The following is a 55,443-nucleotide window of genomic DNA, read 5'->3' as shown; positions in this document are numbered from 1 at the left end:
CGTGACGATGGGCATCTTCGCAGCGAACGCGCAGGGTCTGCAGGGCTCGATCTTCCAGATGCTGTCGCACGGTATCGTCTCGGGCGCTCTCTTCCTTTGCGTCGGCGTGATCTACGACCGAACCCATACGCGTGAGATCGCGGCCTACGGCGGCCTGGTCAACAACATGCCGAAATACGCCGTTGCGATGATGGTCTTCACGATGGCGAACGTCGGCCTTCCGGGCACCTCGGGTTTCGTCGGTGAGTTTCTAACCCTGATTGGCGTATTCCGCGTCAACAGCTGGGTCGCACTTTTCGCTGCAACAGGCGTAATCTTCTCCGCCGCTTATGCGCTCTGGCTCTATCGCCGCGTGATCTTTGGCGCGCTGGAAAAGGAAAAGCTCAAGGCGCTGCTCGATCTTTCGCCTCGTGAACAGCTGACCCTTTATCCGCTGATCGCACTGACCATCTTCTTCGGCGTGTATCCGGCTCCGGTCTTCGATGTCACTGCGGCATCGGTTGACCAGCTGATCCATAGCTATACGGCCGCAGTCCAGGCAGCGCAGGATGTTGCGCTGTCGATGAAATGATGACGGGACTTTTGGGACATGACCTCTGAAACTATTCTCGCAAGCCTGCATCTTTCCATTCCGGAGCTGATCCTCGCGGTCGGCGCCTTGGTTCTGTTGATGATTGGCGTCTTCTCGGGGGAGCGCTCTGGCCGCATGGTCAGCGTTCTCGCGATGATCGTGCTGGCGGCAGCCGCCTTGTGGCTGATCTTCGTGCCGAGCGAAGGCCTTGCCTACGGCGGTGTCTTCCTGTCGGACGGCTTCGGTCGCTTCATGAAGATCACGGCACTGGTTGGCTCGATTGCAGCCCTCTTCATGTCGCTTGGTCTCGCCAAGGAAAACCAGCTCGACAAGTTCGAGTTTCCGGTCCTCCTCGTGCTCTGCACGCTCGGCATCCTGCTGATGATTTCGGCTAACGATCTCATCTCGCTCTACCTCGGTCTTGAGCTGCAGTCGCTCGCGATTTACGTCGTTGCTGCAATCAATCGCGATAGCGTCAAGTCCACGGAAGCCGGCCTGAAGTACTTCGTACTCGGAGCGCTTTCCTCGGGCATGCTGCTTTACGGCATGTCGCTGGTCTATGGCTTCACCGGTCACACCCAGTTCGCTGCGATCGCCCAGGCATTGAGCGTTGACGGCGCGCGTTCGCTCGGTCTCATCTTCGGCCTGGTCTTCATCCTTGCCGGTATCGCCTTCAAGATCTCCGCTGTTCCGTTCCATATGTGGACACCGGATGTGTACGAAGGCGCGCCGACCCCGGTCACGGCATTCCTTGCCAGCGCTCCGAAGGTTGCGGCGATGGCTATGTTGACCCGTATTGTGATCACTGCCTTCCAGCCGGTCGTGGCTGATTGGCAGCAGGTCGTGGTCTTCATTTCGATCGCTTCCATGCTGCTTGGTTCCTTTGCCGCAATCGGCCAGAAGAACATCAAGCGACTGATGGCCTATTCGTCGATCGGTCACATGGGCTATGCGCTTGTCGGCCTAGCTGCCGGCAACCAGACCGGCGTTTCGGGCGTCATGCTCTACATGGTCATCTACATGGTGATGACGCTCGGCGGCTTCGCGATCATCATGTCAATGCGCCGGAAGGACGGCACGGTCGTCGAAGAAGTGAACGACCTGGCTGGCCTGTCGACCACCAATCCGTTCATGGCGACGGTTATGACCATCCTGATGTTCTCGCTGGCGGGCATTCCTCCGCTCGCAGGCTTCTTTGCGAAGTACTTCGTGTTTGTGGCTGCGATCGAAGCGAAGCTCTATGCTCTTGCCATCATCGGTGTTCTCGCCTCGGTCGTCGGCGCTTACTACTACCTGCGCGTCATCAAGCTGATGTGGTTCGATGAAGCCACCGGCGAGTTCGCGCGGGTCTCGGGGTCGCTCCGTCTTGTCTTTGGTCTGTCCGGCCTCTTCATTCTCGCCTATGTCTTCATCGGCGGTCCGATCGGCGGCGCGGCCGAGCTTGCAGCTGCGACGCTCTTTTGATGAACTCTGAGGCACGGCGCCGGATATCGCTCGACGATTTCAGGCACGAGGCTCTGTCGGAGACATCGTCCACGAATAGCGAATGCCTTGCCCGTGCGCGGGCAGGGGACCGCGGTCTTCTCTGGATCACCGCGGAAAAACAGACCGGCGGCCGTGGCCGCCGGGGACGCCCGTGGGTTTCCGAGAGGGGCAATCTCTATGCCTCGCTTCTTCTTATCGATCCGGCGCCCATGGAGCGCCTTGGCTCTTTGCCGCTGGCAATTGCCGTCGCGGTTCACCAAGCCGTTCGCCATGTGCTGCCGCATACGGCCGAGCCGCTCGAAGTGAAGTGGCCGAACGATATCCTGGTCGGACGAAAGAAGACTTGCGGCATTCTTGTCGAGGGCGAAGCCCTGCCGGACGGGCGTCATTCACTCGTCATCGGCATAGGCATCAACGTCGCATTCATGCCTGATAACCCGCTCTACCCGGTCACCTGCCTGCGCGAGCAGGGGAGCTCGGCTTCCCCCGAAGAGGTTTTCGCCCATCTTTATGCATCGATGGCTGAGGTCCTGGAGGCATGGGATCGCGGCCGCGGTGTGCGGGAAATTACGGAGCGGTGGCGCCGGGTCGCCTGTGGTATCGGCGAAAAGATAACTGTGAACCTGCCGGACCGGTCGATTTCCGGCCACTTCGCCGGAATTGATGATAATGGCCTGTTGATGCTCGATACCGGCGCAGGCAGGATGATGACGATTGCCGCCGGCGACGTCTTCTTTGGTTGATTGGAAAAACGAAAAATATGGCGAAGCAGGACGAACTGGTATTTTTGCCGTTGGGCGGCGTTGGCGAGATCGGAATGAATCTCGCCCTCTACGGCTACGGCCCGCCGGACCACCGCCAGTGGATCATGGTCGACTGCGGCGTCACCTTCCCGGGACCGGACCTGCCGGGAGTCGATCTTGTGTTGCCGGACATTCGGTACCTCGCCAGTGAGCGCAAGAGCCTCAAGGCGATCTTTATCACCCACGCCCATGAGGACCACTACGGCGCGCTCGCCGATCTGTGGCCGGGCCTCAATGTGCCGGTCTATGCCTCCGCCTTTACCGCTGGCCTGCTGGAGGCAAAGCGCAACTTCGAGAAATCGGCGATTGGCGAGATCCCGGTGACGCTGTTTACGGCGGGCGATACCGTCAATGCTGGTCCGTTCAGTGTCGAGGGCGTGGCGGTCAACCATTCCATTCCCGAGCCGATGTCGCTGGTGATCCGTACGCCACTCGGCAATGTGATCCATACCGGCGACTGGAAGATCGATCATGAGCCTTCGCTTGGTCCGCTGACCGACGAGACACGGTTCCGCCAACTCGGCGATGAAGGTGTCCTGGCGTTGATGTGCGATTCCACGAATGCTCTGCGGGATGGTGTATCGCCGTCCGAGAAGGACGTTTCCGCGAGCCTGCGCAAGATCATCGAGAATGCGGAAGGCCGCGTTGCGGTAACGACATTCTCATCGAACGTCGGCCGTATCCGCACCGTGGCCGAGGCGGCCGAGGCTGAAGGCCGCGAAGTCCTTCTGCTTGGCAGCTCGCTCAAGCGCGTCGTCGACGTTTCCCGCGATATAGGTCTGATGGAAGGCATCAAGCCGTTCATTTCCGAGGAGGAATACGGCTACGTCCCGCGCGACAAGGTGGTGGTCATTCTGACTGGTAGCCAGGGCGAGCCACGCGCTGCCCTTGCGAAGCTGTCGCGCGACGAGATGCGCAATGTGGCGCTGGCATCAGGCGACATCGTGGTATTCTCCTCGCGCGCTATCCCCGGTAACGAGAAGGCGATCCAGGATATCAAGAACGGCCTGATCGAGCAGGGCGTCCACGTGATCACCGACAACGAGGCCCTCGTTCACGTTTCCGGACATCCGCGCCGCAACGAGCTGCAGAAGATGTACGAGCTGACCCGGCCGAAGATCGTTGTGCCGGTGCATGGCGAAGCGACGCACCTGACGGCTCACAAGGAACTTGCGGAGCAGTCCGGTATCGCGATCGTACCGCGCGTGCGCAACGGCGACATCCTCCGGCTGGCACCAGGACCCGTCGAGGTTATCGACGAGGCGCCGCATGGCCGTATATATAAGGACGGCTCGCTGATCGGCGATTTCGACGAGATGGGCATTGGCGAGCGCAAGAAGCTCTCCTATGTCGGCCACGTCGCCGTCAACGTGGTGATCGATAGCCGCTACGATATCGTCGGTGATCCCGATCTTGTCGCGATTGGCCTTCCTGTCTATGACGACGAAGGCGACGAGATGGAAGATACACTCTACGATGCGGCTGTTGGCGCCATCGAGAGTATACCGCGGGCCCGACGGAAGGATCTCGACCTGCTGCAGGAGTCGGTCCGCCGTGCCATCCGAGCGACCGCCAACCAGACCTGGGGCAAAAAGCCTGTCGTCACGGTCTTCGTTACGAAGGTCTGACGCATGCTCGGTCGGGTCAACCATGTCGCTATTGCAGTTCCTGACCTTGCGGCCGCAACGGCGTCATACCGCGATACGCTCGGCGCGACCGTTTCGGCGCCGCAGGCTCTGCCGGAACACGGTGTCACGGTTGTCTTCGTCGAGTTGCCGAACACGAAGGTCGAACTGCTGCAGCCGCTGGGAACGGACTCGCCGATTGCCGCGTTCCTGGACAAGAACCCGTCCGGCGGGATGCACCATATTTGCTACGAGGTTGGCGATATCCTCGCGGCCCGCGACCAGTTGATCCAAGGTGGGGCGAGGGTGCTTGGCACCGGCGAGCCCAAGATCGGCGCGCACGGAAAGCCGGTGCTCTTCCTGCATCCGAAGGATTTCTTCGGCACCCTGATTGAGCTCGAGCAGGTCTGAGCAGGCCTGCGGCAGAGTGACCGAAAATGCCGGAAAGTCGGCAAGGTGCCTGAAAGCGGCTTTGAGTTGGCCGGTATTTCGGCTTATAAGCACGGCAATTGCGATCGTCGCAGAGAGCCTAGCGGGACAATTCGATGCTGCAGATATTTCTACAGGGCTTCGCCGTCTACTTTATCGTGTGGTGGATCACGCTCTTTGCCGTTCTCCCGATCGGTCTGCGCACACAAGCGGAAGACAACGACATCGTGCTGGGAACGGTTCACAGCGCGCCGACCCGGTTCAGGGCTGTCTTCGTTTTTTCGATGACGACGCTCATTTCCGCCATCATATATGCTCTCTGGTATATCGCTTCGAATTACTTCGGATGGGGTTTCGACGCCCTACCACAAATCGGCCCTTCGTTCTCAAATGTCTAAGGGCGTTTGCCCAGTTTTTGGGCGAATGCGGATTTCGACTGTCATACACCTGTCATCAAGTTGCGGCATGGAGTTGCCGTAACGTGATATGGACATTGCTTTACGTTAGGAGGCCCAATTCATCGGGCTGTTCGGAATAATAAAAAGCAAAAAAAAACAAGGCTAAAAGCCTTGTTTTAAGTATCGCGTGATCCTTATCCGTTGCCGGGGCTGCGACGAGCGCGCCTAAGATCTGATCCTCCCAAGACTTGACCGCGAAATCGACAAGGATTTGAGCTCCTTGCCTGTTTTGTGGGCTAAAACTAGCTCAAAGAATGGGCTTTGTCATCAGCTTTTTTTGCATTTTTGCTACACTTCAGCAATTTTTTTCTGTTGATAAGAATTTCGTACAAGCCATTATAATTTCGCCTTTTTCTTAGATTGTCTGCTTCGCAAGTGCGAACATGCTTTAACGGAAGGCCACTTAAGTCCGTCGCGGGTTTCTTTCCTTTCGCGAAGCAGTTATGAACGCTGCCAATATTTGTGAACGCCTTCGATTCCGCGCCATGCGGTGTCTCAACAGCTCTGGAATTCGCCATGCGCCTGTCTCGCTATTTCATGCCTATCCTGAAGGAAAATCCCAAGGAGGCGGAGATCGTCTCTCACCGGCTGATGCTGCGCGCCGGCATGATCCGGCAGCAGTCGCAGGGCATCTATTCCTGGTTGCCGCTCGGCAAGCGCGTCCTCGACAAGGTCAACAATATCATTCGCGATGAGCAGAACCGCGCCGGCGCGATCGAACTGTCGATGCCGACGCTGCAATCTGCCGAGCTTTGGCAGGAAAGCGGTCGCTACGACGCTTACGGCAAGGAAATGCTCCGCATCAAGGATCGCCAGGATCGCCCGATGCTGTACGGTCCGACGAACGAGGAGATGGTCACGGACATCTTCCGGTCCTACGTGAAGTCCTATAAGAGCCTGCCGCTCAATCTCTATCACATCCAGCTGAAATTCCGTGACGAGATCCGTCCGCGTTTCGGTACCATGCGCTCGCGCGAATTCATGATGAAGGACGCCTATTCCTTCGATCTGACCAAGGAAGACGCAGTCCACTCCTACAACAAGATGTTCGCGGCCTATCTGCGTACCTTTGACCGCCTTGGTCTGCGCGCCATTCCAATGCGTGCCGACACCGGCCCGATCGGCGGCAATCACAGCCACGAGTTCATCATTCTCGCCGACACCGGCGAGTCGGAAGTATTCTCGCACCGCGATTTCGTGAACTTCGACATTCCAGCAGCCGATATCGACTTCGACGACGTCGCCGGCATGCAGGCGATCTTCGACAAGTGGACGTCGGTTTATGCCGCGACCTCCGAGATGCATGACGAGGCCGCATTCGATGCCATTCCTGAGAGCGATCGCCTTTCGGCCCGCGGTATCGAAGTCGGCCACATCTTCTACTTCGGCACCAAGTACTCCGAGCCGATGGGTGCGAAGGTTCAGGGACCTGACGGCAAGGAACACGTTGTTCACATGGGTTCCTACGGGATTGGCCCGACCCGCCTTGTTCCCGCCATCATCGAAGCATCGCATGATGAGAATGGAATCATCTGGCCGGCGTCTGTGGCGCCGTTCGATGCAGTGGTGATCAACATGAAGGCCGGTGATGCGGCGTGCGATGCTGCCTGCGAGAAGATCTATGCGGCGCTGTCGAACGCCGGCAAGGACGTCCTCTACGACGATACGGACGACCGCGCTGGAACGAAGTTTGCGACCGCCGACTTGATCGGCGTTCCGGTGCAGATCATTGCCGGCCCGCGTGCGGTCGCGAGCGGCGAAGTCGAAGTGAAGGACCGCACGACGGGCGCCCGCGAAACGATGACCATCGACGCGGCGATCAACAAGCTCTTGGGCTGAGAAGGCGGGAGGCAGGATGGCAGATGTAGCGGTGAGCCAGCAGGGTTCTAAATCCGGCTCGGCGCCGGCCAGCCGGCCATTTTCCGCCTTCGAACGGCTTGTGGCGTGGCGCTATCTGCGCGCCCGCCGCAAGGAAGCGTTCATTTCGGTGATCGCCGGCTTTTCCTTCATCGGCATCATGCTTGGCGTTGCTACGCTCATCATCGTCATGGCTGTCATGAACGGCTTCCGGACGGAACTGATCTCCCGCATTCTCGGCATCAACGGTCACATGATCGTTCAGCCGGTCGATACGCCGTTCAACGATTATCCGGCGCTGACCGACAAGCTTGCCGGCGTGCCGGGCATAAAGCTTGCTCTGCCGCTGGTCGAGGGCCAGACCCTGGCCTCAGGTCAGGGCGGTGCGGGCACGGGCGCGCTGGTGCGCGGCATCCGGCCCGAGGACCTTGAAAAGGTTAAGACGGTCTCGGGCAACATCAAGTCCGGCGACCTTGTTGGTTTTGCCGCGGGACAGGGTGTCCTTATCGGCTCGGGTATGGCGACACAACTCGGCCTTCAGGCAGGTGACACCATCACGCTGATATCGCCGGAAGGTGATGTCACGCCGATGGGCGTAAACCCACGGGTCAAGTCCTACAAGGTCTCCGGTATCTTTGAGATCGGCATGTCGGAATACGACGCGACGATCATCTACATGCCGCTTGAGGAAGCGCAGCTCTATTTCAATGCCGAGGGGCTGGTTCAATCCATCGAACTCTTCGTCGACAATCCCGACGACATTGACAATATGCGGCCGAAGGTCGAGGCCGCCGCGGGCCGCCAGATTGCGATTACTGACTGGCGCCAGCGTAATCAGACCTTCTTCTCCGCGCTGCAGGTCGAGCGGAACGTGATGTTCATGATCCTGACCCTCATCGTCCTCGTTGCGGCGCTGAACATCATTTCCGGCCTCATCATGCTGGTGAAGGACAAGGGCAGTGATATCGCGATCCTGCGGACGATGGGCGCGAGCTCTGGCGCGATCATGCGCATCTTCTTTATGACGGGCGCTGCCATTGGCCTCGTTGGGACGCTCGCCGGTGTGCTGCTTGGGGTTCTTGTTTGCGTCAATATCGAGAAGATCCGCGAGTTTTTCTCTTGGGTGTCCGGCACGGTGCTGTTTGACCCGCAGCTCTATTTCCTCAGCCAACTGCCCGCCGAGATGAGCTTCAGCGAGACCATGTCCGTGGTGATCATGGCGTTGACGCTGTCCTTCATCGCGACGATCTTTCCAGCATGGCGAGCCTCCAAGCTCGATCCCGTGCAAGCCCTGCGCTACGAATAAGGAATGCTCTCTTCATGAAGCGGAATACCGTTCTCAAGCTTTCCGGCGTCGAGCGCCACTATGGCCAGGGCGAGACGCTGCTCTCGATCTTGAAGGGTGCGGATTTCACGCTCAACAGCGGCGAAATCGTTGCGCTCGTCGCTCCATCAGGGACCGGCAAGTCGACGCTTTTGCACGTTGCCGGCCTGCTCGAGCATCCCGATGGCGGCGAGGTTGTCATCAACGGAAATGCCTGTGACGGTTTGCCGGATGATAAGCGTACGGCGATCCGCCGTAGCGAAATCGGATTCGTCTACCAGTTCCATCACCTGCTGCCGGAATTCTCTGCGATCGAGAATATCATGATGCCGCAGATGATCGCCGGGTTGCCGCGCAAGGAGGCGAAGGAACGAGCCGGCCAGTTGCTCGACTACATGCGTATCGGCCATCGCGGTGCGCACCGCCCCGGGGAGCTTTCCGGTGGCGAGCAACAGCGCGTGGCGATTGCCCGTGCCGTCGCCAATGCGCCAAGCCTGCTTCTGGCGGATGAGCCAACGGGCAACCTCGATCCAGAAACGGCGAGCTATGTCTTTGATGCACTGGAGGCGCTGGTGCGCCAATCAGGCCTAGCGGCACTCATCGCCACCCATAATCATGAACTCGCCGGGCGCATGGACCGCCGCGTCACGATCACCGACGGCAAGGTCGTGGATTTCTGATCAGGGCTGGATGAGACCGCCACGGTAGTCCAGTTCATAGGCCCTGCGCTCATTCACGACGATCACTTCACGACCGCTGAAATGGCTGCAGTCGCCTGTGTTTTGATCGGCATAGAAACCGAAAGCATGCTCGAATTCCATGCCGCCGAGAAAACGTCGGTACTCGGCATACATTTTTGACAGTGCAGCCTTAATCACCGTTCCTGCTCTTTTCCCGTCAATCAACGAATGCTCGACGATGCGTCCGAAGTAGTTCATCGCCCAGACCGGTTCGCCGTCCAGCCAAACCACTTCTTGCCCGGCGAAATCGGCGCCGCCGAAGTAGCTGTCGAGATAGCGCCACTGTTCACGCTGATAACCGATGTCATGAGATCCTGTCCGGCAGGCGGGTGCAGGCGTTCCGCCGCCAACATAGGTACGGGCCTTCGCCTCAACGATGAACCGGTTCAATGCAGCAATATCCATGGCCTATCCCCCTCGTTCGGCAACGTCTCAAAAAGACTGCCAATTGTAAAGAACAAAAAGGGAACAAGCTTCACTGGCCGCAGATGGATTGCCCGGTCTCGTCGTTCCAATCAGCGATCGGGAGGACACGTGGCTCGGCTTTGACGTCCTTGCCATCCTTCTGCAACTTCCCGGTCAACGCGTTGTAGTCGCAGGAGCCGGCGGCTTTCGGGTCGAGCGTGTCGTAGTGATTGTAGGTATAGCCGGCGACGACAAACTGGTTGTTGCGGTAGGCCACTGTCAGCGTCTGGTCCCAGCGGTCGCGTCCGATCGCACTGTTCTGTGAGTGGATGGCGATCGAGGATTTGCCGATGGCTTTCAATGACGGTTCCTGCCCGAAGACGCCATTAGCATTGGTGCTGCCCCAAATCTTGTCGGGCGCGGTAAGCGAAAGTCGCAGAAGCTCGTGATCGCTGTCGCGAAGGTAAAGGTAGATGCCGATCTGATCGTCGCTGGCGTCATCTGCCGGAGCAACCAGCAGCGCGAGATCCTCATGCCCGTCGCCGTCCCAATCGCCCGTCGTCGCGTCAATGATGCGCGCGGGATCGATTTGTTCGGCCCGAGCGGTAAACGCTGCCGACCAAGCCAATCCAACAATTAAGACAAACTTAAACATGCTTTTCTCCCCGTGCCATGCAGCCAGCAGAGCGGAAAAGAATCCTGTTGACAATAGAACAAGAGCGGAACAAATTGAAAACATAACAGAAAAGGAGAGCCAAATGACTGACATGATCCGTGATATCGCAGCATTCACCTCCATCGCAATGTTCGTTGCCAGCTTCTCGCTGATCTGCATGGCAATGTAAGAATTCAGGGGACCGCATGGCTGCCATGCGGTCCGAACCCGATCGCTTCTCTGGACATCGACCCCTCAATGCTGAGAATAGACCTGATTGATTCAGGTGATTGGAAGGCATGTTATGGCGGGTGCGGAGAAAGACGCGGCAAGCGGTTTTATCGGTGGCACGCCAGGCTTCGTTCACCTCCGGGTTCACTCAGCGTACTCGCTGCTTGAAGGCGCGCTGCCACTCAAGAAGATTCTCTACAAGGCGTCGGGCGACAGTCAGCCGGCGATCGCGATCACCGATACGAACAATCTGTTCGTCGCCCTCGAATTTTCGCAGAAGGCGATGGATGAGGGGCTGCAGCCGATCATTGGCTGCCAGGTCTCGATCGATATGGAAGACGGTCTTGAGACGGAACGGCGAGGCAGCCAGCAGGCACTCGTCAAGCTCCCGTCGCTGGTGCTCTTGGCGGCCACCGATGCCGGCTACGAGCGATTGGTGGACCTTGTCAGCCGCGCCTATCTCGGCGGCGAGGGCAACGGTCAATCGATTCACATTCGCGCCTCTTGGCTCGATGACATCGGTACCGGCGGTCTGATCGCTCTGACCGGCGCCTTGACGGGGCCGATCGACATGGCGCTTAAGGACGGGCATACCGCTCAGGCGGAAGCACGCCTTCTGCTGCTGAAGCGTCATTTCGGCGACCGGCTTTATGTGGAACTGCAGCGGCACGGCACCTACGACAAGCGCCACGAGCAGAAGGTGGTCGGCCTTGCCTACGAGTATGACCTGCCGCTGGTCGCCACCAATGAAGCCTTCTTCCCGACCCGTGAGGACTATGATGCGCACGACGCCCTGATGGCCGTCGCCCACAACGCCATTGTCTCGGATGATACCCGATTCCGCCTGACACCCGATCACTACCTGAAGAGCCGCGCCGAAATGGCCAAGCTGTTCGCGGACCTGCCTGAAGCCTTGGAAAATACCGTCGAGATCGCCCGGCGCTGCTCCTTCATCCTGAAGACACGCAAGCCGATCTTGCCGCGCTTCACCGGCGCGACGGCCGATCCCGAGGAGGCCGAACGCGAAGAGGCTCTGGAATTGCGCAGGCAGGCAGAGGAGGGGCTGGACAATCGCCTGGCCACACTCGGCATGTCGCCCGGCTATGAGGAGAAGGACTACCGGGAACGCCTGGAATTCGAACTCAGCGTTATCGAGCGCATGAAGTTCCCTGGCTACTTCCTCATCGTTTCGGACTTCATCAAATGGGCAAAGCAGCATGACATCCCTGTCGGCCCGGGTCGTGGCTCGGGTGCGGGCTCGCTCGTCGCCTACGCGCTGACCATCACTGACGTTGATCCGCTGCGTTTCTCGTTGCTCTTCGAACGCTTCCTCAACCCGGAACGCGTCTCGATGCCGGACTTCGACATCGACTTTTGCCAGGATCGCCGCGAAGAGGTGATCCGCTATGTGCAGCGCAAATACGGCCGCGAGCAGGTGGCGCAGATCATCACCTTCGGTTCGCTGCAGGCACGCGCGGCACTGCGCGACGTCGGCCGCGTGCTGGAGATGCCTTACGGTCAGGTCGACAAGATCTGTAAGCTGGTGCCGAACAATCCAGCCAATCCGACGCCTTTGTCGAAGGCTATCGAGGAAGAGCCGAAACTGCAGGAAGAGGCCGACAAGGAGCCCGTCGTCGCCCGCCTGCTCGATATCGCACAGAAGATCGAAGGTCTCTACCGCCACGCATCGACCCACGCTGCCGGTATCGTCATCGGCGACCGTCCGCTGTCGAAGCTGGTGCCGATGTACCGCGATCCGCGGTCCGACATGCCGGTCACGCAGTTCAACATGAAGTGGGTCGAGCAGGCCGGCCTGGTCAAGTTCGACTTCCTCGGGCTGAAGACACTAACGACGTTGAAGGTCGCCGTCGATTTCGTCGCCAAGCGCGGCATCAAGGTCGACCTTGCATCGATCCCGCTCGACGACAAGCTGACCTACGAGATGCTCTCGCGCGGCGAAACCGTCGGCGTGTTCCAGGTGGAAAGTGCGGGAATGCGCAAGGCGCTGATCGGCATGAAGCCGGACTGCATCGAGGACATCATCGCGCTCGTGGCCCTCTACCGTCCGGGTCCAATGGAGAACATCCCGACCTACAACGCCCGCAAGCACGGCGAGGAGGAGATCGAGTCGATCCATCCGACGATCGATTACCTGCTCAAGGAAACGCAGGGCGTTATCGTCTACCAGGAACAGGTGATGCAGATCGCCCAGGTGCTGTCGGGCTACTCGCTCGGCGAAGCCGACCTTCTGCGCCGTGCCATGGGTAAGAAGATCAAGGCGGAGATGGACCAGCAGCGCGAACGCTTCGTCGTCGGTGCCGTGAAGAACGGCGTCTCGAAGCCGCAGGCTGACAATATCTTCGAGCTGCTCGCAAAGTTCGCGAACTACGGCTTCAACAAGTCGCACGCCGCCGCCTACGCGATCGTCTCCTATCAGACCGCCTACATGAAGGCGCATTACCCGGTCGAGTTCCTCGCCGCCTCGATGACGCTCGATATGTCGAATACCGAAAAGGTCAACGACTTCCGCCAAGACGCCAAGCGCCTCGAGATCGAGGTGATTCCGCCGTCGGTTCAGACCTCTTTCCGCCACTTCGAAACCGGCGACAACCGAATCTACTACGCGCTGGCGGCGCTGAAGGGTGTCGGCGAGGCGGCCGTCGATCATATCGTCGAGGTCCGTGGCGACACGCTATTTGCAAGCCTTGAGGATTTCTGCCTGCGCATCGATCCCAAGCAGGTAAACCGCCGCGTGCTCGAAAGCCTGATCTTCGCCGGCGCCTTCGATTGCTTTGGGCTCGATCGCGCGCAGCTGGCAGGCGGCCTCGATCGGATCATGGGCTATGCCCAGCGTGCGCAGGAAAACAAGCTGAGCGGCCAGTCCGATATCTTCGGTAGTGCTTTGTCGTCAGGCCCGGAGAAAATCTCGCTGCCGCCGTTTTCGCCATGGCTGGCCTCGGAGAAGCTGCTCAAGGAGTTTCAGGTCCTTGGCTTCTATCTGACGGCGCATCCGCTCGACAGCTATCAGAGCATTCTGCAGAAGATGCGCGTTCAGACCTTTGCGGAGTTTTCGGCCGCAGTGAAGCAGGGAGCGAGCAACGGCCGCCTCGCGGGCACCGTCATCTCGAAGCAGGAGCGCAAGACGCGAACCGGCAACAAGATGGGCATCATCGTGTTCTCAGATTCCTCTGGGCAGTTCGAAGCCGTCCTATTCTCCGAGATGCTGAACCAATACCGTGACGTGTTGGAATCCGGGAAGTCCTTCGTCATTACGGCGACGGGGGAGGAACGGCCGGAAGGCATCGGCCTTCGCTTGCAGACGATACAATCGCTTGAGGAGAAGTCTCTGCAGATGCAGAAGGCTCTGCGCGTCTATGTGCGCGATTCCGGGCCGCTGCGCGCCGTCGCTGCACACCTGAACGCCAAGGGCGATGGCCTGGTTTCCTTCATCGTCATCAAGGAGGAGGGCAAGCGCGAGGTGGAGGTCGAGCTTCCGCAGAAGTATCGCATCACGCCCGAGATTGCCGCCGCGCTTCGCGCTGCACCCGGCGTCATCGACGTTGAACTGGTCTGACGTCAACCCCTTGTGAGGGTAATGAAGTCCGTTCCCTTGCCGGTCTCGGGTCCGAGGCCGGTATCGGAGATCGTCAATGTTGATCCTGAGGTCAACATCGCGTTGATCTTGTGCCGCGTCTCCTCCGGAATATCGATACGGTTTAATGCGTTGGCGATCGGCGTGCCTGATATGATCGAGCTCTCGAGACTGCTAATACCAAGCCTTGTCATGGTTGCGCGCGAGAGTGTGTTGGGAAGGGTCGCACCCATCCAGGCCGCCGAGCCGGTTTCGAAATCGACGTCATGGACAAAGAAGAAATGCGTGCCGAGCGCGAGGCCGGGGTTTGCGATCGAGATCGGCTCTTCAAGAACGGTCTGGAATCCTTGGCGGATCATGATGACGCCGTTCGGTGGCGTTCCCTTGCCAGCCGCGGCATAGACGGCCTTGAGGAGGATGTCACTCATTGGTGACTTGTCTGCCGTCGGTTCAACCGGATACTTCAACTTGAAATCGCTGATCGCCTGCAGCGTTGCCGTGCCGAGGAGACCGTCGGGTTCACCCACTGCAAATCCCAGCTCGTTGAGGTAGGTTTGGAGGTCGAGGACTTCCTCTCGTTGACTGCGGCGCGTTATGAGAATGCGGATCGGCGTGTCGTTTGCAGGCCTGGTTGCGGTCGGGGTCTCCTGAGACGACATTTCGACGTCGTTCATGGCGACCTGAACGGGCATCTGCCCGATCGCTGGTCGCAGAGCAGCATCGGACAGCAGCGCTGGGGACGCCGGCGTGTCCGGCCGGAAGAGCGTCGGATGATCGATTGCTTCAGGTGTCAATTCGGCGTCGGCTATGACAACCGGCACCCCCATCGCCGTCATCTTGTAGAGCTGCTTGGCAAAGGTTGCCGGCATGCGAACGCAACCGTGTGATGCAGGGTAGCGCGGCACTGCGTTCGACTCGTGAAGTGCAATGCCAGACCAGGTCAGTCGCTGCATGAACGGCATCGGCGCAGCCGAATAGATGTTGGATTCGTGATATCTCTGCTTCTCAATGATGGAAAAGATGCCGCTCGGCGTCGTATGCCCTGGTTTGCCCGTCGACACTTTGGAGGTCGCTACGACCTCGGCGCCGTCGTAGAGCGTGAGCGACTGCGCATCCTTCGAAACGAAGATTTGCAGCGTGCGTGCATCCGCCGCGAGCGCGGGGTGCACCAATGCAGTGGCCGACAGCAAGCCGAGGCCAAGGACGAGACGCGACAACATATGATTCAACCGATACGCAATACCTGAAGCGCCAGCCTAAGCGGCGAAGCTTAATGAAAACTTGAAATGATGGGTCTTGAGTACGGCTCACATATTAGTGATCGCGCTTACCGCCGAAGGTGTATCCAGTCTGAACAGTGCCTTTGCCGAACTTGTCGCGCAGTTTGTCCATTGCAGCTTCGGCAGCAGCCCTGCGGCCCGATTGCACATCGATGAGGTCGGGCGGATCGGCGCGAGCGGGATCGCAAAGATCCGTCACGCCGATTCCGATCAAGCGAAACTTCGTCCCGTCCGTTTCCCTCTCGAGCAGCTCCAGCCCCGTGCGGAAGATCCGGTCGGCAAGTTGTGTCGGGTCTTCGAGCTTGCGATTGCGGGTGCGCAGTTTGAAGTCCGCCGTCTTCATTTTCAGAACCACCGTATGGCCGGCGATATCGTGCTTCTTCAGCCGCCAGGCGACCTTCTCGGAAAGACTGCGGAGGATCGGAACGAGTTCATCGTGGCGGGAAATATCGTCGAAGAAGGTGGTTTCCGACGAAACGCTCTTTGCCGCATCGTTCAGGTGCACCTCGCGATCGTCGATCCCACGAGAAAGGCGCGCCAGTCGTTGACCCATGCTGCCATATCGGCGCATGAGGTCGTTCTCCTCCATCGTCTGCAATTGCCCGATAGTGCGGATACCGTCAGCCTCGAGCGTGGCCGCAAATGCTTTGCCGACGCCCCATATTGTCGTCACCGGTCGGGGTGCGAGAAAGGAAACCGCTTCCTCTCGGCCAATCACCGAGAAGCCGCGGGGCTTGTGCAGGTCGGACGCCACCTTGGCGAGAAACTTGCAGTAGGACAGGCCAATGGAGATGGTTATGCCGATCTCCTTCTCGATGCGTTGCGCGAACTTGGCAAGCGTGCGCGCCGGCGGATCGTGATGCAGCCGCTCGGTGCCACCAAGCTCCAGAAATGCCTCGTCGATCGAAAGCGGCTGAACGAGCGGCGTCAGCTCCTGCATTAACGTGCGGACTTCACGCCCGACTTTGGCGTATTTTTCCATGTCAGGTCGAATGACGACTGCCTGCGGGCAGGCTTCCAAAGCCTTGAACATCGGCATCGCGGAGCGAACGCCGTGGATGCGGGCAATGTAGCAGGCGGTCGAGACCACCCCACGCTTGCCGCCGCCGATGATAACGGGCTTGTCGGCAAGCTCTGGATTGTCGCGTTTCTCGATTGTCGCATAGAAGGCGTCGCAGTCGATGTGCGCCAGTGTCAGCTGGTAGAGCTCTTGATGGCGTACAAGACGGGGACTACCGCAGGCCCTGCAGCGGCGCATTTCTGCCTTCTGCTCGGCAAGGCAGTCGCGACAGAAGCCTGATGTCGTGGCGCTCACAAGTGTCATGATGAGAACAAAGATTGAACATTGCAACATTAGCCTCTAAACTTTTGAGTCTCAAGAGAGGCCGGGAGGTTTGCATTGGACATCGATCTCCGTTTCGAGCCGGTGACGGCAGACCGTTGGACTGACTTCGAACGGCTCTTCGGTCCCCGTGGAGCCTTTTATGATTGCTGGTGTGTTGCGCTTCGCTTGCCTCATGCCGTCCGCACCAAAATGGGGCCGGATGACCGGAAATCGCATATGCTCGGCCGGATAGCCGTCGGGCCGCCACCGGGCATTCTGGCCTATGTCGATGACGAACCTGTCGCCTGGGTTCAGGTCGGGCCGCGGTACGACGTGCCGCAATTCAATTCGCCGCGGACGGTTTCGCGACCGGTCGAGGATGCGGATGCGCACGATCCGTCATTCTGGGCAGTGAGCTGTTTCTTCCTGACGTCGCGTTTGCGGGGGCAGGGGCTCAGCCATTGTCTCCTAGCGGCTGCGATCGAGCATGCGCGGCGCCACGGTGCCCGCTACGTCGAGGGCTGTCCGATCGACCACGTCAAGCAATCTAAGTCCGTGACGCTCTGTACCGGATCGACCGCGATCTTCGACGCTGCTGGATTCGAGGCCGTGGCCAAACGCAAGGATGGCCGACCGCTTATGCGGCTGGATTTGCGCTCGTGAGAACATCTGCCGCGAAATGTGCCCTTAGTAACTCTGCAGCGTGGCCCCAGCCGGCTGCCTCTACGATGCTTCCAACAGGCGGCGGCGCGAACGGCTTGAAGTCGGCGTTAGCCATCATGGTCAGGAGCAGGCAGTCGGGCACATGATCGGCAACGGAAAGGAGATTGCGTTGCATATCATCGATGAAGGCAACCGGCAGGCTTCGGCGATCATGCAGTGTTGCCACGACAGGGCCCTTGGGCTCCTCGGTGGCGATCAGGTCGAAAGAGAGGTCGAGTTGATTGAGAAATTCGCGCCGGATGCCGTGGTGCCGAGGCGGCATCGCGGTCAAGAAGACGATGTCGGCGTCGACCGAAAGCGACTGCAGTGTTTCGACGGCCTTTTCCGCCGGCTTCTGCCAGAGGTGCTGGTTCGCGAAGAACATTTCCTCAAACGAATCGACCGAGGCTCTGTCCAATTCGCTGCCGTCGAGGAGCGATACGATATTGCCGTAGAGGCGGAACGACCGGGGCAGGAGGTCGTAGCTGTGCGAGCGCAGGAAAGCGGTAAACGGAGTGAGGAACTCAAGGACCACTTCGTCAATGTCGCAGACGACCAAAGGCCGGTCGGCGAGGCGCACCTGGCTGACGCTAGTTGCAAAATCCATGCTCAATATTCTCCCGAGCCAAGTCCCGGCGGCGAAAAATGCAGCCATGCCGCATTCAATGCGTCGGGCGCGGTGCCGGTCGCCTGGCAAAAGGCCATCGCCGTTGGCTCGTGCTGCATGATGAAGTCCATCATACCGGAAAGAAACCCAGGATCGTTGATCGCGTGGCGCACCTGTTCCGGATCGACGCCGGTCAAGGCAAGGAAACGGCCGAACAAATCCGGTTCGTTGGCAAGCCAGGCAAGCACGGCGATCGCGGTCTGCTGCGGATCGGCAGCGAGTTGTTTCGAAGTCTTGAAGTTGCTTTGCATTTCTCTGGGTAAGTTACCTATTTTTCAACCAAATACCGATAGTGTGCAGCCATCGGTTCTATGGAACCATGCCATCGCAGAAGTCTTCTTCATGCGGGGAAGCGGTACCAGAACAGACGTAGGACGCGTGTCATGCCCAAGCAGGTTATGATTGTAGAAGATAACGAGCTCAACATGAAGCTCTTTCGCGACCTTATCGAGGCGTCCGGCTACACGACGATTCAGACCCGAAACGGTATGGAAGCGCTCGATCTCGCGCGCAAATACCGACCCGATTTGATCTTGATGGATATTCAACTCCCCGAGGTTTCTGGTCTCGAGGTCACCAAATGGCTGAAGGAAGACGATGATCTGCACGTCATTCCCGTTATCGCCGTTACAGCATTTGCCATGAAGGGGGACGAGGAGCGCATTCGCCAAGGCGGTTGCGAGGCCTATGTCTCCAAACCTATTTCCGTTCCTAAATTCATTGAGACGATCAAGACCTATCTGGGCGATGCCTGACGCATCGGAAAGAAGCCTATGACTGCGCGCATTCTCGTGGTTGATGACATTCCGGCCAACGTAAAGTTACTCGAGGCTCGGCTAGTTGCCGAGTATTTCGACGTTCTGACCGCGGGCGATGGCTATCAGGCGCTGGCAATCTGCGAGCGCAACCAGGTCGATCTCGTCCTTCTCGATATCATGATGCCAGGGATGGACGGCTTCGAAGTGTGCGAGCGGCTGAAAGCCAATCCAAAGACCTCGCACATACCTGTGGTCATGGTGACCGCATTGGATCAACCGACCGATCGCGTGCGTGGCCTTAAGGCCGGCGCCGATGATTTTCTCACCAAGCCGGTCAACGACCTTCAACTTATCTCCCGAGTGAAGAGCCTCTTGCGGCTGAAGACACTCAGCGACGAACTGCGCATTCGCGCCGAGACTGCCCATACAATGGGGATCGACGAGCTGCTCCGTTCGGGCGAGGGGCGGAGCGATGAATCCGGCCAAGTGCTGCTGGTTGATGGGCGTGCCAATTCCCAGGAGCGCATCATCAAGGCCCTGAAGCCTGTCGCCGATGTCTCGGCGATTTCGGACCCACAAGCCGCGCTCTTCGAGGCCTCGGAAAATCCGTTTGAGCTGGTCATCGTCAATGCCAACTTTGACGACTACGATCCGCTCCGCCTGTGCTCTCAGCTTCGCTCGCTGGAGCGCACGCGTTTTCTGCCCATCCTGATCATCACCGAGCAGGGCGATGACGACATGGTGATCCGGGCGCTGGAACTCGGCGTCAACGACTATATCGCAAGGCCGGTCGATCCCAACGAACTGGTGGCCCGCAGCCTCACGCAAATGCGCCGCAAGCGTTACAATGATCGCCTGCGCGCAAGCGTGAAGCAGACAATCGAACTCGCGGTCACAGATCCACTGACCGGGCTCAGCAACCGTCGCTACCTGGATAATCACCTGAGCACACTCTTCAATCGATCGATGGCACGGGGCCGCCCGCTGTCCGTTTTGATCACCGACATCGATCGCTTCAAACAGGTCAACGACACTTACGGGCACGATGCCGGCGATGATGTGCTGCGGGAGTTTGCGAGCCGCATTCGCTCCACCGTCCGCGGTGCCGATCTTGCCTGCCGCTATGGTGGCGAAGAATTCGTGGTCGTCATGCCTGACACGTCGCCCGAGATAGCCGCGGCTGTCGCGGAGCGGCTGCGTTCCGCGGTCGAGACAGTGCCGTTCTTGCTGAAGTCATCAGGGCAGGAATTGAGCGTTACCGCTTCGTTCGGAATTTCGTCACGGATCTCCTCCGTCATCACTCCAGGACAGTTGATGAAGCAGGCCGATCTCGCACTGTATGAAGCAAAAACGGGCGGCCGGAATCGTGTCGTCGCGGCGGCTTGAATAACGCTTCCATGACACATTTCGTGTCATCCACAGCTGCGAACCAGCCAAGTAATTTGACTGCATAGCCGGTCGCTTGAACCGTTGATTTATTGGCATTCGATATCGTCACAAGCAGATCCGTCGCCGGCCTAGGGCAGATGTGAGGATTAATCATATTAGCCGGCATTATACGGAAATAGTGACGCGAACTGACCTGCTGGCCGCGGCCAAGTAGGCTAATACTATTGGTCTATAGTTCCGCCCTTCTTTGCCAATTTGGCGCTATTCTTGCCAATGTATCCGATTCGGCGGTCTAAAAGCTGTCCCAAAGCCGTACTTTTAACCATAAAATCAACCTCGGAAATCTAACCATTAAGAATTTGTTGATTTTCTTTCATTTTCGAGCAAATTATCGGCACATAAGAGATAAGCACTCCGTGTGAGGAGTCCGAGATACCCCATGATGCTCAGGTCCGCCGCATCTCCTGGGTCGTGGGGTCGGTCGGCTGGTTTGCAACATTCAGCGGTTCCTCGTGCCGCGTTGCTTGCTGGTCGACCCCCTTTCAAGAAAACGCCGTCCGTTCCGCATTTTCGGGAAGGACGGCGTTTCTGTTTCTGACATCGAGACCGAACCCGTGGAGCCGGCAAACAAAAAGGCACGCAGCCGTAGGCGCGCGCCTTTTTGAAGAACGTCAGATCAGGTGATTACTTGATCTTGGTTTCCTTGAACTCGACGTGCTTCTTAGCAATCGGGTCATACTTGGTCTTCGTCATCTTGTCGGTCATCGTACGGCTGTTCTTCGTCGTGACGTAGAAGAAACCGGTGTCGGCCGTCGACAGAAGCTTGATCTTGATTGTGGTAGCCTTGGCCATGGTCGTCCTGCCTTCAATAAAATGAAAGCCGTGGCAGGCCGGATTGGCTCCACGGCAAATTCTGGCGCGAAACTACGAATCCCGCTCGAAAAGTCAAGCCCGCTTTCGGAGGAAAAGCAGTCTGATGGAGGAAAGCAGGGCATAAAGACCGAAGAATCCAGCGATCGCCCAAGCAAAACCGTTGTTGCCGGCAACGTCGATCGCTGCGCCTATCACCTGCGGTCCGGCCACGGTGCCGACAGCGTAACAGAATACGAACGCCGCGTTGGCTGCCGCGAGGTCGGAACCGGTCAGACGCGAACCCAGGTGACTGAGCCCTACCGTATAGAGACCTGCCACACAGCCACCCCAAAAAAGCAGCACCGTGGCCATCAAAATCCAGCTGTGCGCGAGGAGCGGAAGCATCAAGGAGCCGATTAGTCCCATGAAGGCCATCGCGGCCAGCAGCGGTCTTTTGTCCTTCATGCGGTCCGAAAGAAGACCGACCGGAATCTGGAAGATCACGTTACCGATGCCCATAACCGTTAACAGCAAGGCGGCCTGTGTTTCGGTAAAGGAGGCCCGCACGGCATAGATGGGGAAGAGAGCGAGGCCACCGGCTTCGACCGCGCCGAAGATGAAGACTGCAGCCGTTGCCGTTGGCACCAGGAAGACATAGCGCATGAAGTGGAGTTCGGGCTTCTCTTCGAGAATCGGGCTTTCGTATCGTGCGATATAGATCGGAATGGCCGCCAGGAGGACAGCGCAGGCGCCGACCGCAAACGGCAGGACGCCATCGCTGCCGAGAATTGAGAAGAGCAGTGGACCACCCGCAAACCCGAGTGAGAGAACGGTGGCGTAGATCCCGAGCACAAAACCCCGTTTGGAGGGCGGCGAGGCTGCGTTGATCCAGAACTCCGACAGGATGAACAGCGTCGTTGTTGCGCCGTGAAAGGCAAAACGCAGCGGAAACCACATCCAGAAATCCTGGGCGTAGTAGAAGCCCAGCGCACTGATTGCTGAAATCAGCACCGCCCATATCATGGTGGGGGCGACGCCGTATTTATGCGCCAGCTTCGTGGTGATCGGAGCGGCCGCCATTGCGGCAACGCCGGCCATCGCCGTATTCAGTCCAATAAGCGTCGAGGGAATGCCGCGCTTTTCGAGAATGATGCTGAGAAGCGGAAGTCCGAGGCCGATTGCTATGCCGACAGCCGAGATGGACGAGACGGCTGCCACCAGGGAAGGCCAATGGATTTCCTCGACATCGCCTGGTGTTGTGCCGTTTCGCGGCTGAGACATGTATCCATCCTTAGAGACTTGCTGCTGAGAATCGCTCACCGCAAAGCACCATAGAAAGGCACGTTAGCGCCAGATCCAAGTGACGGCTGTGCTTTACAAGATGAAACGCGCTGGCGGCAATAACCTGGATGATCTTGAATTGATTCAATCAAAGAAGCTTACCGAATACGCCTAAGATTCCGCCCTGCGGCCGTTAAACAGCAGGGCAGTTGGGGCGTGCCACTACACGTCAATTGTGTCGTGAAGGTGAAGGCGGGGTGTGCTCACCGCTTGCGGCCGGGAATCTCGTATTCCTCGTCATCGCCATGCCCGCCGAAGCCGTGCATGCGCTGTGCCCATTGCAGGCCGATAACACCGCCCTTGATTGGCTGGATGATTAGCAGAGCGGCAAGGACCGTGATCGGCGCCCAGATCGTAAAGGTCAGCCAGAGCGGCATGGGCCAGACGAGGTCAGTCGCCATGTAGCCACCGATGATGAGGTGGCCGATAATGACGATGGCAAGATAGGGCGGCAGGTCGTCCGCGCGATGATGGTACATGGCCTCGCCGCAGGCAGCACAATTGTCCACCGGCTTCAGGAAGCTCTTGAACAGTTTGCCGCTGCCGCAGTTGGGGCAGGTGTTCAGCATACCGCGCTTGATAGAACGGCCGAGCGGACGTTCCACCTCTTCACTGCTCCCGTAACGGATTGGCTGGTCGCTGGAAGTGGTCGTCATCGTCCGTTTCCTTTCGCGGCGTCCCTACACGCCTATCGCCGCCCTCTCGGCGGCCTTGTTCCGGCCTGCTTGCGCGCGCGGCTTGCGTCGCGCCGGCCAGCCTTATGGAACGAACGCACAGCGGTCGGCATCTTTCGCCCTTCGCTGATCACCTCGAAACGCAGCGCACCGGCAAGCGGAATAGCCTCTGCGAGCTTGACCGTGACGTCGTCGCCGAGGCGATACCCAAGCCCGGTCTTTTCGCCAGACAATGCCTGATGCGCCTCATCATAGATGAAGTAGTCCGTTCCGAGCGTAGATATAGGAACGAAGCCATCCGCTCCATAGTCCGGGAGGGTGACAAATAGTCCCGATTTCGTCACACCTGATACGCGTCCTTGGAATTCCTCGCCGACACGACCGGCAAGATGATGCGCAATGAGACGATCGACCGTCTCGCGCTCGGCCGCCATGGCGCGGCGTTCGAAGGTTGAGATCTCGGCGGCAATATCGTCGAGTGCGGCTTCTTCATCAGGCGTGATCCCGCCTTCACCGAAACCGAGCGAGCCGACCAGCGCACGATGCACGATCAGGTCAGCATAACGGCGGATCGGCGAGGTGAAGTGCGCGTATTTCATCAGGTTCAGGCCGAAGTGCCCGATATTCTCCGGGCTGTAGATAGCCTGGCTCTGCGAGCGAAGCACCATCTCGTTGACCATCGTCTGGTGCGGCGTGTCGTCCGCCTTGGCGAGGATCATGTTGAAATTGTTGGCGCGCATGTTGCCGCCCTTGGGAAGCGATATGCCAAGCGTTGCCAGGAACTCGCGCAGCACTTCCTGCTTGGCGAGCGTCGGGCCGTCATGGATGCGGTAGATCAGCACCTGCCGCTTCTTCTCCAGCGTTTCGGCTGCCGAAACGTTGGCCTGGATCATCATTTCTTCGATCAGCTTGTGCGCGTCGAGGCGTGGCGGCACGACAACGCGGTCCACGGTGCCGTCAGGCTTCAGCAGGATCTTGCGCTCCGGCATGTCGAGCTCGAGCGGTTGCCGGCGCCCACGACCGAGCGTCATGATCCGGTAGGCATTCCAAAGCGGCTTCAGGATCGGTTCGAGAAGCGGTCCCGTCTTATCGTCAGGCGTGCCGTCGATCGCCGCCTGCGCCTGCTGGTAGGAGAGCTTTGCCGCGCTCTTCGTCATCACACGATGGAAGGTATGGCCGATCTTTCGGCCTTCCTTCGAAAACATCATGCGAACGGCAAGCGCCGGCCGGTCCTGACCTTCTCTCAACGAGCAGAGATCGTTCGAAATCCGCTCCGGCAGCATCGGCACCACCCGGTCCGGGAAATAGACCGAGTTGCCGCGCTTCAGCGCTTCGCGATCGAGCGGAGAGTTCGGGCGAACGTAATAGGAGACGTCGGCGATAGCGACGGTAACGATGACGCCATCCGGATTGTCGGGCGACGGGTCTGCCTCGGCGTAGACGGCGTCGTCATGGTCCTTGGCGTCAGCCGGATCGATGGTGATCAGCGGCACATCGCGCCAGTCCTCGCGATGCGACATCGTCGCGGGCTTGGCATCGTCGGCTTCGGCGACGACGGCAGGCGGGAATGTATAAGGGATGCCATGGGCATGGATGGCGATCATCGAGATCGCCTTTTCGGATGCGACGGAGCCGATGATCGAGAGCACTTTGGCACGCGGCAGGCCGAATCGACCGAGACGGGCAACCTCGACCTCGACAAGATCGCCGTCCTTGGCCTCGCCCTTGTACTCGGGGTCGATCACCATTTCCTCGCCCCGCCGCTCGATCGGCAGCAGACGACCGGCACCACCAGGTGCATCCTTGAAGACGCCGAGCAGTGCGCCGCGGCGCTTGTCCAAAATCTTGATGATGCGCGCGGTGTAGGCCGGACCGCCGCGATCAGAGGCCGGAAAGATCTTCGCCAGGATGCGGTCGCCCATACCGGCAACGGGAGCCTTGCCCTTGCCGTTGCGACCTGCTGCCGATGTCGACTGGCGGATGGCGACTGCGGGCGCAACCCCCATCTCCTCCGGCCACTCCGCCGGACGGCCGATCAGTTCGCCGTCCTTGTCGCGGGTCGTGATGTCGAGCACTGTGACGGGCGGCAGGGCGCCCGGCCGAATCAGCGACTTGCGCGTCTTCTGGAGCATTCCTTCCTGCTCCAGTTCGCGCAGGAGGTGCTTCAGCTCGACGCGGTTGTCGCCTTTCAGTCCGAAGGCCTTCGCGAGCTCGCGCTTCGACGCCTTCTGCGGATGGTCGGCGATAAAGCGCAGAATCACTTCGCGGGAGGGCAGGGCCCCGTGGGCGATGTTCAGCGGTTCGGCTGCGGGTTGCTGGCTGGCGCGTCCGATCTTGCCGGGACGCTTGCCCATGCCCTTCGTTCTTTCCCGCGGGATTTTGCTCACTCTTCGCTCTTCTTCGTCTTTGCCGGCGCCTTGGCTTTGGTCGTCTTCGGCTTGGCGGCGGTCTTCGTCTTGGTTTCAGCCGAGGCGGTTTTCGCCTTCGGCTTTGCCTTGCTCTTCGATGCCGGTGCCTTGCCTGCCTTGGCGGCGATGAGCGCCAGCGCTTCCTCGACAGTCAGGGCCTGGGGATCGGTGCCCTTCGGCAGGGTGGCATTGACCTTGCCCCAGTTCACATAGGGACCATACTTGCCGTCGCGAACGGTGATCGCGCCGCCATCCGGATGGTCGCCCAGTTCCTTCAACGCTGCCGCTGCAGTCCGGCCGCGTCCGGCAGGGCCCTTGCTCGCCTTGTCGGCAATCACGGTCACGGCGCGGTTGAGGCCGATCGAGAAGACGTCTTCGACGCTTTCGAGGTTGGCGTAGCCGCCGTCATGCAACAGGAACGGCCCATAGCGACCGATGCCGGAAGAAATCATCTTGCCGGTTTCCGGATGCTTGCCGATATCGCGTGGCAGCGAAATCAGCGCCATCGCCTTCTCGTAGTCCATATCCTCGGGCTTCCAGCCCTTCGGCAGCGAGGAACGCTTTGCTTCCTTGCCATCACCGCGCTGGATGTAGGGGCCGAAGCGGCCCGAACGCAGCGTAAGCTCTTCGCCGGTCACCGGATCGGTACCGAGGTTCTTCGGCTCGTTCAGCGCAACGCCTTCGGCTTCCGAACCACCTTCGGATGAAAGCTGACGTGTATAGTTGCATTCGGGATAGTTCGAGCAACCGACGAAGGCGCCGTACTTTCCGAGCTTCAGCGAAAGGTTGCCTGTGCCGCAAACCTGGCAGATGCGCGGGTCGCCGCCATCTTCCCGCTTCGGGAAAACGAGTGGCGCCAGCGCTTCGTTAAGCGAGTCGAGAACGTTGGTGACGCGCAGTTCCTTCGTATCCTCGATCTGGGAGAAGAAATCCTTCCAGAAATCGCGCAGCACCTGCTTCCAGTTCAGCTCCCCGGCCGAGATCCGGTCTAGCTTCTCTTCAAGATCAGCGGTGAAATCGTATTCGACGTATTTGGTGAAGAAGCTTTCGAGGAAGGCCGTCACCAGCCGGCCTTTGGCCTGCGGAATGAGCTTGCGCTTGTCGATGGTGACGTATTCGCGATCGCGCAAAGTCGCCAGCGTCGCAGCGTAAGTCGACGGACGCCCAATGCCGAGCTCTTCCATCTTCTTGATTAGCGATGCTTCCGAATAGCGCGGCGGCGGTTCGGTGAAGTGCTGGGTCGAATTGATCTTCTGCTTTGCGAGGTTCTCGCGGGCATTGATCTCGGGCAGACGACCATCCTCGTCACCGTCGTCGCTCTGTTCGCCGTCTTCCTTCTGGTCGGTATAGGCGGCGATGAAGCCGTCGAAACGGATCACCGAGCCGACAGCGCGCAGACCGGCTTTCTCGCCCTTGTTGTCGGCGGTGATCTCAGCCGTGGTCCGCTCGATTTCAGCCGAGGCCATCTGGCTCGCGATGCCGCGCTTCCAGACAAGGTCGTAAAGCCTTAACTGGTCGGCATCGAGGAACTGCCGCACGCGGTCGGGCGAGCGATTGAAATCGGTCGGGCGGATCGCCTCGTGTGCTTCCTGGGCGTTCTTGGCCTTGGTGGAATAGAAGCGAGCCTTCTCCGGCAGATAGCGTTGGCCGAATTGATCGACGATTGCGCTCCGCGCGGCATCGATGGCTTCGGGCGCCATCTGAACGCCGTCCGTACGCATGTAGGTGATCAGACCGACCGTCTCGCCGCCGATGTCGACACCCTCGTAAAGCTTCTGGGCAACCTGCATGGTCCGCGACGCCGAAAAGCCGAGCTTCGAGGACGCCGCCTGCTGCAGTGTGGAGGTTGTGAAGGGTGGTCCCGGGTTGCGCTTGACCGGCTTTGCCTCGACCGTGTCGACGGCATAGCTCGCGCCTTCCAGAAGGGCCTTGAGCTTGCCGGCTTCTTCGCCGTTTCCGATCGAACGAGCCTGCAACCGCTTGCCATTCGCTGCAACCAGTTTTGCTTCGAACTCGTCGCCCCGTGGCGTCTTCAGGAGAGCCGAGAGGTTCCAGTACTCCTCGGAGATGAAGCGCTCGATTTCCGATTCGCGATCGCACACCAGACGCAGCGCTACCGACTGAACGCGGCCGGCCGAACGTGCACCCGGCAGCTTGCGCCAGAGAACCGGCGACAAGTTGAAACCGACGAGATAGTCGAGGGCACGGCGAGCGAGATACGCATCGACAAGCGGCACGTCGATGTCGCGTGGCTCGGCCATGGCATCGAGGACGGCCTTCTTCGTGATCGCATTGAAAACGACCCGCTTCACGGTCTTGCCGCTCAGGACGCGCTTCTTGTTCAGCATGTCGAGGACGTGCCAGGAAATCGCTTCACCCTCGCGATCCGGGTCGGTTGCGAGGAATAGGCTGTCGGACGACTTCACCGCATCGGCGATGTCCTTGATCCGCTTGGCCGATGCGCCATCGACCTCCCACAACATCTCGAAATCCTGATCCGGAAGAACCGAGCCGTCTTTGGCAGGCAGATCGCGGACATGGCCAAAGGAGGCGAGCACCTTGTATCCGGAGCCCAGATACTTGTTGATCGTCTTAGCCTTGGCAGGCGATTCTACCACTACAACATTCATCATGATTCTCTAAAAAAACGTGCCAAGCCGGCGGATAAGCAGATGGAATCCCTGCCGTGCCCAGATAGCCGGCTCTTCGACATGGACAGGGAATTCGTTTCGGTCAAGTGGTCTGACTGCATTTTTACGCATTACAACGCGATACAACCAATACGAGATCGCAAACGTATTGCAATTTCTGATAATTGAGGTATCGTTTTTGAAGTGTGGTTCGGGCTAGCCGAAAGGCAGCGCCTCTCTTTCGTCAGAGACTATCCCATGGCGGCCAAGTTCGCAAAGAAAGATACCGGACGATCCGGCTCGCATGAGAACATCGCCTTCATCAGGCAGATGCTCGCTGAGTTGCGGCGGGTGGCGGAAAAAGAGGACGCCGATATGCTCTGCTATCTGATCGAGATGGCCTATGTGGAGGCCGGCGATCTTCAGGCCCGGATGTAGGGATCTCAGTCGCCCATAGCAAGAGAGACGAAACCGCCGAGATGGCGATGAAGCCGTCCGGCGATATCAAGCTCCAGCAGGACGAGATAGACCGAAGCCGCCGGCAAACCGGTATGGCGGATGACGTCGTCGATCTCGACCGGCGTCGGGCCGAGTGCATCGACGATAAGCGAGCGATCGGAATCATCAGGCGGGAGCATGGAGCGGCCGCCGTCGCGTTCCGGCTCCTCGGCGACCGGCGCGGAGTAGCGTTCGATCTGTGAGACTGGTGCCAGAGCTTCGGTGACGTCATCCGGTGTCGTGACAATCATCGCACCGTCTTTCAGCAATCCATTGGTGCCATGACAGCGGGGATCGAGTGGTGAACCCGGCACCGCGAAAACCAGCCTGCCGAATTCGCCGGCCAGCCTTGCCGTGATCAGCGAACCCGAGCGCATCGCCGCTTCTACGACAACGACGCCCAGCGAAACGCCGGCGATAAGCCGGTTTCTGCGCGGAAAGTCGCGTGCGCGCGGCTTCCAGCCGAAGGGCATTTCGCTGATGGCAAGCCCGTTGCCATTCCAGATGGTATCAAGCAGACCGGCATTCTCCGGCGGATAGGGTTGGTCCAGACCTCCGGCCATCGCAGCCACCGTTCCCGTGTCGAGGCTTGCGCGATGCGCTGCCGTGTCGACGCCGCGTGCAAGGCCGGAGACGACGACATAGCCTGCTTGGCCGCATTGGCGCGCGATCGTCGCGGCGAACTTGGCGCCGCTAATGGAGGCGTTGCGCGAGCCGACGATGCCGACGGCCGGCTGCGGGGAAACCGAGAGATTGCCTTTGACGGCGAGCAACGGCGGCGCACCGTCGACTTGCTTCAGCGCTTGGGGATAGTCCGGCTCGCCGATGCCGACGAACCGGGCGCCGAAGCGACGCGCAGCCTCCAACTCCTTGTGCGCCTCGCTCTCCGTTGCGATCCGGATGGAGCGCGTCGCCCCGCCGCGTGCCGAGAGTTCGGGCAGAGCGGCCAGCGCCGTCTCGGCGGATCCGAAATGATTGATGAGGTCGCGAAAGGTCGCCGGCCCGACATTGTCAGAGCGGATGAGACGCAGCCACGCGATGCGTTGGCGTTCCGTCAGCGCAATTCCCTTTGGCCTTGCGCTGCGAGCGTCCATTCTATCCCTTCGCCCCGATCTTGCTTTCCGTTCCGCTCATCAGGCGGGAGATGTTGGTCTTGTGTTTCCAGTAGGAGATTAGCGTCATGATGGCCATAACAGCTGCAACCTTCTCGGCGCCCAGTATCCACAATGCAACCGGAATGACAAGCATTGCAACCAGTGCTGAAAGCGACGAGTACCGGGTCGTAAAGGCGACTGCCAACCAGACCAAGGCGAAGACGAGAACCATGATCGGCGCGACGCCGAGCAGCGTCCCGATGTAGGTGGCGACACCCTTGCCGCCCTTGAAGCCGATCCAGACCGGAAAGAGGTGACCGATGAAGGCGAAGAAACCTGCAATCAGGGCTGCTTCGTTGCCCAGGAAATAGCCGACGATCCAGGCGGCGGCCGATGCCTTCAGCGCATCGAGGAGGAGCGTTGCGGCTGCAAGCTTCTTGTTGCCGGTTCTGAGCACATTGGTTGCGCCGATATTGCCGGATCCGATGCTGCGGACGTCGCCGAGCCCGGCAGCCTTCGTCAGGATCAGGCCGAACGGGATGGAGCCGAGCAGGTAGCCGATGGCAGCCGCCGCGAGTGCGATCGGCAGCGTAATCTGCCAGGTCATGAGATCCGAGACCATGTTCCCTCCGGTGGTCTTTTTATATCGTGTGCACGCACTGCCCGGCGACGTAGGTCGCTACAGCGCGTCCGCTGAAGCGTGCGTCTTCGAACGGCGTGTTCTTCGAGCGGGAAAGAAGCATGTCCTTCGAGACAAGCCAAGGGTCATCGAGATCGATCAGCGCAATATCCGCCTTCGCGCCCGGCTTCAGCGTGCCGGCCTCGAGGCCGAAAATCTGCGCCGGCCGCGTCGACATGGCATCGATCAGCCGCATCAGGCTGACCTGGCCGCTGTGATGCAAGCGCAGCGCCGCCGCGAGCATCGTTTCGAGACCGATCGCGCCGTCGGCTGCTTCACCGAACGGCAAGCGTTTCGTGTCAACGTCCTGCGGGTCGTGCGAGGAGACGATGATATCGATCGCACCGCGCGCCAGCGCATCCACCATCGCCATACGATCATCTTCGGAGCGCAGCGGCGGATAGAGCTTGAAGAAGGTGCGGTATTCGCCGATGTCGTTTTCGTTCAGCGAAAGATTGTTGATCGAGATCCCGCAGGTAACGCGCGCACCACGGCTGCGGGCAAGCTCGATCGCCTCGACCGATTCCGGCACGGAGATCATCGCGGCGTGGTAGTTGCCGCGTGTCAGCTTGGCGATGCGCAGGTCGCGTTCGAGCGGGATGAGTTCTGCTTCCTTCGGGATACCCCCGAGACCGAGCCAGCTGGCAAACAGTCCCTCATGCATGACCCCGGTGGCACCCAGATATTTGTCGCGGGTCTCGCAGGAGATGACGGCGCCGAACTCGCGTGCATAGGTCATCACGCGACGCAGCACCTGCGTGTCATGGACGCTCGCACGACCGTCGGTAAACGCGACGGCGCCGGCTTCCATCAGCAAGCCGATCTCGGTCATTTCTTCGCCGGCAAGATGTTTGGTAATCGCCGCCGCCGGATAGACGTTGACGAGGGCATTGTCCTTCGCCGTCTTCTTGACGAACTCGACAAGCGCGATGTCGTCGATGACGGGATCGGTATCCGGCATCATGATGATCGACGTAACGCCGCCGGCCGCTGCCGCGCGGCTTGCCGAGGCGATGGTTTCGCGATGCTCGGCACCCGGTTCGCCGATATGGACACGCGCATCCACCAAGCCAGGCGCGGCAACGAGGCCGGTGCAATCACGCACATCGGCGCCATCAGGTGTTCCCTGGTTCTGCGTGTCCGCGCCGGCCGCAACGATCACGCCATCGTTGACGACAATCGTGCCTATTTCATCGAGATTGCGCGAGGGGTCGACGATGCGAACGTTCTTGAGGACGATCGAGTTCTTCATGCGCCGGCTCCTTCGGTGCGGGGGCCCTGATTTTGCGAGACCAGCAGCGTCTCCATGACGGCCATGCGCACGGCGACCCCCATTTCCACCTGTTCGGCAATCACGCTCTGCGGTCCGTCCGCGACCTCGGAGGAGATCTCGACGCCACGGTTCATCGGGCCGGGATGCATGACAAGCGCATCTTCCTTCGCCGCTTTTAGCGTTTCCGCGTCGAGCCCATAGAAGTGATAGTATTCGCGCACCGATGGCACAAAGGCGCCGGACATGCGCTCGCGCTGCAGACGCAGCATCATCACAACGTCGGCGTCCTTCAGACCTTCCTTCATGGAATGGAAGACCTCAACGCCCATGTCGGCGATACCTGATGGCAGCAGGGTTGCTGGCGCTACGACGCGCACGCGTGCGCCCATGGCGTTCAGCAATAGGATGTTCGACCGCGCCACGCGCGAATGCAGCACGTCGCCGCAGATCGCGACGATAATGCGCGACAGCTTGCCCTTGGCGCGGCGGATCGTCAGAGCGTCAAGGAGGGCCTGCGTCGGATGCTCATGTTGGCCGTCGCCGGCGTTGACCACCGAGCAGGAAACCTTCTGTGCGAGCAGGGCAGCAGCCCCGGCGCTGGAATGGCGGATCACGAGCACATCGGGCCGCATCGCGTTCAGCGTCATTGCCGTGTCGATCAGGGTCTCGCCCTTCTTCACCGAGGAATTGCCGACCGACATGTTCATCACGTCGGCGCCTAGGCGTTTCCCGGCAAGCTCGAAGGAGGCCTGCGTGCGCGTCGACGCCTCGAAAAAGAGATTGATCTGAGTCAGGCCGCGAAGGGTCGACGTTTTCTTCTCTCTCTGCCTGCTGATCTTGACGGCCTCGTCGGCCTTGTCGAGGAGAAAGGTGATATCCTGCTCTGTGAGCCCTTTGATACCGATGAGGTGGCGGTGGGGAAAGAAGACCATGAACCTGCCTCTTGCTGTCGTCTGCGGGGTCTATAAAGAGTGAGCCGGGCGGCGGCAAGCTTGCGCTGTGGGCAAAGGCCCGTCTCCCCCTGCAATTTTGCCCGAATTCAACTATTGCAGAGGACAGGGAAATTGTAACTTCCGGTTTCCCTTTGCCTGCCTCTTGCACTAGAAGCGATTCATGACGCCCGCCGAAGAGAAACTTGCCGAACTCAACCAGCCGAGCCTGTGGTCCGGCATCAACGCCTACAGGTCCGATCCGCTGATCGTCGACCTGACCGGCACGCTGCCGCGTGGGATCCGCGACGATCTCGACAACATGGGCCGGTACGTGACCTCTCCGGAGGCGCAGGAGCTGGCGCGCATGGCGAATCAGGGCGTGCCGCAGCTGCGCACGCATGGTCCGCGCGGCGAGCGGCTCGATGTTGTCGAGTTCCATCCGGCCTGGCACGCGCTGATGCGCCGTTCGATGTCGTCGGGGCTGCATTCGTCTGTCTGGGATCCGCAGGCGGACACTGAGGCCAAAAACCAGGCGCACAAGGTTAGGGCAGCGCGCTTCTATCTGACGGCGCAGTTGGAATCCGGCCATCTCTGCCCGCTGACGATGACGAGTGCCTCGGTCGCAGCGCTTTCGGCTTCGCCGGCCGTGCAGAAGGACTGGGCACCGAAGATCCTCTCGCGCAAATATGATTCCACCAACAAGCCTGCCATGCAGAAGTCCGCCGTGACGATCGGCATGGGCATGACCGAGAAGCAGGGCGGCACCGACGTTCGCGCCAACACGACGACGGCGGAGAAGGTCAGCGAAGGCATCTATCGTCTGTCCGGCCACAAGTGGTTCATGTCGGCGCCGATGAGCGACGCCTTCGTGATGCTGGCGCAGACGAAGGATGGGATGGGCTGCTTCCTCGTTCCACGTCTTCTGGAGGATGGTTCGGCGAACGGCCTGCACTTCCAGCGCCTGAAGGACAAGGTCGGCAATCGCTCCAATGCCTCGTCGGAAGTCGAATTCAACGATACGTTCGGCTTCCTGCTCGGCACGCCGGATGGCGGTATCCGCACTATTCTCGACATGGTGACATTGACGCGGCTGGACTGCGCGCTGGCCTCCTCGGGCATCATGCGCGCCTCGCTCGCAGAAGCCGTACACCACACCCGTGGCCGCAGCGTTTTCGGAAAGATGCTGGTGAGCCAGCCGATCATGACGCGCGTCCTGGCCGATATGGCCCTCGATGTAGCGGCTGCGACGGCGCTGTCCTTCCGCCTTGCCGATGCCTTCGATCGGGCACGCGGCAGCGCCGAAGAGGCGGCATACGCCCGCGTCATGACGCCGGTCGCGAAATACTGGTGCTGCAAGATCGCGCCATCTCTCATTTACGAGGCGATGGAATGCATCGGCGGAAGCGGCTACATCGAGGAGCGCCCGATCGCCCGCCACTATCGCGAAGCGCCCGTTAACGCGATCTGGGAAGGCTCGGGCAATGTCATGGCACTCGACGTGCTACGCATCCTGAACCGCGGCAAGGACCTTTTCGAAACGGTATTCGCAGGTCTCGCGCGCGATCTCGGACCGGCCGGCAAGAAGACCATCGACGTGCTGCGCGCCGCCATGGCGCTTTGCGAGCGGGACGAGGGCGCTGCACGCCTGCTCGTCGAACAGCTGGCGCTCGCCGCCGGTGCGGCCGAACTCTATCGCCTGGGGGCAGGGCGGATCGCCGATGCCTTCATCGAAACCCGTCTTGCAGGCGGCTGGCGCTCGACCTACGGCATGCTGGATTCGCGCTTTGACGCCAGCTACATCGTCGATCTTCTCTATCCGCCGGCAAGCTGATGACTGTGTTGCGTCCCGTCCGCGCCGACGATCTTGAGCAGATCTATCGGATCTCGCTCGTGACGGGCGACGCCGGCAGCGATGCGACCGGATTACATCGCGACGGCAAGCTGATCGGACATATTTATTCGGCACCCTACGTGCTGCTGAGCCCTGAAACCGCTTTCGTGGCAGAGGACTCCGAAGGCGTTGCCGGCTACATCGTCGGCGTGTTCGACACGAATGCATTCGAACAGCGGCTTGAGCGCGATTGGTGGCCGGCACTTCGTCGGGCGTACAGCGATCCGCAGGGCGATCCCGAGAGCTGGGACGCCGATCAGAAACGCATTTCCGCGATCCACCATCCCTCTTCGGCGCCTGCTGCGCTCGTCGAAGCCTTTCCCGCGCACATCCACATGAACCTGCTGCCGCGTTTACAGGGGCAGGGGATGGGCACGAAGCTCCTCGACCGATGGCTGAAGAATGCAAGGGAGGCCGGCGTCGAAGCCGTCCACCTCGGCGCCAATGCCAACAATTATGGCGCTTTGCGTTTTTGGGGCTCCCGCGGGTTCAGCCGACTTGGCCCGCCATTGGTCGACGCTTCCGACCGAACGGTCTGGTTTGGACAGAGGCTATAAGAACAGGCAACTAAATGTCGCCGTATGGTGACACTTTGAAATCGTTGCCATCTTTCGCGAACTGTCCACAATCTTTGCAAGACACGTCCGTTGCCGCTGATCTGTGGCGTTGTTACTCACCGCAAAGTGACAACTGGACCGAATCCCTCATGCTGAACGACCCCATGGTGCTTGCGCCCATTGCCGACGCAATCCGTGTCGAACCGGAAAAGCGTATCCGCGATCGAAGCGCTACCGAGAAGGCAATTCTGAACGCAGCCAAGTCGTTGCTGGCGGAAGAAGGATTCCAGAATTTTGGCATCAACGCGGTCGCCCGCCGCGCCGGCTGCGACAAGCAGCTGATCTACCGCTATTACGGCGGTTTGAACGGCCTCGTGGAAGCGATCGGCGCCGATCTCGGCAATTGGGTCAAGGACCGCATTCCCGAGGATACCGGTGGCATGTTTCTCCTGACCTACGGCGACCTCATGGAGCGGCTGTCGCTGCTTTTCCTCGAGGCGTTGCGGGATGATCCGCTTGTTCGCCGAATCGTTGCCTGGGAGGTTTCCGAAAACACCGAGCAGGTCAGGCGGCTTTCGGAGGCGCGGTCGAAGGCCCTGGCAAACTGGCTCGATCGCATGCGGGGATCGCTGACGCCGCCAAAGGGCGTCGACGTTGTGGCCGTCAATGCGCTTCTGATCGCGGCCATCCAGCATCTCGTTCTTTCCGCATCGGCCGGCGGTCAGTGCGCCGGACTGGCTCTGAAAACGTCGAAGGATTGGGAGAAGGCTGCAACGGCTCTGAAACGCATCGTTCGCGGCGTTTACGGCTGAGGCGGACCACAGTCTTTCCACAGGTGTCCCGGCGCGCGTTAACCTTAACAAATGGTTTACGTTGCGCGCTCCCGGTTAAGAAGTCAGTTTGCCAGGCAGTCCAAAATGTTGGGTGTCTGGGACCATGGGAACCAAAATCGCGAGAGCCGCGTTTCTTGTTGCCGCGATGATGTTTTTCGCTGTGCTTGCGCTGGATATCGCTGTGCCGGCGCTGGTTCTGGGTTCGATGGCGTTGTCGATATGGGCGGTTTCTTCCGAGGGACTATCCGTTCGACGAGAACGAGAGACGACCGCATGAAGTGGTTCCTGATCTTCTGGGCCGGTCCCATTGTCTTCCTGGCGGGATGGTACTGGCTTTCGTACTACGACATGAACTTCGGCATCTTCATGCTGAGCCGGCAGGTGCATGACCTGACCTTCGAGATTTATGGCAGGGTGCTCGGCATTCCGCCGGAAACCATTCCGCCGCTGGTTGCCCGCGCGATCGTCGTGGACAGTCTTGTCGTCTTCGCAATCATTGGGTTCCGCCGACGCAAGGCAATTGCCGCCTGGTGGCGTGCACGTCACGCGTCAAAATCGCCCGATGCCGTTCTGCCGAGCAACGATAGCCTGTCCAGCGCTCCCTGAAGAATGAAGCTTGCCGCTGCCGAGTCGATCCGCTCCGCACGCTGCCTGCGTGATACGTCCATCTCGAGCAGCGCCCGCTCGGCGGCGACCGTCGACAGCCGCTCGTCCCAGTAGACGAACGGCAGGTCGGTCTTCTGCTCCATGTTGCGCACGAAGGCGCGCGTCGCCTGAACGCGCGGTCCGGCCGATCCGTCCATGTTCATTGGCAGACCAATCACAAAGGCGGCGACCTTTTCCTTAGCGGCAAACTCCAGCAACGTCGTCGCATCGATCGTGAATTTTTCGCGCTTGATGACCGGCCGCGGCGTCGAAAAACGCCGACCGAGATCGGACATCGAAAGCCCGATCGTCTTCGTGCCGAGATCGAGACCGGCGATCGCCTGTCCCGGCTGCAACGCAGTTGAGAGTTCTTCGATCGTCAGCACCGTCATCGTCGTTTCATCCTGTCAAAAGAAATTGAAGCGGTGACGCTTTTCTTTGCGACCGCATCCGATATGTCCATAGCCAGCAAAACAGGCTTTTGCATCCGATAATCGAAGGAGACATTTTATGAAGATCACTTGGCTCGGTCACTCCGCTTTCCGCATCGAGATCGGGAAGGCGAAAATCTTGCTGGATCCGTTTCTCACGCACAATTCCTCCTTCGCTGGGCAGAACCTCAAGGATGTCGCAAGCGGCGTCACCCACATCCTGCTGACCCACGGTCACGGCGATCATGTCGGCGACACCGTAGCGCTCGCCAAGGAGACCGGCGCGGTCGTTCTCGCCAACGCCGACCTTGCCTCGTGGCTGGGCTCGAAGGGATTGACGAAGCTCGAAATGGGGAACACCGGCGGTACCATTTCGTTCGACGGTTTCTCGGCAACCTTCACCAACGCGCTGCATTCCTCCGCCCAGATCACCGAGGACGGCGTTTCGCATGCCCTCGGCAACGCCAACGGCCTGATGCTGCATTTCGACGAGGAAGCCTCCATCCTCGCCATGGGCGATACCGACATCTTCTCGGACATGGCGCTGATCAATGAACTGCATCAGCCGGATATCGGGCTGGTGCCGGTCGGCGACCGCTTCACGATGGGCGGCGCGGTCGCGGCGCTGGCCTGCCAGCGCTACTTCAACTTCAAGACGGCGATACCCTGCCACTACGGCACCTTCCCGATCATTGACCAGACGCCGGAGAAATTTGTCTCGGGTATGGATGGATCGACGACCGCGGTGAGGACGCCGAAGCCCGGCGAGAGCCTTTCCGTCTAGGTTACGTCAGCAAAACCGCTCCGATTTCGGCAGCGGAATTCTACGCAATCCAAGGGCCATGCCCGTTGCGCACAGCGGGCATGGCCTTTATAGCGGGTAGGAAAAATCCTATCCGGAGAATACCATGTCCGTCGACTTTGCCACCGTTAAGCGCGTAGCGCGCCTTGCCCGTATTGCCGTCACCGAAGAAGAGGCAAATCGCATGGTGGGTGAGCTGAATGGCATCCTCGGCTTCGTCGAGCAGCTCTCCGAAGTCGACGTCGAGGGCGTCGAGGCAATGACATCGGTCACGCCGATGGAGATGAAGAAGCGCACCGATGATGTGACCGACGGCAACAAGGCTGCCGACATCGTCTCGAACGCGCCTGTCACCGATCAGAATTTCTTCCTGGTACCCAAAGTCGTCGAATAAGGCCATCGCCGTTTTCCGACCTGCGTTGCCATCCCAGATTTGAAGCGAATTACCATGAGCGAACTCACCAGCCTGACCATTGCCGAAGCCCGCACGAAGCTGCGCGCCAAGGAAATCAAAGCGACCGAACTGACCGAAGCCTATATTTCGGCGATCGAGGCGGCCAACGACAAACTCAACGCCTACATCAAGGTCACGCCCGAGAAGGCGCTGCAGATGGCGGAAGCCTCCGACGCGCGTCTCGCCGGCGGCAAGGGCGGTGAGCTCGAAGGCATCCCGCTCGGTATCAAGGACCTGTTCGCCACCGAAGGTATCCATACACAGGCTTGCAGCCACATCCTTGACGGTTTCAAGCCGCACTACGAGTCAACCGTCACCCAGAACCTGTGGGACGACGGCGCTGTCATGCTCGGCAAGCTCAACATGGACGAGTTCGCCATGGGCTCTTCCAACGAGACCTCCTACTACGGCGCGGTGATCAATCCCTGGCGCTCGGGCGGATCCAACCAGCAACTGGTGCCGGGCGGCTCGTCCGGCGGTTCGGCTGCCGCAGTAGCAGCCCACCTCTGCGCTGGTGCCACGGCAACCGATACCGGCGGCTCGATCCGCCAGCCTGCTGCCTTCACCGGCACCGTTGGAATCAAGCCAACCTATGGCCGCTGCTCGCGCTGGGGCACGGTCGCCTTCGCTTCGTCGCTCGATCAAGCCGGCCCGATCGCGCGCGATGTGCGCGATGCCGCGATCCTCTTGAAGTCCATGGCGTCCGTCGATCCCAAGGACACGACCTCGGTCGACCTGCCGGTTCCGGACTACGAGGCCGCACTCGGCCAGTCGCTGAAGGGCATGAAAATCGGTATCCCGAACGAATACCGCGTCGACGGCATGCCTGAGGAAATCGAAACGCTCTGGCAGCAGGGCATTGCCTGGCTGAAGGATGCCGGCGCCGAGATCGTCAACATCTCGCTCCCGCACACCAAGTACGCCTTGCCGGCCTATTATATCGTCGCTCCGGCAGAAGCCTCCTCGAACCTTGCCCGCTATGACGGCGTCCGCTACGGCCTGCGGGTCGATGGCAAGGACATCGTCGACATGTACGAAAAGACGCGTGCTGCTGGCTTCGGCAAGGAAGTCAAGCGCCGCATCATGATCGGCACCTACGTTCTGTCCGCTGGCTACTACGACGCTTACTACATCAAGGCCCAGAAGGTGCGCACGCTGATCAAGCGCGACTTCGAACTGGCGTTCAACGCCGGCGTCGATGCGATCCTGACGCCCGCGACACCGTCGTCGGCCTTCGGCGTCGCCGATGAGAACCTCGCCTCCGATCCGGTTAAGATGTATCTGAACGACATCTTCACCGTGACGGTGAACATGGCCGGGCTGCCGGGTATTGCCGTTCCTGCGGGCCTGGATCACAGCGGCCTGCCGCTCGGTCTGCAGCTGATCGGCAAGCCCTTCGACGAAGAGACGCTGTTCAAGACGGCGCACGTAATCGAGCAGGCGGCAGGCAAGTTCACGCCTGCCAAGTGGTGGTAAGTGAGCCTGAAATCCGGGAAATGACCGTCGCCGACCATCACATGGTCGGCGAAGTCCGTTCTACGGTTCTCGACCAAAGGTGCAGTTCGGGAGGAGCCTTATGTCCAAACAGGATCTGACTGATATGATCGAGGCGCTCGATCGCCTCGCAGCGGTGGGATTCGTCATGGGCGCGGAGTGGCAGGCGGTGCACGAGATCTGCCAGGCGCATGAGGGCGAGGCGCCTTTCGACTGGGGACATGCGATTTGCCATCGAATCGAAGGCGACGACTGGAATGCTGACTATTGATACCGCCGCGCTGGAAAACGCCGCGGGACCGGCACCATGGCCGAGGAATGGTCGGTGATGAAGGCAGCGCTTGTAGCCTTTCGGTGAAGCCGCGCGCCGGGACAACGCGCGGCTGAATGTCAAAGGCTACCTGTTATCCTGCTCCGCTCTCACGAGAACCAGTCCTCGCTCGGTAATCCGATAGGGCTTACCGCCCGAGGATTTGATCGCCCGCTTCTGCTTCAATTTGCGAAACAACTCGAGGCCAAAGCCGGGGTAGACCCAGCCGTCGCGGGTGAAACACTTCACTGTCTCGATTTTCCTGTTGTCGTCGCGTTCGATTTCAATGCGGCCGCCCTGGGCCAATAGGTGCAGGATACGCTGCTCCGTGCGTGAAATATCCATGGATATGTTGATCCGGTATGGCGCCGACTAGGCGCGTAAAAACGATCTGGCGTCCCGGGGGACGTCATGGCTTCGCTTTTTTCGGGCCCATGCGCGCAGAAAGCCTGCGGGCAGGGCCTCTACCGGGTCTCAGAGGATGAGTTCAACATGCGGCCTTGATACCGGCTGGACGGCATTCCGTCAAGTTTTGCAACCGGTGGAGGATCTTTGCACCGTGCCTCGCGCTCGAAACATGAGGCTTGGATAACCGGGCGATTCGGTGCTTTACTCAGTGGAACGTCGGAGGTGCCGTTGATCCACATTCGCAATGCCCGGGAAGGCGAAGCGGAGCTTTTGAGCGAGATCGGAGTAAGGGCCTGGCAGAAGGCGATGGCATCCATCGGTGAAGGAGATGCCATGGTGGATGCCGCTCGAAGCGCGTTCTTCAACTTCGTTGCGGGGAGCTGGATCACCGTCACCGTCGTCGAATGGAATGGGCATGCAGCCGGATGGGCGGCACGCGAGACACTTGACGAAAAGATCTCGGATTTCTGGATCGATCCCGCCTTCACGGGTCACGGTCTTGGGACCGCACTCTTGCAGGATATCGAGAAAGATATAGCCGAGCAGGGCTTCGATACAGCAATGATGCAGACGCACTCGGGCAACTCCGAAGCGATCGGCTTTTTCCAGAAGCGTGGGTATGCAATTCATTGGCTATCGATTGCCTACAATCCCAAGCTCGATCGCGATGTCCCGTCAGTCGGATTGTCAAAGTCACTGGTATCCGGGGACGACGGCACCTACGGCCTGGTTTAAGAACGCGCCTTCCAGGGTGAAGTAGCCGAGAGTGCTCGATAGCAGGAGCGCCGCCACCATCACATGCAACATGACGATAGCCTTAGGAACGACCGGAACGGTTCCTTCTGCGTTTTGTGCCGAAGAAGCCTTTGCGCACAAACAGCCCCCACGCTGCCACCGATGAAAGCGAGCGTGAGCAAGGTCCTCTCACTGATCCGGCGCCGACGATTGCGGGCAGCCTGCTTGTCGAGGAAGTAGATCGAGAACGCGAAGGCATTCAACGCCACGAAGAGCCCGATGATCTTGAGAATATCAATCGCTGTCATTCAAATCACGCTAGAGCCATTGCGTTAACATGCACCAAACCGCCCGGCTTGCTGTGACGCACAGCCGAAAGCCTTGCACCCGCAGGCCATTTCCGTTACCTCACCAGTTGAAAAGAACAGCCTTAAAAAGAGCATCCCAATGACCATTGTCGACGTTCGCACGCCTGATCCGAAACGCTTCATTCCCGGCGCCACCGGCGACTGGGAAGTCATCATCGGCATGGAAGTCCATGCGCAAGTCCTGTCGAACTCGAAGCTGTTCTCAGGCGCTGCGACTGAATTCGGCAAGCCGCAGAATTCCAACGTCTCGCTCGTCGATGCGGCCATGCCCGGCATGCTGCCCGTCATCAATGAGGAATGCGTCAGGCAGGCCGTCCGCACTGGCCTTGGTCTCAAGGCGCAGATCAACAAGCGCTCGATCTTCGACCGCAAGAACTACTTCTATCCCGACCTGCCGCAGGGCTATCAGATTTCGCAGTTCAAGGATCCGATCGTCGGCGAGGGCAAGATCGTGATCTCGCTCGGCCCAGATCGTCAGGGCCAGTTCGAGGACATCGAGATCGGCATCGAGCGCCTGCATCTGGAACAGGACGCCGGCAAATCGCTGCACGACCAGCATGCCACCATGTCCTATGTCGACCTCAACCGCTCGGGCGTCGCGCTGATGGAGATCGTCTCCAAGCCTGACATGCGCTCGTCGGATGAAGCCAAGGCCTACATGACGAAGTTGCGCTCGATCGTGCGTTACCTCGGCACCTGCGACGGCAACATGGACGAGGGCTCGATGCGTGCCGACGTCAACGTCTCGGTCCGTCGCCCGGGCGAAGAGTTCGGCACGCGTTGCGAGATCAAGAACGTCAACTCCATCCGCTTTATCGGCCAGGCGATCGAATACGAAGCCCGGCGCCAGATCGGCATCCTCGAAGATGGCGGCGCAATCGAGCAGGAGACCCGTCTCTTCGACCCGAACAAGGGCGAGACGCGGTCGATGCGCTCCAAGGAAGACGCACACGACTACCGCTACTTCCCGGATCCGGATCTGTTGCCGCTCGAGTTCGACGATGCCTTCGTCAAGGCGCTCGCAGCCGACCTTCCGGAACTGCCGGACGACAAGAAGGAGCGCTTCGTGCGCGAACTTGGTCTGTCGATCTACGACGCTTCCGTTCTGGTCTCGGAAAAGGCGATTGCCGACTATTTCGAGGCCGTGGCCGAAGGCCGCGACGGCAAGGCGGCCGCTAACTGGGTCATCAACGACCTGCTCGGTGCCCTGAACCGCACCGGCAAGAGCATCGAGGAGACCTCCGTTTCGCCGGCTCAGCTTGGTGCGATCATTGACCTCATCAAGGCGGAGACTATTTCAGGAAAGATCGCGAAGGACCTGTTCGAAATCGTGCTGAACGAGGGCGGCGATCCCGCCGAGATCGTCGAAGTCAGAGGCATGAAGCAGGTGACCGATACCGGTGCGATCGAGCGGGCCGTCGACGAAATCATCGCCGCCAACCCGGATCAAGTCGCCAAGGTTCAGGCCAAGCCGACACTGGCCGGCTGGTTCGTCGGTCAGGTCATGAAGGCGACCGGCGGTAAGGCAAACCCGCAGGCTGTCCAGGCTCTCGTGAAGGCGAAGCTCGGCATCGAGGAGTAGGGACTGTGTATTTCGTGCGCACTGCCAGCGAGGGTGATCTTAGCAAGATGCGCACTTTGTTGGATGAGGGGTTTCGCGCGACCTATGCGGGCCTCTATGGCGAAGCGAAGGTGAAGGATCTCGTTGGCCATCTGTTTTCGCCGGCTGCGCTGCAGGCGCGGCTGGCGAAGAAGAATGCCGAGTTCCTCGTTGCCGACAATGGCAAGGATATCGGCGGCATCGGTTATGCCGCCATGTCGGATGAAATGACGAAGACCGTCATGCTTCATCTGCTCTATGTCCGTCCACCTCTGCATCGGCAGGGCATCGGGCGCGAGATCTTCGCCGAGTTGGAAACCTGTTTTCCCGATGCAGAAATCATGCGTCTGGAAATAGAGCCGCAGAATGCTGCGGCTATCGCCTTCTACCATGCCCACGGTTTCGAGGATGTCGGCCGCAATGAAAACGACGGACCGGGGCAGTCCGGCATACCGACCCTGATCCTCGAAAAGCCCCTGGAACTGCGCTAACCATCATGACCCAAACCATTATTCGCGAAGCGCGTAGCGCCGACGTTGCTGCGCTTGTGGCGATCTTTGCCGCCGATGATCTCGGCGGCCACGGCGACACGACTGCGCCCGAGGCCTTCGGCGACTATCTCAGAGCGTTCGAGCGGATCGCCTTATCACGCAATCAGACGCTATATGTCGCTGAACGGGAGGGGCAGGTTGTCGGCACGTTCCAGACAATGATCGTCACGTCGCTGGTTGGTCGCGGTTCGTCGTCGATGATCATCGAGGCGGTGCAGACGCGTGGTGACATGCGTGGGCAGGGTATTGGCGCTGAGATGATCGAGTTTGCCATCGCGGAGGCAAAACGTCGCGGCCTGCGCCTCGTTCAACTAACCTCGAATGCCGGTCGCAAGGACGCCCACCGCTTCTATGAGCGACTTGGCTTCAAGCAATCTCATCTCGGCTTCAAGATGGCGCTGAAATGAACCGGTGTGACACTGGAATCACTGGACAATGCACCTCGCTGGCGGCATAAGCGAGGGATCAAATTCTGGTCCCGCTTGCCGTCCGGCTAGCTCAAGGAAAAGACATGAAGAATCTCCTCGTGCAAATCTTCACCTGGTGGAACGGTCAGACGATCGGTACGCGCTTCGCGACCTGGCGTTTCGGCAAGCGCGTCGGTGAAGACGAATTGGGCAACGTTTACTACGAAGGCGGCATGTCGTCCTACGGTCTCCCGAAGCGTTGGGTCATTTACAAGGGCTATGCCGAAGCTTCCGCTATTCCCCCGGGCTGGCATGGCTGGATGCATCACCGCACCAATGTTCCGCCGACCCAGGAAAACTATGTTGCGAAGGAATGGCAGAAGCCGCACCGTGCCAACCCGACGGGTTCGCCGCAGGCCTATCGCCCGCCCGGCTCGCTGGTCGTTCCTGGTGAACGTCCGCGGGTGACCGGCGACTACGACGCCTGGACGCCTGGCAACTGAGCGCGCGGCGACAGCCCCGCTTTTAGCCACAATTGACCATTACCCGCAGAATGGCCGCAGCGATTGCGGCCTTCGATTTTAAGATGCTGTGGAGACGGGCAGATATGAAGCTTTTCACGCGGAACCAGATCCTGCGTGCCGCCGGGATTTCCCTGGCGCTTGGCTCAACGCTTCTCCCACAAGTCGTCTCCGCTGCCCGGATCGAGAACTCGGTTGCCGTGTTCTCCGGTCTCGACAAGATCACCGGCCGCATCACGACCTTCGACGTCTACGTCAACGAGACCGTGCAGTTCGGCGCGCTGCAGGTGACGCCGAAGGCCTGCTATTCGCGCGATCAGGCCGAAGCGCAGAAGATCGACGGCTTCGTGGAAGTCGACGAGATCACACTGGACCGCAAGATCCGCCGTATCTTCACCGGCTGGATGTTCGCCGACAGCCCCGGTCTCAATGCCGTCGAGCACCCGATCTACGACGTCTGGCTGAAAGACTGCAAGCAGAACTCGGACGTTCCCGCACCCGACAAAGCGGCTAACTAAATTTCAGAATTCGAGGTTCGGCGAAGCCATCGCTGCTGCCAGCATGTGGGTGTACTCATCCTTCGGAACGTCTATGGCTCCGAAAGTCTTGAGGTGCTCGGTCGTAAATTGGGTATCGAGCAAGGTAAAACTCTTGGCCCGCAGCCGCTCTACGAGATGAACGAGGCAGATCTTCGAGGCGTTTGTCCGCCGGGAAAACATACTTTCACCGAAGAACGCCGAGCCCAGCGATACGCCGTACAGTCCGCCGACGAGTTCCTCCCCGTCCCACGCCTCTACCGAGTGCGCGTGCCGAATCCGATGCAGCGTGGAGTAGAGCGATTTGATCGTTTGATTGATCCAGGTACTCGGCCTGTCCCCGGTCTCTGCCGCACAGGCTGCGATGACCGCATCGAAATCGTGGTTGAAGCGGATATCGAACGGCTTGCGTCGAATGGTCTTGGCGAGGCTTTTGGAGACGTGGAATTCTTCGAGCGGTAGGACACCGCGAAGATCGGGCTCGACCCAGAATATCTCTGGGTCATCAGCCGATTCGGCCATCGGGAAGAGACCGATCGAATAGGCGCGCAGGAGAATTTCCGGTGTGATGCCTGGAGATTTCCTGCGCGATCCTGCCATTCTCTGTTACGCCGGTTTTTGGGCCAGATAGTTTTCCAGCCAATGGATGTCGTAGTCGCCGTTAGCGATATCCTGATTATCCACCAGATCCTGGAACAACGGTAGCGTCGTCTTGATGCCATCGACGACAAACTCATCGAGTGCGCGGCGCAGACGCATCATGCATTCAACGCGGGTGCGACCGAATACAATGAGCTTGCCGATGAGGCTGTCGTAGTAAGGCGGGATCTTGTAACCTTGGTAGGCACCGCTATCGACGCGCACTCCAAGACCGCCCGGCGCATGGAAGTGCGTGATCGTGCCAGGAGAGGGTACGAAAGTACGCGCGTCCTCGGCGTTGATGCGGCACTCGATGGCATGGCCATGGAAGTTGATTTCTTCCTGCTTCACGGAAAGTCCGCCGCCGGAGGCGACACGGATCTGCTCGTGAACGAGGTCAATGCCAGTGATCGCTTCGGTGATCGGATGCTCCACCTGCAGACGGGTGTTCATTTCGATGAAATAGAACTCACCGTTCTCGTACAGGAACTCGATCGTCCCGGCGCCGCGATACTTCAGCTTCTTCATGGCATCGGCACAAACCTGGCCGATCTTCATGCGCTGTTCGACGTTGAGGGCAGGCGAATTTGCTTCTTCCCACACCTTCTGGTGGCGGCGCTGCAGCGAGCAATCGCGTTCGCCGAGATGGATCGCATTGCCCTCGCCATCGCCGAACACCTGGATTTCGATGTGGCGTGGCTTGCCGAGATACTTTTCCATGTAGACGGCGTCGTTGCCGAAAGCGGCAGCCGCTTCGGTGCGGGCCGTCGACCAGGCTTCGATCAGGTCGGCTTCGGACTTTGCGACCTTCATGCCGCGGCCGCCGCCGCCAGCGGTTGCCTTGATCAGAACCGGATAGCCGATTTCGGCTGCAGTCCGTAGCGCGTCTTCCTCGGTCTTCACTTCGCCATCTGAGCCCGGAACAACAGGGATGCCGAGTTCCTGGGCCGTCGTCTTGGCGGTGATCTTGTCGCCCATGAGGCGGATATGTTCCGCCGTCGGGCCGATGAAGGTGATGCCGTGCGCTTCCAGGATCTCCGCAAACTTGGCGTTTTCGGACAGGAAGCCATAGCCCGGATGCACCGCATCGGCGCCGGTGATTTCGCAGGCGGCAACGATCTGGTGGATGTTCAGATAGCTGTCGCGCGAAGGCGGAGGACCGATGCAGACGCTCTCGTCGGCCAGACGCACATGCATGGCGTCGGCGTCCGCGGTCGAGTGAACCACGACGCAGGGAATGCCGAGCTCCTTGCAGGCACGCAGCACGCGAAGCGCGATTTCCCCGCGGTTGGCAATGAGGATTTTCGAGACCATGACGCCCGCCTTATTCGATGACGACGAGGGCTTGGCCGTATTCGACGGGGCTTCCGTCCTCGACGAGGATTTCGGTAACCTTGCCGGATTTCGGCGAAGGAATCTGGTTCATGGTCTTCATCGCTTCGATGATGAGCAGCGTCTGGCCTTCCTTCACGGTCGCGCCGAGCTCGATGAAGGCGCGCGCGCCCGGAGCGGGAGCCATGTAGGCGGTGCCGACCATAGGAGCGCTGACGGTGTTGGCAGGGTTGCGTGCAGGGGCCGCAGGCGCTGCGGCAGCCTGGGCTGCTGCGGCGACGGGAGCCGGAGCCGCCGCAAACGCGGGCGCAGCCATCGGAGCCTGAATGTACTGGGTGTTGCCGGCGCGCGAAACGCGGATGCGCAGATCCTCCTGCTCGACTTCGATTTCCGTCAGATCCGTGTCGTTGAGGATGTTCGCGAGGTCGCGGATCAGCGCCTGGTCGATACCGTTTTTCTTCTCAGCCATGAGTGTTTGCCCTGTCTTCTTTTTATGCCGTAAGATTCTTCAGCGCCTGCAGCGCCAGAATATAGCTGTAAGGCCCGAAGCCGCAGATAACGCCCTTCACCGCTGGCGCAATCATCGACTTGTGGCGGAATTCTTCCCGCGCGTGGACGTTGGAGATATGGAGCTCTATCACCGGAATGGAAATAGCGCGAATTGCATCGTGGAGCGCAACCGAGGTATGCGTGTAGGCGCCGGCATTAATCGCCACGCCAACTGCCTTATCGTTGGCTTCGTGGAACCAGTCGACCAGCGTACCTTCGTGATTGCTCTGGCGAAAATCGACATCGAAGCCGAGCTCGCGCCCGGCGGCCTTGCAATCCGCCTCGATATCCTGAAGCGACTTGCCGCCATAGATGCCGGGCTCTCGTTTGCCGAGCATGTTCAGGTTGGGCCCGTTCAGGACGAAAATCGTTTGCGTCATCGAATGTTCCAATAGATGCGAGACGGCAACCTATAGACTCCCGACGGGCCTAATGAAAGCCCTTTGGGAAACGCAGCCCGAATCGCGCCATATTTGTCCACATGGCTGAAACACTTCGATTTTGGCGATTTGATGGGCGCCCTATCAGCAACTTGTCTTGCCGCAGGCGCGCATGTTCTTGACCTTGGTCTCAAGGTCGTCGAAACCGACCGCGCCCTGAACCAGTTCGTTGCCGATCACATAGGACGGCGTGCCGGTGATGCCGAGGCTCTGGGCGAGCTGATAGGTCTCCTTCACGGACGCGTCGCTCGAACTCTTGGCCATCTCGTCGCGGATCTGCTTTTCGCTGACGCCAAGCGTCTCGGCGACTTCTATGGCACTCGCTTCATCGGCGCGCCCATCGCTGCCGAGCAGGGCGATGTGGAACGCGCTGTACTTCTGCGGCGCCAGCTTGCGGAAGGCGTCGGAAACCTTGTGGGCAGCGACAGATTCCGGGCCGAGGATCGGGAATTCCTTGAGCACGAAGCGGACGTTCTTGTCTTTCTCGAGCATCGTCTGCATGTCGGAAAGGGCATGCCGGCAATAGCCGCAGTTGTAATCGAAGAATTCGACGATGGTGATGTCGCCCTTCGGATTGCCGATCGTCACGTCATACTTCGAATCGAAAATCGTCGACTTGTTGTCGGAGATTACGGCGTTGGCTTTAACGAGGCGCGCCTGTTCCTGCTTTTTCTGCAGGGCATCCTGAACGTCGAGCATGATCTCTGGGTTTTCGATCAGGTATTGCTTGATGAACTCGCCGAACTCCTTCTTCTGCGCGTCATCGAGTGCTGCCGCCGGATAGGCTGCTGCCACCGACGCAGTAAACGCCAGCGCGGTGAAGATTTTCGGAAGTATGGCCATTATATCCTCGTTATCAGCAGTTCGTATGCGTCGTTCTAGGCGCCGGATAACACTGCACGGTTAACGGCGGAACTCCGATGCCGCCAAGTTACGGTGCGTCCTGTCGTCTTCAAACAGGAATTTTCGTATCCGCTGTTCAATCGCGGGATTGTGATGATCCGATTATTGCGGCAATTGTCTGGCCGCACGCAAAGTTAGAGAGAAGCGACCTTGTTTTCTATTTCCCAACGCAGCGAAGTCGAGCCCTTTCATGCCATGGATGTCTTGGCCGAAGCGACGAAGCGGCGAGCAAGCGGTCATCCCGTCATCTCCATGGCTGTTGGCCAGCCCTCTCATCCCGCGCCCCGCGCTGCACTGGAGGCTGCGCGGGCAGCACTTGTCGAAGGCAAGATCGGCTACACGGACGCGCTCGGCACGACAAGGCTGAAACATGCATTGGCCGCGCATTATCGTGACAGACACGCTTTGGAAATCGATCCCTCACGCATCGCGATAACTACCGGTTCCTCCGCTGGCTTCAACCTTGCGTTTCTTTCGCTGTTTGATTCCGGAGACGCGGTTGCGATCGCCCGGCCGGGCTATCCCGCTTATCGAAACATTCTCGGCGCGCTTGGTCTCAGAGTGATCGAGGTGCCGGTGACGGCCGAAACTCATTTTACTTTGACGCCCGAAAGCCTTGAGGCCGCGCAAAAGACAAACAATGTCAAGCTGAAGGGCGTGCTGCTGGCGAGCCCTGCCAATCCGACGGGTACGGTAACCGGTCGCCAGGGACTGCAGGTGCTGGCTGACTACTGCTCAGCCGAGTCGATCGCATTCATTTCAGACGAGATTTACCACGGGCTGACGTTTGCCGGCGAGGAAAACAGCGCGCTGGAATTGACCGATGAAGCGATCGTAATCAACTCGTTCTCCAAGTACTATTGCATGACCGGCTGGCGCATCGGCTGGATGGTGCTGCCCGAGCGGCTGGTGCGCCCGATCGAGCGCGTTGCACAAAGCCTATACATCTCGCCACCCGAACTCTCACAGATTGCGGCTACTGCGGCGCTCGGCGCGAGCGCGGAACTGGATATCTACAAGGCGAGCTATGCGGCCAATCGCGAGTTTCTATTGAAGCGTCTGCCGGAAATCGGGCTATCGATCGCGTCGCCGATGGATGGCGCCTTCTATGCCTATGTCGATGTCACCCGGTTCACCAATGACAGCATGGCGTTTGCCAAGCGCATGTTGGCCGAGATCAATGTTGCTGCAACGCCGGGCCTGGATTTCGACCCACTGGAGGGCAATCGATCGATGCGCATGTCTTATGCCGGCTCGGAAGTCGAAATCGTCGAAGCAGTTGACCGCATGGCCGACTGGCTGAAGTAGATATCCCAGTGGCTTGCCAAGATTTTCTCGATTAACTTGTAAGCAGCTTGCCGGGGGTTCGGCAGGCTGCTCGGCTCTCGCATTCACTTCGCGGGACGGCAATTTTCGAGGTCGAGTTGCGACACAAGAGCCAGAATCGTTTCGGAAACCGGCGTCGGAGTTGCAGTCAGGCGGCCGAGTGAAACGACCATTCCCACCAGCGGCGTTATCTCGAGCGACTTTCCCGCAAGGAGATCTTGCAGCGTCGAAGTGCGCACCGGCCCGATCTGTCGGGCTTGTTCCAGTCGCTGTTCTACCGACATTCCCACGTTCGCCCCGAGTGCCTCCCCAACGGCCTTCACCTCTTTCATGACCTTGCCGATCTGATCCGCGATGGCGGCATCCGCCATCAGATCGGACATTAACGATCTGGTGAGAGCGCTGATCGGGTTGAAGGAGGCATTGCCCATCAGCTTGCTCCAGATATCATCGCGGATGCGGCTCGAGAGTTTCACGCCGATGTCGGCGCGCTGCAGCAGCGCCTCGATGTCACCCAAATCAGCGGTGATTTCGCCGGAGGGCTCGCCGAGAATGAAATGGCCTCTGTTGCTGAGCCTGACTTCGCCGGGCCTGCTGACTTCGGCTCCCTGATGGGCGACGCAACCGACTACGCGCTGCGGGCCGACATAACGCCATAGCTTGCCGCCCTCGTCGAGCTCCTCAAACTGCAGTTCCGCATGACCGCTGTCCTGATCGCGATGAAAATACCACCACGGAATGCCATTCAGGATCATCATGACGCGCGTGCCGTCCTTCAGTAGGCCGCCGATGCCTTCCGCTGCGGCACTGAGCTGATGTCCTTTCAACCCGGTAATAACGAGATCCTGTGGCGGCAGTTCTCGGGGATCGTCTGTCGCTGCAAGGTTCACGGTGAGTGGTGCTTCCGCACCGGGTTCGATGAGACGCAGCCCCTCGCTTCGGATGGCGGCCAGATGGGCGCCTCGAGCAACAACGGAAACTGTTGCCTCTGCGCCGAGCGACGAGGCAAGCTTGGCAGCGATGGCGCCGCCGAGTGCACCGGCTCCGAAGATGCAGATATTCTTGAAGGGCATGGGATGATCTTTCCGCGTTTGATGGACCGCGCAGAACTTAGGTCATCCCTCCTTCAAGGCGAGTGATATTTTGAAGCCGCCCAAGCTTTTTAGTGGCCGCCGCGGGGAAGAAGTTCGTTGCGGCGAAGCTCATCGATGGCTGCCACCGCGTCTTCTGCAGACCAGCCAGCGCGAATGGCGGCGCCGATCATCCGGACCTCGGCCTCCTCTTCGATCTTGAGGAAGAGCGGTTCCAAGGCCTCCTGGGCTGTTAGGATGTGCTCGTTTGGAGGGGTAACTGACTGGCGGGTGGCTGATGTAGGCATCTGCACGGTACTCCTCTCTCTGGCAGGGGATGATTCAACATAATGCACGAGGGCTAAAAAAGGTTCCGGATAAAGTTTCAACTGCGCTTCATCTTGTTCTTTCGCCCCGGCTCTGCCTTGTTGCGCGATTAGTCTGATGCTCGATTCGGTTCCCAATAGGCGGCGGAGCCACAACGAAACGCACGAAGGAGATTGCGATGACGAACGCCAAGAACGGGATTTCCGAAATGCGGCCCAGAATTACAGTAATTGGTGTCGGCGGCGGCGGTGGCAATGCCATCAACAACATGATTGCGGAAAATCTTGAAGGCGTCGAGTTCATTGCGGCGAATACCGATGCACAGGTACTGGCGACCTCGAAGGCATCCCGCCGTATCCAGCTTGGCGCGCATGTGACCGAAGGGTTGGGCGCCGGTTCGCTGCCGGAAGTCGGTCGCGCAGCTGCCGAAGAATCGATCGATGAGATCATGGATCATCTGGCCGGCTCGCATATGTGCTTTGTCACCGCTGGCATGGGCGGCGGCACCGGAACCGGAGCGGCACCGGTCATCGCTCAGGCCGCTCGCAACGCCGGCATTCTGACAGTTGGAGTTGTTACGAAGCCCTTCACCTTCGAAGGCAATCGCCGCATGAAAACGGCCGATGTCGGCATCGAGGCGCTCCGCGAAGCGGCCGATACGGTGATCGTCATCCCGAACCAGAACCTTTTCCGTATCGCCGATGCAAAGACCACCTTCGCGGATGCCTTCATGACTGCCGACCGCGTGCTTTATGCCGGCGTCGGCTGCATCACCGATCTGATCGTCAAGGAAGGTCTCATCAACCTCGACTTCGCGGACGTGAAATCCGTCATGCGCGGCATGGGCCGGGCGATGATGGGCACAGGCGAGGCTTCGGGTGAGGGGCGCGCGATGAAGGCAGCGGAGGCGGCGATCGCCAACCCGCTGCTGGACGATATCTCGATGAAGGGTGCCAGGGGCGTTCTGATCTCGATCTCCGGCGGCTCGGACATGACTCTCTTCGAGGTGGACGAGGCGGCAAGTCGCATTCGTGACGAAGTGCAGGATGAAGCGGACATTGTCGTGGGCGCGATCTTCGATCGCAATCTCGACGGCAAGTTCCGCGTCTCGGTTGTCGCGACGGGCCTGGACGGAGCGAGCAACGCGACACAGCCGCGCCAGGGCATCGCGCTCGGTCAGGATATGCAGCCCCGTACATTGCAATAGGTTCTCGCGGTCTGCGCATCCGCCGAGATGCGCAGATCTGCCCTGATTTCGTTTGTTTCGACGTCGCCTTGCGCTTACCAATCTCGGATTGCGCAACCGATGCTGAGGAATGTCGAATGGCCAAGATTGCCTATTTTGTTGCTGGCCTGCTTATTGTAGTCGGGCTCGTTTGGATGGGGCAGGGCAGCGGCTATTTTCCCTATCCCGCAGAGAGCTTCATGATCAACCAGACGCCCTGGGTTTATTGGGGTGCTCTTGCTGCAGCGGTCGGAATTATCGTGATTGCAGCGATGAGAAACGCGCGGCGGCCGCGATAGCTAGGAGCGCGCTCTCGAAACAGTTCGCCGGCGAAAGACATTTGGGTAAATGTCCGTCGCCGGCGAGGGTATGATTGTGTAAACAGCGGTTTACGCTCGGCGGGAACGAACGTCCGCCATCTCGGGCCGGGTGCCATCAGGGGCGCGAAGGCCGTAGTGCTTGCTTGCGAACACCCATTCCACATTGCCCGGCTCGAAGGGGCGGCGTGGGTTTCTCAGCGCCAGCCTGCGCTCGGCAAGGCTGCGGGGCAGGGTATCGAGCATGTCGTTGACGAAGGTTTCAACGCTGTCTTTCCAGCGAGGCGAGATCGAAACATCGACGCCGCCATAGCGCTGGAAGTCTGGATGTTTGCGGGAATAGCATGCGCCGAGCATCCATGCATGCTGCTGCTTCAGAAAACGTTCTTTGATGGTCATTCCTAGTCTTTTTCCTTGGCGTCATCGACGACATCGGCCTCGGGGCGGTCGCCTCCGTTCGACCGTTCCGTTGTCCAGCTGCCGTCTGCACGCTGATATGTAATGTCCGCATCCTGGCCATCGAGCTGTTGTCGCTCCGCGGCTTGTTTGGCCGCTGCCAGTGCTTGTTCGTGAGTTGGGAAAGTTTCCGACCAGACATCGTCCAGGCGGTAAGCCCAGGCGCCATCGTGTTCGGCGACGTGGTAGGTAATCGACATCGATCATTCCTTCAAGAACTTTTCTCAGGAATGTGCGGGACGGCTTCCTGCAGATTGCAAGACTGGAACGCAGGTCGCCAGATGCTTGTTCCCATCGACGCCTGGCCTGTGTGAGGCTGGATTCAGTGTGAAGAACGATCTTGCGCGAGCGGGGAACGCTTCATAGGTTTGAGACGTTGATGGATTCGTTCAACGCCTTTCAATAGGAACCACATGCGCGCTCAGTCGAAGCCATTCATCGTCGAAGTTAAATCCTCGCGCCGCCCGGAGCGCCGCCAATCCGCGTCGATCTGGGGAAATCTGGATCTTTCGGCCGTTGCTGAAGAAATTGCGGAGGAACTGCCGCAACCAGCCGCCGCGCCGGCAGAATCCGCCGACGCGCAGTAGCCTTTTAAAGCTACGCCGCGACAAAGCGATAGGATGTGTCCTTGCGTTCGGCGTAGCCGACGCCCGGGTAACTCCAGTGATAGCCAAGCATCTTCAGCTTGTCGGTGGCGGCGCGATCCAACAGCATTTGACGGGTTTTCAACGCAACCTCCGGCTCGGTGTCGAAGCCGAAATGCCAGGCGGGATGTTCGAAGAAGATTACGTCGTTGGTGCAGGCGTCGCCCGTAATCAACAGACCACCGTCTCCAGCCAATTCGATCGAGATGTGGCCGGGCGTGTGCCCGCGGCTCTGCAGGATTCGCATGCCTGGAATGATCTCCTGATCGGGCCGAACCAACGTCAGACGGTCTTTGACGGCAAACAGGTCCCGTTGCGCTCCGCGGGCAAAATCGTGAAGCACCGACGGCAGATGCGTCTCATAGTCCTTGTCGGTCCAGAAGTTCCATTCGGCTTCACTGACGAAATACTGCGCATTCGGATAAAGCACCTTGCCGTCGGCTGTTGTCGTTGCGCCCGAGTGATCCGGGTGAGCGTGAGTGAAAACCACCTTGGTGATCACCTCCGGCGCGACGCCGATGGATTGCAGGTTGGCGGCCAGCTTACCCGCGCTTGCCTGGAAATGACTGCCGGAACCGGTGTCGATGAGAATCAGGTCGTCGCCGTGGCGGATCAGCGGGATGTTGGCCTGGACCGGAGCGGCGGCCGAAGTTCCGCCGAGCCGCGGCATGATCAACTTGCGCTCTTCAGGCGTGGCGTCGGGCAGCAGGATCTCGACCGGGAGCGTTAGAAAACCGTCGCTGACGACCGTAATGTCGAACGCGCCGTGATGGAAGCGATGGAACTCGGCCGCGATGGCATCGCGGGAAGCGAGCATCGCCGCTGCTGCAGCCGTCAGCTTCAGCAGGTCGCGTCGGGATAATCCATTTGGAATGCTGTCTCGTGTAGTCACAGCCGTCTCCTTTGCTGGGCAGATACGTCATGTGTCGCAGGCGAGCGCGACCGCACTCGCCTGCGAATACTCATCCGCATAGCGGCAGCCGTGACGAACGGAGC

58 protein-coding genes and 2 pseudogenes (1 of these 60 cut by a window edge) are annotated in these 55,443 nt (G+C 59.6%); 32 read left to right on the top strand and 28 right to left on the bottom strand.

The window, feature by feature from the left end:
• From FHT77_RS21005 to FHT77_RS20965, 9 genes are all read left to right on the top strand, one after another.
• On the top strand, positions 1–571 hold the end of the coding sequence (locus FHT77_RS21005; RefSeq protein ID WP_183756832.1) for an NADH-quinone oxidoreductase subunit M. It extends 941 nt beyond the left edge of the window; the window shows 571 of its 1,512 coding nt (coding positions 942–1,512); its start codon lies beyond the left edge, outside the window; it ends in the stop codon at positions 569–571.
• A gap of 18 nt (positions 572–589) precedes the next feature.
• Positions 590–2,035 carry an NADH-quinone oxidoreductase subunit NuoN gene (gene nuoN / locus FHT77_RS21000; RefSeq protein ID WP_114712322.1) on the top strand — a complete coding sequence of 482 codons (1,446 nt, stop codon included), beginning with the start codon at positions 590–592 and terminating at the stop codon, positions 2,033–2,035.
• Positions 2,035–2,799 (top strand): biotin--[acetyl-CoA-carboxylase] ligase, encoded by a 765-nt coding sequence (locus FHT77_RS20995; RefSeq protein WP_183756831.1) that lies wholly within the window; start codon positions 2,035–2,037, stop codon positions 2,797–2,799. The genes nuoN and FHT77_RS20995 overlap by 1 nt, the downstream gene beginning before the upstream one ends.
• Before the next feature lie 17 nt (positions 2,800–2,816).
• Positions 2,817–4,487: a ribonuclease J gene (locus tag FHT77_RS20990; protein ID WP_114712324.1), complete on the top strand. Its 1,671-nt coding sequence runs from the start codon at positions 2,817–2,819 to the stop codon at positions 4,485–4,487.
• A gap of 3 nt (positions 4,488–4,490) precedes the next feature.
• Positions 4,491–4,895, top strand: a complete 405-nt coding sequence (gene mce / locus FHT77_RS20985; protein ID WP_016553623.1) for a methylmalonyl-CoA epimerase — start codon at positions 4,491–4,493, stop codon at positions 4,893–4,895.
• Between the two features lie 134 nt (positions 4,896–5,029).
• Positions 5,030–5,311, top strand: a complete 282-nt coding sequence (locus FHT77_RS20980; protein WP_183756830.1) for a DUF1467 family protein — start codon at positions 5,030–5,032, stop codon at positions 5,309–5,311.
• Between the two features lie 576 nt (positions 5,312–5,887).
• Positions 5,888–7,210 (top strand): proline--tRNA ligase, encoded by a 1,323-nt coding sequence (gene proS, locus FHT77_RS20975; protein ID WP_183756829.1) that lies wholly within the window; start codon positions 5,888–5,890, stop codon positions 7,208–7,210.
• A gap of 16 nt (positions 7,211–7,226) precedes the next feature.
• Positions 7,227–8,534 (top strand): lipoprotein-releasing ABC transporter permease subunit, encoded by a 1,308-nt coding sequence (locus FHT77_RS20970; RefSeq protein ID WP_183756828.1) that lies wholly within the window; start codon positions 7,227–7,229, stop codon positions 8,532–8,534.
• Positions 8,535–8,548: 14 nt separating this feature from the next.
• Positions 8,549–9,232, top strand: a complete 684-nt coding sequence (locus FHT77_RS20965; protein ID WP_183756827.1) for an ABC transporter ATP-binding protein — start codon at positions 8,549–8,551, stop codon at positions 9,230–9,232.
• Here the strand turns inward: FHT77_RS20965 and FHT77_RS20960 are convergent, their stop codons facing one another.
• Positions 9,233–9,697, bottom strand: coding sequence for a DUF5680 domain-containing protein (locus FHT77_RS20960; protein ID WP_183756826.1), 465 nt, complete (start codon positions 9,695–9,697; stop codon positions 9,233–9,235).
• A 70-nt stretch (positions 9,698–9,767) separates the two neighbouring features.
• A complete protein-coding gene (locus FHT77_RS20955) occupies positions 9,768–10,352 on the bottom strand; it encodes a hypothetical protein (RefSeq protein ID WP_183756888.1) in 585 nt (194 codons plus the stop codon).
• Between the two features lie 304 nt (positions 10,353–10,656).
• On the opposite strand from FHT77_RS20955, the gene dnaE reads away from it, so the two are divergent.
• Positions 10,657–14,157 carry a DNA polymerase III subunit alpha gene (gene dnaE, locus FHT77_RS20950; protein WP_183756825.1) on the top strand — a complete coding sequence of 1,167 codons (3,501 nt, stop codon included), beginning with the start codon at positions 10,657–10,659 and terminating at the stop codon, positions 14,155–14,157.
• Between the two features lie 2 nt (positions 14,158–14,159).
• Here dnaE and FHT77_RS20945 read toward each other — a convergent pair whose 3' ends face one another.
• Both FHT77_RS20945 and FHT77_RS20940 read right to left on the bottom strand, forming a co-directional pair.
• Entirely contained in the window at positions 14,160–15,395 is a 1,236-nt protein-coding gene (locus tag FHT77_RS20945) for a L,D-transpeptidase family protein (RefSeq protein WP_183756824.1), read from the bottom strand.
• A gap of 94 nt (positions 15,396–15,489) precedes the next feature.
• Positions 15,490–16,809, bottom strand: coding sequence for a DNA polymerase IV (locus tag FHT77_RS20940; protein WP_183756823.1), 1,320 nt, complete (start codon positions 16,807–16,809; stop codon positions 15,490–15,492).
• A gap of 45 nt (positions 16,810–16,854) precedes the next feature.
• Here FHT77_RS20940 and FHT77_RS20935 point away from each other — a divergent pair, with 45 nt between their 5' ends.
• Positions 16,855–17,442: a GNAT family N-acetyltransferase gene (locus tag FHT77_RS20935; protein ID WP_183756822.1), complete on the top strand. Its 588-nt coding sequence runs from the start codon at positions 16,855–16,857 to the stop codon at positions 17,440–17,442.
• Here FHT77_RS20935 and FHT77_RS20930 read toward each other — a convergent pair.
• Both FHT77_RS20930 and FHT77_RS20925 read right to left on the bottom strand, forming a co-directional pair.
• The gene (locus FHT77_RS20930; protein ID WP_183756821.1) at positions 17,417–18,088 is read right to left on the bottom strand and encodes a hypothetical protein; all 672 of its coding nucleotides are present in this window, start codon (positions 18,086–18,088) and stop codon (positions 17,417–17,419) included. The genes FHT77_RS20935 and FHT77_RS20930 overlap by 26 nt on opposite strands.
• A gap of 2 nt (positions 18,089–18,090) precedes the next feature.
• On the bottom strand, positions 18,091–18,399 hold the full coding sequence (locus FHT77_RS20925; RefSeq protein ID WP_183756820.1) for a DUF3572 domain-containing protein: 309 nt from the start codon (positions 18,397–18,399) through the stop codon (positions 18,091–18,093).
• Between the two features lie 132 nt (positions 18,400–18,531).
• Between FHT77_RS20925 and FHT77_RS20920 the strand changes: the two genes are divergently transcribed.
• Together FHT77_RS20920 and FHT77_RS20915 are read left to right on the top strand one after the other, a co-directional pair.
• Positions 18,532–18,903 carry a response regulator gene (locus FHT77_RS20920; RefSeq protein ID WP_007531841.1) on the top strand — a complete coding sequence of 124 codons (372 nt, stop codon included), beginning with the start codon at positions 18,532–18,534 and terminating at the stop codon, positions 18,901–18,903.
• A gap of 18 nt (positions 18,904–18,921) precedes the next feature.
• The gene (locus FHT77_RS20915) at positions 18,922–20,292 is read left to right on the top strand and encodes a PleD family two-component system response regulator (protein WP_183756819.1); all 1,371 of its coding nucleotides are present in this window, start codon (positions 18,922–18,924) and stop codon (positions 20,290–20,292) included.
• 687 nt (positions 20,293–20,979) lie between these two features.
• Here the strand turns inward: FHT77_RS20915 and rpmG are convergent.
• From rpmG to topA, 5 genes are all read right to left on the bottom strand, one after another.
• Positions 20,980–21,147, bottom strand: coding sequence for a 50S ribosomal protein L33 (gene rpmG, locus FHT77_RS20910; protein WP_003587245.1), 168 nt, complete (start codon positions 21,145–21,147; stop codon positions 20,980–20,982).
• Positions 21,148–21,240: 93 nt separating this feature from the next.
• Positions 21,241–22,428 (bottom strand): MFS transporter, encoded by a 1,188-nt coding sequence (locus FHT77_RS20905; protein ID WP_183756818.1) that lies wholly within the window; start codon positions 22,426–22,428, stop codon positions 21,241–21,243.
• Positions 22,429–22,691: 263 nt separating this feature from the next.
• Positions 22,692–23,144 (bottom strand): DUF983 domain-containing protein, encoded by a 453-nt coding sequence (locus tag FHT77_RS20900; protein ID WP_183756817.1) that lies wholly within the window; start codon positions 23,142–23,144, stop codon positions 22,692–22,694.
• A gap of 32 nt (positions 23,145–23,176) precedes the next feature.
• On the bottom strand, positions 23,177–25,549 hold the full coding sequence (rnr, locus tag FHT77_RS20895) for a ribonuclease R (protein ID WP_183756816.1): 2,373 nt from the start codon (positions 25,547–25,549) through the stop codon (positions 23,177–23,179).
• On the bottom strand, positions 25,546–28,200 hold the full coding sequence (topA, locus tag FHT77_RS20890; RefSeq protein ID WP_183756887.1) for a type I DNA topoisomerase: 2,655 nt from the start codon (positions 28,198–28,200) through the stop codon (positions 25,546–25,548). Before topA ends, rnr begins: the two co-directional genes overlap by 4 nt.
• A gap of 258 nt (positions 28,201–28,458) precedes the next feature.
• On the opposite strand from topA, the gene FHT77_RS20885 reads away from it, so the two are divergent.
• A complete protein-coding gene (locus FHT77_RS20885) occupies positions 28,459–28,638 on the top strand; it encodes a hypothetical protein (protein ID WP_183756815.1) in 180 nt (59 codons plus the stop codon).
• Between the two features lie 5 nt (positions 28,639–28,643).
• Here FHT77_RS20885 and dprA read toward each other — a convergent pair whose 3' ends face one another.
• Genes dprA through FHT77_RS20865 form a run of 4 tightly spaced genes read right to left on the bottom strand, consistent with a single transcriptional unit; the run spans position 28,644 to position 32,676 of the window.
• Entirely contained in the window at positions 28,644–29,792 is a 1,149-nt protein-coding gene (dprA, locus tag FHT77_RS20880) for a DNA-processing protein DprA (protein ID WP_183756814.1), read from the bottom strand.
• A 1-nt stretch (position 29,793) separates the two neighbouring features.
• Positions 29,794–30,414: a glycerol-3-phosphate 1-O-acyltransferase PlsY gene (gene plsY / locus FHT77_RS20875; RefSeq protein WP_183756813.1), complete on the bottom strand. Its 621-nt coding sequence runs from the start codon at positions 30,412–30,414 to the stop codon at positions 29,794–29,796.
• Between the two features lie 19 nt (positions 30,415–30,433).
• Positions 30,434–31,723 carry a dihydroorotase gene (locus tag FHT77_RS20870; protein WP_183756812.1) on the bottom strand — a complete coding sequence of 430 codons (1,290 nt, stop codon included), beginning with the start codon at positions 31,721–31,723 and terminating at the stop codon, positions 30,434–30,436.
• A complete protein-coding gene (locus tag FHT77_RS20865) occupies positions 31,720–32,676 on the bottom strand; it encodes an aspartate carbamoyltransferase catalytic subunit (RefSeq protein WP_037127400.1) in 957 nt (318 codons plus the stop codon). Before FHT77_RS20865 ends, FHT77_RS20870 begins: the two co-directional genes overlap by 4 nt.
• Positions 32,677–32,857: 181 nt before the next feature.
• Between FHT77_RS20865 and FHT77_RS20860 the strand changes: the two genes are divergently transcribed.
• The 4 genes from FHT77_RS20860 (at position 32,858) to FHT77_RS20845 (ending at position 36,563) form a co-directional block, all read left to right on the top strand.
• Complete coding sequence (locus FHT77_RS20860) at positions 32,858–34,507, top strand: acyl-CoA dehydrogenase family protein (RefSeq protein ID WP_183756811.1); 1,650 nt, start codon at positions 32,858–32,860, stop codon at positions 34,505–34,507.
• Complete coding sequence (locus FHT77_RS20855) at positions 34,507–35,124, top strand: GNAT family N-acetyltransferase (RefSeq protein ID WP_183756810.1); 618 nt, start codon at positions 34,507–34,509, stop codon at positions 35,122–35,124. Before FHT77_RS20860 ends, FHT77_RS20855 begins: the two co-directional genes overlap by 1 nt.
• 149 nt (positions 35,125–35,273) lie before the next feature.
• The gene (locus FHT77_RS20850; protein WP_183756809.1) at positions 35,274–35,936 is read left to right on the top strand and encodes a TetR/AcrR family transcriptional regulator; all 663 of its coding nucleotides are present in this window, start codon (positions 35,274–35,276) and stop codon (positions 35,934–35,936) included.
• Between the two features lie 294 nt (positions 35,937–36,230).
• Positions 36,231–36,563 (top strand): DUF6105 family protein, encoded by a 333-nt coding sequence (locus FHT77_RS20845; RefSeq protein ID WP_183756808.1) that lies wholly within the window; start codon positions 36,231–36,233, stop codon positions 36,561–36,563.
• On the opposite strand, the gene ruvX is transcribed toward FHT77_RS20845, so the two are convergent.
• Positions 36,500–36,994 carry a Holliday junction resolvase RuvX gene (ruvX, locus tag FHT77_RS20840; RefSeq protein ID WP_183756807.1) on the bottom strand — a complete coding sequence of 165 codons (495 nt, stop codon included), beginning with the start codon at positions 36,992–36,994 and terminating at the stop codon, positions 36,500–36,502. The genes FHT77_RS20845 and ruvX overlap by 64 nt on opposite strands.
• Before the next feature lie 118 nt (positions 36,995–37,112).
• Between ruvX and FHT77_RS20835 the strand changes: the two genes are divergently transcribed.
• The 4 genes and pseudogenes from FHT77_RS20835 (at position 37,113) to FHT77_RS20820 (ending at position 40,141) form a co-directional block, all read left to right on the top strand.
• The gene (locus tag FHT77_RS20835) at positions 37,113–37,817 is read left to right on the top strand and encodes a metal-dependent hydrolase (protein ID WP_183756806.1); all 705 of its coding nucleotides are present in this window, start codon (positions 37,113–37,115) and stop codon (positions 37,815–37,817) included.
• 124 nt (positions 37,818–37,941) lie between these two features.
• Positions 37,942–38,229, top strand: a complete 288-nt coding sequence (gene gatC / locus FHT77_RS20830) for an Asp-tRNA(Asn)/Glu-tRNA(Gln) amidotransferase subunit GatC (protein WP_016553653.1) — start codon at positions 37,942–37,944, stop codon at positions 38,227–38,229.
• Between the two features lie 54 nt (positions 38,230–38,283).
• Positions 38,284–39,765 (top strand): Asp-tRNA(Asn)/Glu-tRNA(Gln) amidotransferase subunit GatA, encoded by a 1,482-nt coding sequence (gene gatA / locus FHT77_RS20825; protein ID WP_183756805.1) that lies wholly within the window; start codon positions 38,284–38,286, stop codon positions 39,763–39,765.
• 100 nt (positions 39,766–39,865) lie between these two features.
• Positions 39,866–40,141: pseudogene (locus FHT77_RS20820) on the top strand (hypothetical protein).
• A 39-nt stretch (positions 40,142–40,180) separates the two neighbouring features.
• Here FHT77_RS20820 and FHT77_RS20815 read toward each other — a convergent pair.
• Positions 40,181–40,438 carry a YjhX family toxin gene (locus FHT77_RS20815; RefSeq protein WP_037127427.1) on the bottom strand — a complete coding sequence of 86 codons (258 nt, stop codon included), beginning with the start codon at positions 40,436–40,438 and terminating at the stop codon, positions 40,181–40,183.
• A 291-nt stretch (positions 40,439–40,729) separates the two neighbouring features.
• Here FHT77_RS20815 and FHT77_RS20810 point away from each other — a divergent pair, with 291 nt between their 5' ends.
• Positions 40,730–41,236: a GNAT family N-acetyltransferase gene (locus FHT77_RS20810; RefSeq protein WP_183756804.1), complete on the top strand. Its 507-nt coding sequence runs from the start codon at positions 40,730–40,732 to the stop codon at positions 41,234–41,236.
• Here the strand turns inward: FHT77_RS20810 and FHT77_RS20805 are convergent.
• Positions 41,195–41,544, bottom strand: a pseudogene (locus FHT77_RS20805) (DUF1294 domain-containing protein). The gene FHT77_RS20810 and the pseudogene FHT77_RS20805 overlap by 42 nt on opposite strands.
• Before the next feature lie 139 nt (positions 41,545–41,683).
• Here FHT77_RS20805 and gatB point away from each other — a divergent pair.
• The 5 genes from gatB (at position 41,684) to FHT77_RS20780 (ending at position 45,201) form a co-directional block, all read left to right on the top strand.
• On the top strand, positions 41,684–43,186 hold the full coding sequence (gatB, locus tag FHT77_RS20800; protein ID WP_183756803.1) for an Asp-tRNA(Asn)/Glu-tRNA(Gln) amidotransferase subunit GatB: 1,503 nt from the start codon (positions 41,684–41,686) through the stop codon (positions 43,184–43,186).
• 5 nt (positions 43,187–43,191) lie between these two features.
• A complete protein-coding gene (locus tag FHT77_RS20795; protein WP_183756802.1) occupies positions 43,192–43,695 on the top strand; it encodes a GNAT family N-acetyltransferase in 504 nt (167 codons plus the stop codon).
• Positions 43,696–43,700: 5 nt separating this feature from the next.
• A complete protein-coding gene (locus tag FHT77_RS20790) occupies positions 43,701–44,162 on the top strand; it encodes a GNAT family N-acetyltransferase (protein ID WP_183756801.1) in 462 nt (153 codons plus the stop codon).
• Positions 44,163–44,266: 104 nt separating this feature from the next.
• Positions 44,267–44,665 carry an NADH:ubiquinone oxidoreductase subunit NDUFA12 gene (locus tag FHT77_RS20785; RefSeq protein ID WP_016553662.1) on the top strand — a complete coding sequence of 133 codons (399 nt, stop codon included), beginning with the start codon at positions 44,267–44,269 and terminating at the stop codon, positions 44,663–44,665.
• 104 nt (positions 44,666–44,769) lie between these two features.
• Positions 44,770–45,201 (top strand): DUF2155 domain-containing protein, encoded by a 432-nt coding sequence (locus tag FHT77_RS20780; RefSeq protein ID WP_183756800.1) that lies wholly within the window; start codon positions 44,770–44,772, stop codon positions 45,199–45,201.
• A 3-nt stretch (positions 45,202–45,204) separates the two neighbouring features.
• Here FHT77_RS20780 and aat read toward each other — a convergent pair whose 3' ends face one another.
• From aat to FHT77_RS20755, 5 genes are all read right to left on the bottom strand, one after another.
• Positions 45,205–45,819 carry a leucyl/phenylalanyl-tRNA--protein transferase gene (aat, locus tag FHT77_RS20775; protein WP_183756799.1) on the bottom strand — a complete coding sequence of 205 codons (615 nt, stop codon included), beginning with the start codon at positions 45,817–45,819 and terminating at the stop codon, positions 45,205–45,207.
• A gap of 6 nt (positions 45,820–45,825) precedes the next feature.
• Positions 45,826–47,172 (bottom strand): acetyl-CoA carboxylase biotin carboxylase subunit, encoded by a 1,347-nt coding sequence (gene accC / locus FHT77_RS20770; protein WP_183756798.1) that lies wholly within the window; start codon positions 47,170–47,172, stop codon positions 45,826–45,828.
• A gap of 10 nt (positions 47,173–47,182) precedes the next feature.
• Positions 47,183–47,659, bottom strand: coding sequence for an acetyl-CoA carboxylase biotin carboxyl carrier protein (gene accB, locus FHT77_RS20765; protein ID WP_183756797.1), 477 nt, complete (start codon positions 47,657–47,659; stop codon positions 47,183–47,185).
• 22 nt (positions 47,660–47,681) lie between these two features.
• Entirely contained in the window at positions 47,682–48,119 is a 438-nt protein-coding gene (gene aroQ / locus FHT77_RS20760) for a type II 3-dehydroquinate dehydratase (protein WP_183756796.1), read from the bottom strand.
• A 144-nt stretch (positions 48,120–48,263) separates the two neighbouring features.
• A complete protein-coding gene (locus FHT77_RS20755; protein WP_183756795.1) occupies positions 48,264–49,022 on the bottom strand; it encodes a DsbA family protein in 759 nt (252 codons plus the stop codon).
• Positions 49,023–49,232: 210 nt separating this feature from the next.
• On the opposite strand from FHT77_RS20755, the gene FHT77_RS20750 reads away from it, so the two are divergent.
• Positions 49,233–50,390, top strand: coding sequence for a pyridoxal phosphate-dependent aminotransferase (locus FHT77_RS20750; protein ID WP_183756794.1), 1,158 nt, complete (start codon positions 49,233–49,235; stop codon positions 50,388–50,390).
• Between the two features lie 83 nt (positions 50,391–50,473).
• Here the strand turns inward: FHT77_RS20750 and FHT77_RS20745 are convergent, their stop codons facing one another.
• Positions 50,474–51,481, bottom strand: a complete 1,008-nt coding sequence (locus tag FHT77_RS20745) for a ketopantoate reductase family protein (protein ID WP_183756793.1) — start codon at positions 51,479–51,481, stop codon at positions 50,474–50,476.
• Positions 51,482–51,570: 89 nt separating this feature from the next.
• Positions 51,571–51,786, bottom strand: coding sequence for a hypothetical protein (locus FHT77_RS20740; RefSeq protein ID WP_040674191.1), 216 nt, complete (start codon positions 51,784–51,786; stop codon positions 51,571–51,573).
• 197 nt (positions 51,787–51,983) lie between these two features.
• On the opposite strand from FHT77_RS20740, the gene ftsZ reads away from it, so the two are divergent.
• Entirely contained in the window at positions 51,984–53,012 is a 1,029-nt protein-coding gene (gene ftsZ, locus FHT77_RS20735; protein ID WP_016553672.1) for a cell division protein FtsZ, read from the top strand.
• Positions 53,013–53,128: 116 nt separating this feature from the next.
• Positions 53,129–53,329 (top strand): hypothetical protein, encoded by a 201-nt coding sequence (locus FHT77_RS20730; protein WP_183756792.1) that lies wholly within the window; start codon positions 53,129–53,131, stop codon positions 53,327–53,329.
• A gap of 90 nt (positions 53,330–53,419) precedes the next feature.
• On the opposite strand, the gene FHT77_RS20725 is transcribed toward FHT77_RS20730, so the two are convergent.
• On the bottom strand, positions 53,420–53,746 hold the full coding sequence (locus FHT77_RS20725) for a hypothetical protein (protein ID WP_016553674.1): 327 nt from the start codon (positions 53,744–53,746) through the stop codon (positions 53,420–53,422).
• A gap of 2 nt (positions 53,747–53,748) precedes the next feature.
• Complete coding sequence (locus tag FHT77_RS20720) at positions 53,749–54,003, bottom strand: DUF2188 domain-containing protein (RefSeq protein WP_114712520.1); 255 nt, start codon at positions 54,001–54,003, stop codon at positions 53,749–53,751.
• A gap of 213 nt (positions 54,004–54,216) precedes the next feature.
• Here FHT77_RS20720 and FHT77_RS20715 point away from each other — a divergent pair, with 213 nt between their 5' ends.
• Entirely contained in the window at positions 54,217–54,390 is a 174-nt protein-coding gene (locus tag FHT77_RS20715) for a hypothetical protein (RefSeq protein WP_016553676.1), read from the top strand.
• Positions 54,391–54,400: 10 nt separating this feature from the next.
• Here FHT77_RS20715 and FHT77_RS20710 read toward each other — a convergent pair whose 3' ends face one another.
• Positions 54,401–55,264, bottom strand: a complete 864-nt coding sequence (locus FHT77_RS20710) for an MBL fold metallo-hydrolase (RefSeq protein ID WP_183756886.1) — start codon at positions 55,262–55,264, stop codon at positions 54,401–54,403.
• Between the last annotated feature and the right edge of the window lie 179 nt (positions 55,265–55,443).

Source organism: Rhizobium sp. BK181 (genome assembly GCF_014193305.1).
In the GTDB taxonomy this organism is placed as follows: Bacteria; Pseudomonadota; Alphaproteobacteria; order Rhizobiales; family Rhizobiaceae; genus Rhizobium.
This window is presented reverse-complemented; position numbering and strand designations above follow the sequence as displayed.

Bases quoted from the DNA above. Each gene is read 5' to 3' on its own strand.
- aat (WP_183756799.1), bottom strand. From the start codon at position 45,819: ATGGCAGGATCGCGCAGGAAATCTCCAGGCATCACACCGGAAATTCTC.
- FHT77_RS20990 (WP_114712324.1), top strand. From the start codon at position 2,817: ATGGCGAAGCAGGACGAACTGGTATTTTTGCCGTTGGGCGGCGTTGGC.
- FHT77_RS20865 (WP_037127400.1), bottom strand. From the start codon at position 32,676: ATGGTCTTCTTTCCCCACCGCCACCTCATCGGTATCAAAGGGCTCACA.
- proS (WP_183756829.1), top strand. From the start codon at position 5,888: ATGCGCCTGTCTCGCTATTTCATGCCTATCCTGAAGGAAAATCCCAAG.
- dprA (WP_183756814.1), bottom strand. From the start codon at position 29,792: ATGGACGCTCGCAGCGCAAGGCCAAAGGGAATTGCGCTGACGGAACGC.
- aroQ (WP_183756796.1), bottom strand. From the start codon at position 48,119: ATGACGCAAACGATTTTCGTCCTGAACGGGCCCAACCTGAACATGCTC.
- FHT77_RS20900 (WP_183756817.1), bottom strand. From the start codon at position 23,144: ATGACGACCACTTCCAGCGACCAGCCAATCCGTTACGGGAGCAGTGAA.
- FHT77_RS20785 (WP_016553662.1), top strand. From the start codon at position 44,267: ATGAAGAATCTCCTCGTGCAAATCTTCACCTGGTGGAACGGTCAGACG.
- FHT77_RS20925 (WP_183756820.1), bottom strand. From the start codon at position 18,399: ATGCAAAGCAACTTCAAGACTTCGAAACAACTCGCTGCCGATCCGCAG.
- ruvX (WP_183756807.1), bottom strand. From the start codon at position 36,994: ATGACGGTGCTGACGATCGAAGAACTCTCAACTGCGTTGCAGCCGGGA.
- accC (WP_183756798.1), bottom strand. From the start codon at position 47,172: ATGGTCTCGAAAATCCTCATTGCCAACCGCGGGGAAATCGCGCTTCGC.
- FHT77_RS20715 (WP_016553676.1), top strand. From the start codon at position 54,217: ATGCGCGCTCAGTCGAAGCCATTCATCGTCGAAGTTAAATCCTCGCGC.
- FHT77_RS20955 (WP_183756888.1), bottom strand. From the start codon at position 10,352: ATGTTTAAGTTTGTCTTAATTGTTGGATTGGCTTGGTCGGCAGCGTTT.
- dnaE (WP_183756825.1), top strand. From the start codon at position 10,657: ATGGCGGGTGCGGAGAAAGACGCGGCAAGCGGTTTTATCGGTGGCACG.
- FHT77_RS20745 (WP_183756793.1), bottom strand. From the start codon at position 51,481: ATGCCCTTCAAGAATATCTGCATCTTCGGAGCCGGTGCACTCGGCGGC.
- mce (WP_016553623.1), top strand. From the start codon at position 4,491: ATGCTCGGTCGGGTCAACCATGTCGCTATTGCAGTTCCTGACCTTGCG.
- gatC (WP_016553653.1), top strand. From the start codon at position 37,942: ATGTCCGTCGACTTTGCCACCGTTAAGCGCGTAGCGCGCCTTGCCCGT.
- FHT77_RS20905 (WP_183756818.1), bottom strand. From the start codon at position 22,428: ATGTCTCAGCCGCGAAACGGCACAACACCAGGCGATGTCGAGGAAATC.
- FHT77_RS20930 (WP_183756821.1), bottom strand. From the start codon at position 18,088: ATGGATTTTGCAACTAGCGTCAGCCAGGTGCGCCTCGCCGACCGGCCT.
- FHT77_RS20855 (WP_183756810.1), top strand. From the start codon at position 34,507: ATGACTGTGTTGCGTCCCGTCCGCGCCGACGATCTTGAGCAGATCTAT.
- FHT77_RS20790 (WP_183756801.1), top strand. From the start codon at position 43,701: ATGACCCAAACCATTATTCGCGAAGCGCGTAGCGCCGACGTTGCTGCG.
- FHT77_RS20710 (WP_183756886.1), bottom strand. From the start codon at position 55,264: ATGCTCGCTTCCCGCGATGCCATCGCGGCCGAGTTCCATCGCTTCCAT.
- accB (WP_183756797.1), bottom strand. From the start codon at position 47,659: ATGGCTGAGAAGAAAAACGGTATCGACCAGGCGCTGATCCGCGACCTC.
- FHT77_RS20835 (WP_183756806.1), top strand. From the start codon at position 37,113: ATGAAGATCACTTGGCTCGGTCACTCCGCTTTCCGCATCGAGATCGGG.
- nuoN (WP_114712322.1), top strand. From the start codon at position 590: ATGACCTCTGAAACTATTCTCGCAAGCCTGCATCTTTCCATTCCGGAG.
- FHT77_RS20915 (WP_183756819.1), top strand. From the start codon at position 18,922: ATGACTGCGCGCATTCTCGTGGTTGATGACATTCCGGCCAACGTAAAG.
- FHT77_RS20970 (WP_183756828.1), top strand. From the start codon at position 7,227: ATGGCAGATGTAGCGGTGAGCCAGCAGGGTTCTAAATCCGGCTCGGCG.
- FHT77_RS20940 (WP_183756823.1), bottom strand. From the start codon at position 16,809: ATGTTGCAATGTTCAATCTTTGTTCTCATCATGACACTTGTGAGCGCC.
- gatA (WP_183756805.1), top strand. From the start codon at position 38,284: ATGAGCGAACTCACCAGCCTGACCATTGCCGAAGCCCGCACGAAGCTG.
- gatB (WP_183756803.1), top strand. From the start codon at position 41,684: ATGACCATTGTCGACGTTCGCACGCCTGATCCGAAACGCTTCATTCCC.
- FHT77_RS20870 (WP_183756812.1), bottom strand. From the start codon at position 31,723: ATGAAGAACTCGATCGTCCTCAAGAACGTTCGCATCGTCGACCCCTCG.
- FHT77_RS20945 (WP_183756824.1), bottom strand. From the start codon at position 15,395: ATGTTGTCGCGTCTCGTCCTTGGCCTCGGCTTGCTGTCGGCCACTGCA.
- FHT77_RS20815 (WP_037127427.1), bottom strand. From the start codon at position 40,438: ATGGATATTTCACGCACGGAGCAGCGTATCCTGCACCTATTGGCCCAG.
- FHT77_RS20740 (WP_040674191.1), bottom strand. From the start codon at position 51,786: ATGCCTACATCAGCCACCCGCCAGTCAGTTACCCCTCCAAACGAGCAC.
- FHT77_RS20920 (WP_007531841.1), top strand. From the start codon at position 18,532: ATGCCCAAGCAGGTTATGATTGTAGAAGATAACGAGCTCAACATGAAG.
- FHT77_RS20860 (WP_183756811.1), top strand. From the start codon at position 32,858: ATGACGCCCGCCGAAGAGAAACTTGCCGAACTCAACCAGCCGAGCCTG.
- FHT77_RS20720 (WP_114712520.1), bottom strand. From the start codon at position 54,003: ATGTCGATTACCTACCACGTCGCCGAACACGATGGCGCCTGGGCTTAC.
- FHT77_RS20980 (WP_183756830.1), top strand. From the start codon at position 5,030: ATGCTGCAGATATTTCTACAGGGCTTCGCCGTCTACTTTATCGTGTGG.
- plsY (WP_183756813.1), bottom strand. From the start codon at position 30,414: ATGGTCTCGGATCTCATGACCTGGCAGATTACGCTGCCGATCGCACTC.
- rpmG (WP_003587245.1), bottom strand. From the start codon at position 21,147: ATGGCCAAGGCTACCACAATCAAGATCAAGCTTCTGTCGACGGCCGAC.
- FHT77_RS20755 (WP_183756795.1), bottom strand. From the start codon at position 49,022: ATGGCCATACTTCCGAAAATCTTCACCGCGCTGGCGTTTACTGCGTCG.
- FHT77_RS20845 (WP_183756808.1), top strand. From the start codon at position 36,231: ATGAAGTGGTTCCTGATCTTCTGGGCCGGTCCCATTGTCTTCCTGGCG.
- FHT77_RS20885 (WP_183756815.1), top strand. From the start codon at position 28,459: ATGGCGGCCAAGTTCGCAAAGAAAGATACCGGACGATCCGGCTCGCAT.
- FHT77_RS20780 (WP_183756800.1), top strand. From the start codon at position 44,770: ATGAAGCTTTTCACGCGGAACCAGATCCTGCGTGCCGCCGGGATTTCC.
- FHT77_RS20725 (WP_016553674.1), bottom strand. From the start codon at position 53,746: ATGACCATCAAAGAACGTTTTCTGAAGCAGCAGCATGCATGGATGCTC.
- FHT77_RS20960 (WP_183756826.1), bottom strand. From the start codon at position 9,697: ATGGATATTGCTGCATTGAACCGGTTCATCGTTGAGGCGAAGGCCCGT.
- FHT77_RS20965 (WP_183756827.1), top strand. From the start codon at position 8,549: ATGAAGCGGAATACCGTTCTCAAGCTTTCCGGCGTCGAGCGCCACTAT.
- topA (WP_183756887.1), bottom strand. From the start codon at position 28,200: ATGAATGTTGTAGTGGTAGAATCGCCTGCCAAGGCTAAGACGATCAAC.
- FHT77_RS20730 (WP_183756792.1), top strand. From the start codon at position 53,129: ATGGCCAAGATTGCCTATTTTGTTGCTGGCCTGCTTATTGTAGTCGGG.
- ftsZ (WP_016553672.1), top strand. From the start codon at position 51,984: ATGACGAACGCCAAGAACGGGATTTCCGAAATGCGGCCCAGAATTACA.
- FHT77_RS20995 (WP_183756831.1), top strand. From the start codon at position 2,035: ATGAACTCTGAGGCACGGCGCCGGATATCGCTCGACGATTTCAGGCAC.
- FHT77_RS20850 (WP_183756809.1), top strand. From the start codon at position 35,274: ATGCTGAACGACCCCATGGTGCTTGCGCCCATTGCCGACGCAATCCGT.